The 57671-nt window shown below is 59.4% G+C and carries 44 protein-coding genes and 1 pseudogene (1 of these 45 only partly in view); 21 read left to right on the top strand and 24 right to left on the bottom strand.

All coding sequences use genetic code 11. The features are described from left to right. Positions 1-21: 21 nt before the first annotated feature. Positions 22-930: an alpha/beta hydrolase gene (locus PH558_RS28335; protein ID WP_285207859.1), complete on the bottom strand. Its 909-nt coding sequence runs from the start codon at positions 928-930 to the stop codon at positions 22-24. A gap of 298 nt (positions 931-1228) precedes the next feature. On the opposite strand from PH558_RS28335, the gene PH558_RS28340 reads away from it, so the two are divergent. Next, on the top strand, positions 1229-3418 hold the full coding sequence (locus PH558_RS28340; protein ID WP_285207860.1) for a TonB-dependent siderophore receptor: 2190 nt from the start codon (positions 1229-1231) through the stop codon (positions 3416-3418). A 174-nt stretch (positions 3419-3592) separates the two neighbouring features. Continuing rightward, positions 3593-4192, top strand: a pseudogene (locus tag PH558_RS28345) (dienelactone hydrolase family protein); the annotation flags it as partial. Positions 4193-4325: 133 nt separating this feature from the next. Here the strand turns inward: PH558_RS28345 and fhuB are convergent. The 8 genes from fhuB to PH558_RS28385 all read right to left on the bottom strand — a co-directional run bounded on the left by fhuB (position 4326) and on the right by PH558_RS28385 (position 15425). Then, positions 4326-6317: a Fe(3+)-hydroxamate ABC transporter permease FhuB gene (gene fhuB, locus PH558_RS28350; protein ID WP_285207861.1), complete on the bottom strand. Its 1992-nt coding sequence runs from the start codon at positions 6315-6317 to the stop codon at positions 4326-4328. Then, positions 6314-7189 (bottom strand): iron-siderophore ABC transporter substrate-binding protein, encoded by an 876-nt coding sequence (locus tag PH558_RS28355; RefSeq protein WP_483314205.1) that lies wholly within the window; start codon positions 7187-7189, stop codon positions 6314-6316. The genes fhuB and PH558_RS28355 overlap by 4 nt, the downstream gene beginning before the upstream one ends. A gap of 19 nt (positions 7190-7208) precedes the next feature. After that, positions 7209-8021: an ATP-binding cassette domain-containing protein gene (locus PH558_RS28360; RefSeq protein ID WP_285207863.1), complete on the bottom strand. Its 813-nt coding sequence runs from the start codon at positions 8019-8021 to the stop codon at positions 7209-7211. A gap of 66 nt (positions 8022-8087) precedes the next feature. Continuing rightward, positions 8088-8561: a GNAT family N-acetyltransferase gene (locus PH558_RS28365; RefSeq protein WP_095436388.1), complete on the bottom strand. Its 474-nt coding sequence runs from the start codon at positions 8559-8561 to the stop codon at positions 8088-8090. Positions 8562-8620: 59 nt separating this feature from the next. Continuing rightward, positions 8621-9211 carry a sigma-70 family RNA polymerase sigma factor gene (locus tag PH558_RS28370; protein WP_095436389.1) on the bottom strand — a complete coding sequence of 197 codons (591 nt, stop codon included), beginning with the start codon at positions 9209-9211 and terminating at the stop codon, positions 8621-8623. 164 nt (positions 9212-9375) lie between these two features. Further along, the gene (locus tag PH558_RS28375; protein ID WP_285207864.1) at positions 9376-10095 is read right to left on the bottom strand and encodes a 4'-phosphopantetheinyl transferase family protein; all 720 of its coding nucleotides are present in this window, start codon (positions 10093-10095) and stop codon (positions 9376-9378) included. Next, on the bottom strand, positions 10096-11415 hold the full coding sequence (locus PH558_RS28380; protein ID WP_285207865.1) for a lysine N(6)-hydroxylase/L-ornithine N(5)-oxygenase family protein: 1320 nt from the start codon (positions 11413-11415) through the stop codon (positions 10096-10098). 32 nt (positions 11416-11447) lie between these two features. Continuing rightward, the gene (locus PH558_RS28385) at positions 11448-15425 is read right to left on the bottom strand and encodes an amino acid adenylation domain-containing protein (RefSeq protein WP_285207866.1); all 3978 of its coding nucleotides are present in this window, start codon (positions 15423-15425) and stop codon (positions 11448-11450) included. Positions 15426-15750: 325 nt separating this feature from the next. Between PH558_RS28385 and PH558_RS28390 the strand changes: the two genes are divergently transcribed. The 6 genes from PH558_RS28390 (at position 15751) to PH558_RS28415 (ending at position 23389) form a co-directional block, all read left to right on the top strand. Beyond that, entirely contained in the window at positions 15751-16902 is a 1152-nt protein-coding gene (locus PH558_RS28390) for a GNAT family N-acetyltransferase (RefSeq protein ID WP_285207867.1), read from the top strand. Next, complete coding sequence (locus tag PH558_RS28395) at positions 16902-18272, top strand: MATE family efflux transporter (protein WP_285207868.1); 1371 nt, start codon at positions 16902-16904, stop codon at positions 18270-18272. Before PH558_RS28390 ends, PH558_RS28395 begins: the two co-directional genes overlap by 1 nt. A gap of 15 nt (positions 18273-18287) precedes the next feature. Continuing rightward, positions 18288-19469, top strand: coding sequence for a PLP-dependent transferase (locus PH558_RS28400; RefSeq protein ID WP_113407330.1), 1182 nt, complete (start codon positions 18288-18290; stop codon positions 19467-19469). Between the two features lie 106 nt (positions 19470-19575). Further along, complete coding sequence (gene lysA / locus PH558_RS28405; RefSeq protein WP_285207869.1) at positions 19576-20820, top strand: diaminopimelate decarboxylase; 1245 nt, start codon at positions 19576-19578, stop codon at positions 20818-20820. Positions 20821-20918: 98 nt separating this feature from the next. Beyond that, entirely contained in the window at positions 20919-22400 is a 1482-nt protein-coding gene (locus PH558_RS28410; RefSeq protein ID WP_285207870.1) for a cytochrome P450, read from the top strand. Then, entirely contained in the window at positions 22397-23389 is a 993-nt protein-coding gene (locus tag PH558_RS28415) for a lysophospholipid acyltransferase family protein (RefSeq protein ID WP_285207871.1), read from the top strand. Before PH558_RS28410 ends, PH558_RS28415 begins: the two co-directional genes overlap by 4 nt. A 135-nt stretch (positions 23390-23524) precedes the next feature. Here PH558_RS28415 and PH558_RS28420 read toward each other — a convergent pair whose 3' ends face one another. Beyond that, entirely contained in the window at positions 23525-24658 is a 1134-nt protein-coding gene (locus tag PH558_RS28420; RefSeq protein ID WP_285207872.1) for a mannitol dehydrogenase family protein, read from the bottom strand. A 466-nt stretch (positions 24659-25124) separates the two neighbouring features. Here PH558_RS28420 and fba point away from each other — a divergent pair, with 466 nt between their 5' ends. Then, the gene (fba, locus tag PH558_RS28425) at positions 25125-26189 is read left to right on the top strand and encodes a class II fructose-bisphosphate aldolase (RefSeq protein ID WP_285207873.1); all 1065 of its coding nucleotides are present in this window, start codon (positions 25125-25127) and stop codon (positions 26187-26189) included. A 9-nt stretch (positions 26190-26198) separates the two neighbouring features. On the opposite strand, the gene PH558_RS28430 is transcribed toward fba, so the two are convergent. The 7 genes from PH558_RS28430 to PH558_RS28460 form a co-directional block, all read right to left on the bottom strand. After that, positions 26199-27941 carry a glycerol-3-phosphate dehydrogenase/oxidase gene (locus PH558_RS28430; RefSeq protein WP_113407335.1) on the bottom strand — a complete coding sequence of 581 codons (1743 nt, stop codon included), beginning with the start codon at positions 27939-27941 and terminating at the stop codon, positions 26199-26201. A 59-nt stretch (positions 27942-28000) separates the two neighbouring features. Beyond that, complete coding sequence (locus tag PH558_RS28435; RefSeq protein WP_285207874.1) at positions 28001-29530, bottom strand: FGGY-family carbohydrate kinase; 1530 nt, start codon at positions 29528-29530, stop codon at positions 28001-28003. 53 nt (positions 29531-29583) lie between these two features. After that, entirely contained in the window at positions 29584-30339 is a 756-nt protein-coding gene (locus PH558_RS28440) for a DeoR/GlpR family DNA-binding transcription regulator (protein WP_350223831.1), read from the bottom strand. Between the two features lie 269 nt (positions 30340-30608). Continuing rightward, entirely contained in the window at positions 30609-31556 is a 948-nt protein-coding gene (locus PH558_RS28445; protein WP_069615621.1) for a D-ribose ABC transporter substrate-binding protein, read from the bottom strand. 99 nt (positions 31557-31655) lie between these two features. After that, positions 31656-32708: an ABC transporter permease gene (locus PH558_RS28450; RefSeq protein ID WP_285207875.1), complete on the bottom strand. Its 1053-nt coding sequence runs from the start codon at positions 32706-32708 to the stop codon at positions 31656-31658. Between the two features lie 22 nt (positions 32709-32730). Beyond that, on the bottom strand, positions 32731-34275 hold the full coding sequence (locus PH558_RS28455; protein ID WP_285207876.1) for a sugar ABC transporter ATP-binding protein: 1545 nt from the start codon (positions 34273-34275) through the stop codon (positions 32731-32733). Beyond that, a complete protein-coding gene (locus PH558_RS28460; protein ID WP_095436404.1) occupies positions 34272-34928 on the bottom strand; it encodes a DUF2291 domain-containing protein in 657 nt (218 codons plus the stop codon). Before PH558_RS28460 ends, PH558_RS28455 begins: the two co-directional genes overlap by 4 nt. Positions 34929-35822: 894 nt before the next feature. On the opposite strand from PH558_RS28460, the gene PH558_RS28465 reads away from it, so the two are divergent. The 7 genes from PH558_RS28465 (at position 35823) to derI (ending at position 43118) form a co-directional block, all read left to right on the top strand. Then, positions 35823-37373: an FGGY-family carbohydrate kinase gene (locus PH558_RS28465; RefSeq protein WP_285207877.1), complete on the top strand. Its 1551-nt coding sequence runs from the start codon at positions 35823-35825 to the stop codon at positions 37371-37373. A 76-nt stretch (positions 37374-37449) separates the two neighbouring features. Then, positions 37450-38961 (top strand): glycerol-3-phosphate dehydrogenase, encoded by a 1512-nt coding sequence (locus tag PH558_RS28470; protein ID WP_113407339.1) that lies wholly within the window; start codon positions 37450-37452, stop codon positions 38959-38961. Between the two features lie 27 nt (positions 38962-38988). Continuing rightward, positions 38989-39921 carry a sugar phosphate isomerase/epimerase family protein gene (locus PH558_RS28475; protein ID WP_285207878.1) on the top strand — a complete coding sequence of 311 codons (933 nt, stop codon included), beginning with the start codon at positions 38989-38991 and terminating at the stop codon, positions 39919-39921. Between the two features lie 128 nt (positions 39922-40049). Further along, on the top strand, positions 40050-40994 hold the full coding sequence (locus PH558_RS28480) for a sugar-binding transcriptional regulator (RefSeq protein ID WP_285207879.1): 945 nt from the start codon (positions 40050-40052) through the stop codon (positions 40992-40994). A 114-nt stretch (positions 40995-41108) separates the two neighbouring features. After that, positions 41109-41885, top strand: coding sequence for a DeoR/GlpR family DNA-binding transcription regulator (locus tag PH558_RS28485; RefSeq protein ID WP_095436409.1), 777 nt, complete (start codon positions 41109-41111; stop codon positions 41883-41885). Then, on the top strand, positions 41882-42652 hold the full coding sequence (locus tag PH558_RS28490; protein WP_285207880.1) for a triose-phosphate isomerase: 771 nt from the start codon (positions 41882-41884) through the stop codon (positions 42650-42652). The genes PH558_RS28485 and PH558_RS28490 overlap by 4 nt, the downstream gene beginning before the upstream one ends. 10 nt (positions 42653-42662) lie before the next feature. After that, positions 42663-43118 carry a D-erythrulose-4-phosphate isomerase gene (derI, locus tag PH558_RS28495; RefSeq protein ID WP_069615612.1) on the top strand — a complete coding sequence of 152 codons (456 nt, stop codon included), beginning with the start codon at positions 42663-42665 and terminating at the stop codon, positions 43116-43118. A gap of 244 nt (positions 43119-43362) precedes the next feature. Here the strand turns inward: derI and PH558_RS28500 are convergent, their stop codons facing one another. The 3 genes from PH558_RS28500 to PH558_RS28510 form a co-directional block, all read right to left on the bottom strand. Next, complete coding sequence (locus PH558_RS28500) at positions 43363-44373, bottom strand: polysaccharide pyruvyl transferase family protein (protein WP_069615611.1); 1011 nt, start codon at positions 44371-44373, stop codon at positions 43363-43365. 58 nt (positions 44374-44431) lie between these two features. Further along, on the bottom strand, positions 44432-45916 hold the full coding sequence (locus PH558_RS28505) for a lipopolysaccharide biosynthesis protein (RefSeq protein ID WP_095436411.1): 1485 nt from the start codon (positions 45914-45916) through the stop codon (positions 44432-44434). A 409-nt stretch (positions 45917-46325) separates the two neighbouring features. Then, positions 46326-47198, bottom strand: a complete 873-nt coding sequence (locus PH558_RS28510; protein WP_483314203.1) for a glycerophosphodiester phosphodiesterase family protein — start codon at positions 47196-47198, stop codon at positions 46326-46328. Between the two features lie 238 nt (positions 47199-47436). On the opposite strand from PH558_RS28510, the gene PH558_RS28515 reads away from it, so the two are divergent. Then, positions 47437-48564 carry an ROK family protein gene (locus PH558_RS28515; RefSeq protein WP_285207881.1) on the top strand — a complete coding sequence of 376 codons (1128 nt, stop codon included), beginning with the start codon at positions 47437-47439 and terminating at the stop codon, positions 48562-48564. A gap of 16 nt (positions 48565-48580) precedes the next feature. Here the strand turns inward: PH558_RS28515 and PH558_RS28520 are convergent, their stop codons facing one another. Beyond that, positions 48581-48985 carry a hypothetical protein gene (locus tag PH558_RS28520; RefSeq protein ID WP_285207882.1) on the bottom strand — a complete coding sequence of 135 codons (405 nt, stop codon included), beginning with the start codon at positions 48983-48985 and terminating at the stop codon, positions 48581-48583. 257 nt (positions 48986-49242) lie between these two features. Here PH558_RS28520 and PH558_RS28525 point away from each other — a divergent pair, with 257 nt between their 5' ends. Further along, a complete protein-coding gene (locus tag PH558_RS28525) occupies positions 49243-49860 on the top strand; it encodes a glycosyltransferase family 29 protein (protein ID WP_285207883.1) in 618 nt (205 codons plus the stop codon). 36 nt (positions 49861-49896) lie between these two features. Here the strand turns inward: PH558_RS28525 and PH558_RS28530 are convergent, their stop codons facing one another. Then, a complete protein-coding gene (locus PH558_RS28530) occupies positions 49897-50874 on the bottom strand; it encodes a DUF1402 family protein (protein WP_095436416.1) in 978 nt (325 codons plus the stop codon). A gap of 199 nt (positions 50875-51073) precedes the next feature. On the opposite strand from PH558_RS28530, the gene PH558_RS28535 reads away from it, so the two are divergent. After that, positions 51074-51409 carry a hypothetical protein gene (locus PH558_RS28535; protein ID WP_069615711.1) on the top strand — a complete coding sequence of 112 codons (336 nt, stop codon included), beginning with the start codon at positions 51074-51076 and terminating at the stop codon, positions 51407-51409. Here PH558_RS28535 and PH558_RS28540 read toward each other — a convergent pair. Then, complete coding sequence (locus PH558_RS28540) at positions 51397-52071, bottom strand: transglutaminase-like cysteine peptidase (RefSeq protein ID WP_095436417.1); 675 nt, start codon at positions 52069-52071, stop codon at positions 51397-51399. The genes PH558_RS28535 and PH558_RS28540 overlap by 13 nt on opposite strands. A 325-nt stretch (positions 52072-52396) precedes the next feature. On the opposite strand from PH558_RS28540, the gene PH558_RS28545 reads away from it, so the two are divergent. Further along, positions 52397-54868 carry a beta-glucosidase gene (locus PH558_RS28545; RefSeq protein WP_285207884.1) on the top strand — a complete coding sequence of 824 codons (2472 nt, stop codon included), beginning with the start codon at positions 52397-52399 and terminating at the stop codon, positions 54866-54868. Positions 54869-54972: 104 nt separating this feature from the next. Here the strand turns inward: PH558_RS28545 and PH558_RS28550 are convergent, their stop codons facing one another. Continuing rightward, complete coding sequence (locus PH558_RS28550) at positions 54973-57051, bottom strand: putative bifunctional diguanylate cyclase/phosphodiesterase (protein ID WP_285207885.1); 2079 nt, start codon at positions 57049-57051, stop codon at positions 54973-54975. Positions 57052-57532: 481 nt separating this feature from the next. On the opposite strand from PH558_RS28550, the gene PH558_RS28555 reads away from it, so the two are divergent. Beyond that, positions 57533-57671: the 5' end (the start) of a TadE/TadG family type IV pilus assembly protein gene (locus PH558_RS28555; protein WP_483314206.1), read on the top strand. The gene runs 1151 nt beyond the window's last position; the window shows 139 of its 1290 coding nt (coding positions 1-139); it begins with the start codon at positions 57533-57535; its stop codon lies off the right edge, out of view.

Consider the following 57671-nt stretch of genomic DNA (forward strand, 5'->3'; position numbering starts at 1 on the left):
AAGGCCGCAAGCCCATGAATATCAGACCGATTTCTTTCTTCGAAATGCGATCTGCACAGCCCGGTTCAGCGCGACCGGGAGGACCGACATGTGGTTCTCTCCGGCATATTCCTCAAAGGTTATCGTTCCTGTGGATGACGCCAGTTTGGCCCATCTCTTAGCCATGTCGCGGGCGAGTTCTATCGTGCGTGTTTCTTTTGCCCGTTCCTGTCGTTTTTGCTCTTCGGCTGTGCCTTTATGGAAGGGCGCCAAGGTCTCGCCTTCATACTGACCGGCGGAAAGATGCAGTTCCATATCGAGCCGCTCTTTGTGCCTGTCGAGGAATTCTCTCTCCATCGAAAGAATAGCGGCATCTTCCCAGTAGATCGCCGGGCTTGCGGAAATCCAGCGGCTGAAGGCATCGGGTTTGTAAAACAGGGCGTAGAGCGTGAACAGGCCGCCGAACGAATGGCCGAAAAGCGTCTGACGCGAGCGGTCGACCGGTACCTGCCGTTCTATCCAGGGCTTGAGCTCTTCTTCGATGAGCGTCAAAAAGCGTTCGCCGCCGCCGGTTTTCACATCCGGCGTATCGGGGAAAAATGGCGGATAGATCCGTCCGGGCGGTGGGCTCAAATCCCAGGAACGGCGGAGCGGGTCATATGGCTCGTCCGTGGGATAGCCGATGGCAACGATGACGCCTTCCGCGACATTGGTTCCGTTCGGATAGCTCGCCTGTACTTTGACTGCGTCGACAGCGGTCGCAAAACAGGCGTTCCCGTCGGTCAGGTATAGGATCGGCCAACCCTCCGGCGGTGCCGGCTTGTCTGGGCGATAAAGAAAGATCCTGTGCGGATGATCGGCATTGTCGAACTTCAGGTCAATGAATGTGCAGCAGGGAAGGGTGACCGGCGCCAGAATGGCAGCGGCATTGTGTGACGAGGTATGGGACATGGCCTCTCCGGCTGACCGATCATGTAAGGCGCAGGAGCAACAGGCGCCGATGTTTGAAAGATGATGAAATTTCTCATATTATGGGTGGCGCGATCTGGCAAGCCGGCCAAATGCTTTGCTAAGCGCAATTTTCAGGTGTCTTCCGCAATCTCGTGTTCGGCCACCGGGGCCATTCTGCAACATGAAGGTGGAAACCAATAAAAAATATGACTCTTGTACTCATGTATTCTTGACGCCGGATGTGCCTGCGAACTAATTTGCGCCATCTTTTTCAGAAACGGGCAGGCGTAAAGGGCTTATGAGGCAGAAATCCCATAATCATATCAGTAATTTGACACGTAAGAGATTCCAGCTTGCAAGCGGCGCCACCGCACTTGCAACAGTGTTTGCTTTAAGTGGAAATGCCTTTGCACAGGACGCTGCGGCCACTGCGAATGATGGAGGTGCCACCCAGCTTGCGCCGATCGTCGTCAGCGGCCAATCGAGTGACGCAAGCGACAATACGACCGTAGCGGCAAAGAAGAGCCAGGGCGCCACCAAGATTAATATGCCCCTGGTCGAAACCCCTCGCTCGGTTTCGGTGGTGACCAGGAAGGAATTGGAAGAGCGCGGTGCGCAGGACATCACCGAGGCGGTGCGTTATTCGGCTGGCGTTCAGACCGGCTCATATGGCTTCGATCCGCGCTTCGATCAGATCTATATTCGCGGCAATGATGTCACGACCGTCGGTGATTATCGCGACGGGCTGCAGCAGCCCTATATGAACTACGCAATGTTCAGGACCGATCCTTATTCGCTCGACCGTGTCGAGATCATCAAGGGGCCGGTATCGGTTCTCTATGGTGCCGGTTCGCCGGGCGGCATCGTCAACAAGATATCGAAGCTGCCGACGGACGAGACGATCAGGGAGGTAGGTGTTCTCTACGGGACATCGGACCGCGCGCAGACGATGTTCGACTTCGGCGGCCGGGTCAATCAAGACGATGACAGCATGCTGTATCGCATCGTCGGCCTGGCGCGAAAGGGCGATACCAATTTCGATATCGCCGATGATCGCTATCTGATCCAGCCGTCCTTCACCTGGAAGCCGGACGACACGACGAAAATCACCATCTATGGTTCGGCGCAATCCACCGAGACGGACGCAAATCCCGGCGCAATGATCGGCCCCGATGGCAATGTTCTCGATTATCGCGACAGCGACCCGGATTACGATTATCAGAGGACCAAACAGCAGCAGGTCGGCTATCAGTTCGAACACGAGTTCGACGGCGGCTTCACTTTCCGTCAGAACCTTCGCTTTTCGCATCTTGATCTGAAAGCACGCTATCTCAGCACCTACAGCTGGGTCGGCGACGTCGCGCAACGCTATGCGACCGCGATCGGGGACAGGATGAATGTCTTCCAGGTCGACAACCAGCTAGAATCCAAATTCGATACCGGCCCGGCAGCCCATACCATGCTGTTCGGTCTCGACTATACCCGTATGAGCGATTCATTCGCCTATGGGATGGATGCAACGACCAGCCCCGCCTATGACTTCGATATCGACAACCCGACCTACGGAGTATCGGGTCCGACGCCGGCCTATAATTTCAGCCGGGTCGATGGCAGCCTGCAGCAATTCGGCGCCTATGCCATGGATCAGATCGAACTTGACAAGTGGCGCTTCACGCTTGGCGGGCGCCAGACCTGGGTGAAGCAGTCGACCGACACCACCATTGTCTCCACTGATACGACAACCAAAGACAGCTTCAACAAGAATGCGTTTTCCTACCAACTCGGCGCGCTCTATCTCTTCGACAATGGCATTGCGCCTTTCACGAGCTATTCAACCTCCTTCAATCCGGTCACCCAGCGCTCCGCATCCGGCAGCATCCTCGACCCGACGAAGGGGGAACAGTACGAGCTTGGCGTGAAATATCAGCCGCCGGGCACCGACATCCTGCTCTCGGCCGTTGCCTATCACCTCGTCGAGAAGAACAAGCCGGTCCTGGTCGACCCGCTGACGCTCGTCTATGAGTCGCTGGGTGAGGTCACCAACAAGGGGATCGAGCTGGAAGCCAGGGCTAATATTACCGATGGCTGGGACGTGATTGCCGCCTACTCGTACAACCATTCCGAAATTACGCGGGGCGACGATCAAGGCAACTCACCTGCGGTGACGCCGAAGAACATCGTCAGCCTGTGGTCGAACTATACATTCCAGGAGGATTCGGCTGCCAAGGGTCTGACCGTCGGCGCCGGCATTCGCTATACGGGCGAGACCTATACCAGCACGGCCAATACCGCCAAGAACGACGCCAGCTTCTATCTCGACGCCGCGCTCTCTTACGACTTCGGCGCGATCGACCAGAAATACAAGGGCCTCACCGCCTCCGTCGACGTCCGCAACATCGCCAACCGCCGCCTGACGGTCTGCAACGAGGGCTATTGCTACCTCGGACAGGGCCGCAACGTGACGGCTTCATTGAAGTATCGCTGGTAAACTTATCAGGGCGCCGTACTCTGTGCGGCGTCCCCTCCGCTCTGATAGCCTCCTTTCATCGACCGAACTCGACGGTATCGTAAGCAAGGCCACCTTGCAGCCTGAGCCATCGCGTATATCCGCATTCTCGGCAATGCGGCGATGAGGCTATAGCCTGGCAGGGAATGTGCCCGACCCAGGGGGAGGTTCCGTATGGCCGAGGTCCTTTTGTTCCACCACGCACAGGGATTGACCCCGGGTGTGTGCGCGTTCGCTGATGTGTTGCGGGGCGCCGGTCACATCGTGCACACGCCTGACCTATTCGACGGGCGCACTTTCCAGAGCATCGAAGACGGGCTCGCTTATATCGAGGGGATTGGATTCGACCATATGCGGGAGCGTGGCGTCGGCGTTGCCGACGAACTGCCTCCTGCGCTCGTATACGCCGGGTTCTCGTTCGGTGTGCTACCTGCCCAGAAGCTGGCCCAGACACGGCCCGGAGCCCGAGGAGCTCTCTTCTTCCATTCCTGCGTGCCAATCAGTGGCGAATGGGCCTTCGGACCTTGGCCGAATGGCGTCCCAGTCCAGATTCATGCGATGGAAAACGACCCGATCTTCGTAGGGGAGGGTGATATCGATGCCGCCCGTGAGATCGTGGCAAAGGCCGAGGACGCGAAGCTTTTTCTTTATCCCGGCAATCAGCACTATTTCGCCGACAGTTCACTCCCGTCATATGATTCGGGTGCAACTGCACTGCTGACGAGCCGAGTGCTTGAGTTCCTGGATCGCGTCTGATCGAAGCCAGTGTTTTGATTTGAGCTTGGTTCCTAAAAGGGGTCGTGCAGCACCACAAGCACACTGCCCGCTTTCGGCTAGCAAGCATCCCGTCTGCATTATGCCGCGCTCGGGGAGCGTCTGCTACGTCAGACTATGCTGTTCTGCGCCGCTTCATCAGTAATATCAGTAGCAGCGGGGCGCCGACGAGGGCGGAAACCAGGCCGGCGGGCATCTGGTAGGGAAAGGCGATCATTCGACCGAACCAATCAGCGAGTACCATGAGGCCGCCGCCGGCGAGCGCCGCGCCGGTAAGCTGGAGCGCGGCGCGCCGCAGGCCGAGTTCGCGTGCCAGATGCGGCCCCATCAGGCCGATGAAGCTCAAAGGCCCCACGACGAGGGTGGCGGCTGCGGTCATGGCTGCGGCAAGGGCAAAGAGGCAGGCCCGGGCAAAGTTGACGCGAACGCCGATTGCTTGGGCCGCCTGAGCCCCAAGCGGCAGCAGATCGAGCCAGCGATGGGCCAGAAAGGCAAGCGCAAGGCCTGTCGCTGCTGCTATCATCGCAGAGATTGCCTTTGATGTATCAACGAGATAGGTTGATCCGCTCATCCATTGCATAACGATTATCGCGCGCGGATCGCCGCTCGCGGCCAGCACGCTGATGAAGGCATCCAGCATGGCTCCGAGCGCGATGCCGGTCAGAAGTACCCGTTCCGGCGCGAAGCCGGACCGAATGCCGAAAAGAAAGATGGCGATAAGAACGGCGAAGGCACCGATACCACCGAAGCCCAGCTGGGCAGCCATGCCGGGAGCGGTCAGAAGGAAAAGCGCGGCGGTGACGCCAAGGGTAGCGCCTGCCGAAATGCCCAGAACCTCCGGACTTGCCATCTCGTTGCCGCTGAGCCGTTGCAGGATGGCGCCGACGACGCCAAGCATCGCGCCCGCAGCAAAGGCACCAGCGATGCGCGGCAGGCGGTAGGGCAGCACGTCGGGCCAATGGGGATAGGCAAGCAGCGTCCATGTTCCATCCGGTGCGCGCCCGAAGAAGACCGCGCCTGCGAGGAGAAGGAGGAGCGCCGGAACTGGTGCAAGCAAGAGGACGCGCGGCGTATGTAAGGCGCGGTTGGCATTCTGAGAGGGAGATGGCGCGCTGCGTTGCACGGCCTTCAGGCGCGGCAGCATCAGAAGCAGCAATGGCGCGCCGAGCAACGCGGTGATGGCACCTGTCGGCAGGAAGGTCGAAGAGGCCCCGGAAAGCAGCACCAGGGCCTCATCGGTCAGCAGCAGCAAGCCTGCGCCGATGAGGGGTGACCAGATGAGCTGGCTTTTTATCTGTCGGGCGCCGGCAAGCTGCGCGATGCGCGGCGCGATGAGGCCGATGAAGCCGATAACGCCCACGGCACTGGTGACGATCGCGGCAAGTGCAATTGCAATGCAAACGGCAGCAATGCGCGTGCGCTTGACCGACAGGCCAAGTCCGCTCGCGCCGCTATCGCCAAATTCCATGAGTGCGAGCGGCCGCGCCATCAGCAAGGCCGCGGCAGACAGGATGGCGATTTTCGGGAGAAGGGAAAGCGGAATGGTCCAGCTCTGCTGTGCCAGCGATCCGGCTCCCCAGATGAACAGGCCGGAGAGGTAGCGATCGTTCATTAGAACGAGAATGGCGGCAAGCGCTCCGCTCCAGACGCCGACGATCAGGCCGGCAAGCACGAGCGCCAAGGGCGAGAAGCCCCGTCTTGCGCCGATCAGGAAAACGACTGCCGCAGCGGCGGCGCTGCCGAACAGCGCAACTGCGTCGCGGCTGAGGCCTTGAAGGGCCGGAAAGGCGAGCATGACGGCAACGAGCGCAAGATTGGCGCCTGCGGAAATGCCAAGTGTGGAGGGCGAGGCGAGCGGATTGCGCAGCACCTGCTGCAACAGGCTTCCCGCGAGCGAGAGTGCGGCACCGGCCAGCAAGGCGGTGACGATTCTCGGCAGTGTCGAATAGACAAGCAGCAGGCGCTGCGGGTCGTAACCTGCTCCCTGCTCGAACAGGCGTGAGAGGTCAGGCGCCAGTTGATGCCAGGCAAGCAGGCTGGCGAGCACGAACAGCGTCAGCGCCACGGTTGGAGCACCGCGGACGTTATTTGCTTCGGCACGGATCATGCGAATGTTTCCAGATGGTCAAGCAATATGCGCGCGAAGCGCTCCGCTTCCTGCACCATGCCGAACATCAGTGTGCCCGGCAGCACGGAGACGCGCCCGTCTCTAACGAAAGGGAGGCTGGTCCACAGCGGACTATCCTGCAGATTGTCGAGAACGTTCGGCGGTAGCAGCGGTTCGAATGCGATGAGGCGCAGGCTTTGATCGAGCGTCGCCAATTCCTCCAGCCCGATCGTCTCGAAGCCCCAGTAATCGCCCGGCCTGGTCCAGGCATTTTTGAGCCCGATCCTGGTCATGACGTTCTGGTAGAGGCCTGCGCCGCAATAGATACGGGCATGGCGCGGGTCGACAAAATTGATGAGCGCCAATGGCGGAGGGTTGAGCTTTTTGACGCGCTTTGCGCAGTCGTCGAAGAATTGTTCCGACCGCGCAAGGAATTCTTCCGCCTGTTGCCGCCGGCCGATGGCGTCGGCCAACCGACGCGTCGCCTCGATGGCACGAGGCAAAGCTTCACCGCCTTCGGCATAAATCGTCAGCTCCAGGACCGGCGAAATTGCCTCCAGTTGCGGTTTCAAAGGCGCAAGATAGGGCGTCGTCAGGATCAGCGCCGGCTTGACGCTTGCGAGAACCTCGAGATTGATCTCGCTGGTGGTGCCGAGATCGACGACACCACCAGGCATTTTCGGTTCGACGACCCATGTGTCCCAATCGGCAAGTGAGGCGATGGCGGCGGGCGTGACGCCGAGCGCCAGCAGTGTCGACGCCAGGCCGTAATCGAGGGAAACGATCGGCCCGGATATGGTTTCTGCAGCCACTCCCGCTTGCGGAACGGCGAAAAGCGCCGCGGCGGCAAGCAGCGTGCGCCGGGAAAGCATCAGGTTCTCGAAGCCGCTTTCAGATGACATAGGCAAGCGGCGTTCCATGCACGGGATGGGCGGTGACGCCCATATTGGTGCCGTAGATCGTATTGAGCGTTTCGGCCTTCATGAGACTCGACGACGGGCCTGCTGCAATAAGGCGCCCTTGCTTAAGCGCATGCAGATGATCGCAGAAATGTGCCGCGACATTGATATCGTGCAGGACGAGAATGACGCTCAGATCCTTCGTCCGGCAAAGCTCGCGCACGAGCCCGAGGATTTCCATCTGGTGGGCGATGTCGAGTGCAGATGTCGGCTCGTCGAGCAGCAGGCAGCGGCTGTCCTGAGCGACGAGCATGGCGATCCAGACACGCTGACGCTCGCCGCCGGAGAGCGTATCCACCATCCGGCCTGCCAGCGTATCGACATGCGTGAGCTTCATCGCGGTCTCGACTTTTTCCCGATCGATATCGGTGAACCGCCCGAGCGCGCCATGCCAGGGATAACGCCCGCAGGCGACAAGCTCCTCGACGGTCATGCCGGCAGCGGAACTGGTGTCCTGCGGCAGATAGGCGACGGCGCGGGCAAAGGCGCGCATGTCGTAGGAGCCAGCGGCCACGCCATCGAACAGGATGCGCCCGCCGGTCGGCTGAATCTGTCTGGCCAGCAGTTTGATCAGCGTGGATTTGCCGGAGCCGTTATGGCCGATCAGACCGGAAATCTCGCCGGCCTTGAAGCTGATGTCGAGTGGATGAAGAATGGTTTTGCCATCGACCTCGAAACGCAGGCCTTCCGTCGTGAAGACCGTTGCGTGACTCTGATCGTTTCCGGTGATCGTTTCGTCTTTCATGATCATTATCATTCCTGCTGAAGCGCGCTGGCTTCGTGAAATTCCGATGGCCGGCGGGTGGCCGGGTTAGTTTATCGAGGTCAATGGCTTGACGAAGAAGAGGCACGGGTCGCTTTCACGCCAGAGGGTCGGGAATATCTCGGCGCGGATGAAGCCGTTTCTATCGTAGAAGGCGCGGGTCTTTTCATATTGCGGTTCGTCCCTGCCGCGCGGCGCGAGCGTCTTGACCGTCAGGAGCTTGCAATCGGAAGAGCGGGCAAAGGTCTCGGCTGCGGCCAGCAATCGCCTGCCCACGCCGCTGCGATGGTGCCGGCGCCTGGTTGCTATCACAAGAATCTCCATGGCGGCCGGCGGATGGGCGCGCAGCGCAACGAAGCCGGCAACGGTATCCGCCTCGACGCAGCCGAACATCGGCAGAGTCTCCACGGCACCCGCGCAGGCTTCGATGACATCGGGGTCGGTAAACCAGTCGGTCAATTCCGACATGATGTCACGACAGATGACGCCTTTGGATTTGGTTATCTCGACGGCTTCCTGCATCTATTCTTCCCTTTCCTGGCGATGGAGCGCGGTTCGCAGGCGATGGTGGCGAACCACCATCAGGCCCGCATCTCCCGCACCCGTGTTGTTCGGTTTCGTCTGTGGCCGCTGCCGGCGGCGCAGGCATGGTCGGCCTCGAGCGAAATTGCGGCGAGGCATCGCGAATGCGCCTCCCGCAGAAGGCCGCAAACAAGAGCGCAGGATACGCCAGCTTCCTTTGCAATGATGTTCTGGGGGATATCGTCGAAATAGTGCTCCTCGTAGAACTTCCGGGTTCTGGCGGGCATGGATTCGACCGTGCAGCGGAAGGCTTTATAGGCTTCGGCCTCGTGGAGGTGCTCCTCGGGGCTTCCATAGGACGAGGTATTGCCGCCGACTTCCTCTTCGACGAACAGGCCGCGCTCATATTGCCGGCGCCGCATATGATCGGTTGCCAGATTGCGCACCATGCGCATCACATAGGGCGTGGGAGCCGCTATATCCTCCTTCAGCGGCTTGGAGACCAGCTGCAGGAGAACTTCCTGCACGACATCCTCGGCCAGGCTCATGCAGCCTGTGATCCTGCGTGCGACGGAGAGGAGCTTCGGATAGGCGTGAAGTGCTGTTTGGAGTTGCTCATTGGAAGTCGACTGCAAATGGTTGGCAATCATGTCGGGCTCTCGCTGAAATCCAAAGTTGCATTTCTGTGTGCCCCTCTTTTTGAGAGGGAACCTATAAAACATGACAATGATAGTCAAGATAGCGGAGTCGAAAAGTGAAGCATCTTCTAAGTCAAGGTTTATCCACCTGATTTTATTTTAATTTTTTTAGCGATCTAGAAGAAAATCCCGCTTTTGTAATGCTGCCATTGCGGCCATGCCGAAGCCATTGATGTCGCGATAGCCCATTGAAAATCCCCGCTTTCTTCATCGCTGATCCGGCCGGAATGGATGAAAATCGCTTCGCCCGATATTTGGCTTTTGCCTTCTAGGGTTGTATTTTCCGGAATCAGTATCACGCTTTGCGGGTCGGCCAGAAAACCTTGGCCGAAGCTTTTCAGCGCAGCCTCCTTCTGAACCCAGCAGGCGAGAAAAACATCGTGGCGATCTCGCCCATGCAATTGACACACCTGATTGAGTTCTTGTTCGGAAAGGATCATCGGCATGATCTCGGAGGCTTCCTTCTCCGAAAACGCATCGAGGCGCTCGATATCGATGCCGATGCGGCCGCCGCGGCAGATCGCGAGCGCTACGCGGTCTTTCGTGTGCGAGAGATTGAAGTCGATGTCGGGGTAATCACGCAGGTAGGGCCTGCCGGAAGGGGTAATCGCGAGACAAAGTGCTTGCGGGGCGCAGCCAAGCAGATTGGCGATGACGCTTCGGCACAGCACCCGTCCGGCAACGAAAAGGCGCCGCGCCGCGCATGATCTGAATGCTGCGGCACGGCTTTTTTCTGCCTCGCTTAAAATCGAGTCCGGTACGGGAAGCTCGTCAGACAGGTGCAGGCTATGAAGCTCTACCTGCGCTGTCTCTTCCCCCGGTTGGGCCGTCTTCACCTATTCCGCTGCCTGTCCCATGTGAGAGGGAAGGTTCGACGGCTGCCCGTGCGTTTCCCATTGTACGATGGGATCGAGCTGATCGAGATCGAAATGCGGGCGACCGAGCAATGCATTGGCGATCACGGCGCTACGCCATGCGGCGAGGCTGAGCTGCGGTTCAGCGATGCCGTGGCTATGGCGTCCGGCATTGAGAACGAAGATGCGGTTGTCACGCGGCCCGTCCCATGCCAGCGAGAAGTCGCTTTCCAGTACCGGTTCACCGATGGAGTTGAGTTCGATGCGATTTTCGAGCGAATGCAGGAATTGGGGAAGTACAAAGCGATAGCCGGTTGCAAAGACGATCATGTCGACAACAAGCGTTTCGATGCTGTCATCGAAACCGTTGCGCATAGTCAGCGTGATTTCGGGACCATCCTGCTCGGCTGCGATGACGTTGCGGAACGGGCGCAGCGATATGCCGTGGTCGGGGTGGCCGCCTGCATCGAGCTTTCGCTCGTAGAGGCGGCGATAGAGCTTTTTCAAGGTGGAGGCGGAAACGCCGTCGCTCGCCAGCACCTGCCGGCGCGTGTGCGTGAGCCGCAGCTCCTCGGGAAGTCCGTGGAAACGCTCCATATAGCCTGGCGTGAAGAGCTCGTTGGTGAACGGTGTCGCATCAAGCGGCTCGAAATTCGGACGGCGGCTGATCCAGTGAATGGTCGAAACGGCGTTCAGGTCCAGCAGGGCATCGACGATCTCGGCGCCGCTTTGGCCGCCGCCGATGATGGCAACACGAGGTGCTTTGACATCACCGATACGTTGCGTCGCTTCGCTGCTGTGGAAGGTCATGGATTTGGACAGCTGTTCGGCCCAGGCCGGACGAGACGCAATCTTGCCGACGCCGACGGAGAGATTGCGGGCGCTGATGGCGCCATCGTCGGTAGCGATGGAGAAAAAGCCGTCATTGGCATGGACCTCTCGGACGCTCGCGCCGAAGCGGAGCGACGTCAGCCCGCGCGCGACCCATCCGAGATAGTCTGCGAATTCCTTGCGCGGAACAGCTTCATATTCAGCATTGAGAAACTGATAAAAACGTTTGTGTGCAACAAGATAGGAGAGGAAGCTCCAGCGACTTGTCGGATTTGTGGCTGTCACCAGATCCTTGAGAATGGATGTCTGCATTTCCGCGCCCGGCAGCATCATTCCCGGATGCCATGCGAAGGATGGGCGCCGCTCGAAGAAGCGGACGGAAAGTTGCGGTATGGAATCGAGCTGAGCGGCAAGGCTGAGGTTGAAGGGACCGATACCGGCCCCGGCGAGGTCGAGCACGTGCGATGTCATGATGCAGCTCCAGAATGATGTCGAAGAGGGGGTTACTTGACGGAGTCTTTGGACAGCGGCGCCGGCGCAAAGGCATGGTCGAGCCGCCGGGCGAAACGCTGGTGGAAGGGCGTCTTGCCGATGATCGTCAAATGGTTGGTGCCGGTGACGATCTCGGATGCCGTGGCATTCGGTGAATAGCGTCGCCAGTCGATGACGTTGAGGGCGCGCGTGAGAGAATCCTCGGCCGCAAAGGCATGGATGCGGAAATCGGATTGCTCCAGGCGGTAGTTTCGGAAGATCATCGCATTGTCGATGAGAATCCAAAACGTATGCTCTTCCGAGCCGATATCGGGACCATCCGTCGGCAGTTTGACGTTATGCTTGACGACATGGTGGAGGAACTGTTCGTAAACCTCCTCGTTCATGGCGGCAAATAGCCTCTTCCAGTCCTCGCGCATCGGCGTAGTGGCAAGCCAGCTCTGCACGGCGGCATGAGTGCGATCGCGGATGCCTTCCTCGAAGCGCGGCATGATGCCGACGGTAAATTCCTCGTCCATGTCGCAGACATCGACCATGCCGATCATGCGCAGATCGATATCGTTGCCGAGCTGTCGGGCGGCCTCATAGGCGAGCAGCCCGCCCCACGACCAGCCGAGGAAGGCGCAAGGCCGGCCATTGGCCTTTTTGCGTACCGCTTCGGCGTAGCGCGCCGTGATATCTTCGACGCGGGTACTCAGCGTCTTGGTTTCTGTCAGCGAATAGCAGATGAAGCCGGTCGCCGGCTGTTCCGGGCCGAGATAGTCGACAAGCCGCATATATTCGCGTGTGCTGACGAGAAGGCCCGGGAAGCAATAGAGCACCGGCCGGTCGCCGTTGCGGCGAAGATAGACGACGTCAACACCGGTCTCGTCGCGGTTGCCGTCGATGGCGAGCGCAAGATCGCGCACTGTTGGATGGTTGAACATATCGGCGATCGACAGCGGCCATTCGGGATGGCGCATCTTGAGGCGCGAGACGATGCGCACGGCCATCAGAGACTGTCCGCCAATATCGAAGAAATTCTCCGTGACACCGATATCGCCAATGTCGAGGATGTCTTTCCAGACCTCCAGGATTGCTTTTTCCTTGTCATTAGCCGGTAGCGCCATTTCGCGTTCGATACGCGGGGCGGGCAGTGCGGCGCGATCCAGCTTGCTGTTCGGCCCCATCGGCAGCCTGTCGATCAGCATGATGGTCTGTGGCACCATGTAATCGGGCAGGGCCGTCATGGCGGTCCGGCGCAGCTCCGTTACACTGAGGCTTTCACCCTCGCGCGGCACCACATAGGCGACGAGCGAGCTGCGACCGCCGTCATTGTGCAGGAGGATGACCGCCTCGGCGACACGCTGATCGGAGCGCAGCACGGCTTCGATTTCGCCAGGCTCGATGCGGAAGCCGCGCAATTTGATCTGGTGATCGACGCGGCCGGCGAATTCGACGATGCCGTCTTCGCGCCAGCGGCCGAGATCGCCGGACTTGTACAGTCGTCCGCCAGGTGTGAAAGGATCCGGAATGAAGCGATCCGCCGTCAGCTCCGGCTGGCCGAGATAGCCGCGTGCCAGGCCGCTGCCGCCGATATAGATTTCGCCGATCACGCCGACCGGAACGGGCGCGAGGTCGGCATCGAGCACATAGATGCGCCGATCGCCAACGCCGCGCCCGATCGGCGCGACCGTCCCCTCAAAGCGGGTCCCCGCAGGGATCTTCCAGATCATCGGGGTCATGATCGTTTCGGTCGGGCCATAGCCGTTGATCAGCAGTTGCGCCTTCAGGTTCTCGGTGATCATGTCGAACACCGCCTGCGATAGCGCCTCGCCGCCGAAGGAATAGAGCCGTAGCCGCGGGATTTCGGTGTTCTCGCCGGCATATTCCGCAAGGCCGCGGACATAGCTCGTCGGAAGGCTGGCATTGTTGACACCGTGCCGCTTCATGGCCGCAAAGGCATCTTCGGGCGTGGCAAGCTTGTCCTGCGTCAGCACCACACCGCCGCCTGCCATCAGCGGCACCATCCAGCGCTCATGGCCGCCGTCCGAGGTGAAGGGCAGTACCGGATATTCGCAGGACTCCTCGCTCATTTCATAAATGCGCAGAGTCGCCTTGCAATGATGCGCAAGCGGACCGTGCTCAACTGCCACTCCCTTCGGCACGCCCGTCGAGCCCGACGTGTAGATCACATAGGCAAGCTGTTGTGGGGCAATGATCGTTGCCGGCGCGTCGGCGCTCTCCGTGGACAGGTCGATAACATCGAGATTGAGGTAGGGTGTCGCGATATCGCTCGGCAGGTTGGCGATGTGCTTTGCTCGGGAAATGACGAGCGAGAGGCCTGGAGCGGTCAGGATGTGGCGATTGCGGGCCTCAGGATGATCCGGCTCCACCGGTGTGAATGCGCCGCCGGCCTTCAGCACGGCAAGAATGGCGATGATCGCGTCGATCGATTTTTCAAGGGCGATAGCCACGCGCTTTTCCGGGCCGATCCCCATCGCGATCAGCCGATGAGCCAGCCGGTTGGCGGCAGCTTCGAGTTCCCCATGCGTCACGGATTTCTCGCCCTGTGCGACGGCAAAGGCGTTCGGCCGCCTTTTCGCCTGCGCGGAGATGACCTCGTGGATCGGCGTGCCGTCGTCGGGCTCCGGCGCGTCGGGGTAGGGTGCGGAAAGCCTGTCCAGCTCTTCCGGTGATACGAAGGGAATCTGTTTGACCTGCGTACCAGGATTGGCATTCAACTGCGCGAGCGCGATGGCAAGATCGTCGGCGAAGCGTATGATCTGCTTTCCATCATGCTTCTGCGGGTCGAAGCCGATGCCGATACGCAATTTGCCGACGGATGTCGGGGAAACGGTAACGACCAGATCGGCATCACGGCGCGCCGGCGGTTCGATGGGGCTGCGCAGCGCGACTTCGTTCGAGGTTGCTTGCAGGAGACGTAGGGGCGGACGCACATCGAGGAGCGTCTTGACGAGGCCGGTAGTGTCGAAGGATTCGTCTCGTCTTATCAACGCATCGGCAAGGGCCTCGAAGGACAGGAATTGCCGAGTTATGGTCTCGATTTCCTTGACGAATGTATCGCGAACGTCCTTGAGCGTCATGGCACCGTGGAGTTCCGGCGTCAGGATCAAAACGTCCTCACTGCGGGCGGCAATTCTTTGCCTTTCCGGACGCGTGACCAGGCCGATCCTTTGAGTGCCGTATCCGGTATGGCGCCGCAGGGCGATCCCGAGGGCGGCAAGCATGTCGCCGGAGGCGTCAACGAATGACTGTACCGGCACTTCAAGCATATGCTCGAACCAAACCTCGTCGACCGTGTTCTTTCCCGCCGATGTCTGCGGCGCGAGTGACGCAATGTTCTCCTGAGCCGTCAGCCGCTGGAACCAGAAGTCGACCAGTTCCGGTGCCGCATGGCGTGGTGCACCATTGGTGATCATCCACGAAGCGGCGTCGGGCAGCACCGTCTCTGCGATATCCACCGCGTCATGACCGCCGATGTTGCGAAGGAAATCCGTCGCAAGCAGGTCGAGCGTAGCAGCGTCGGCAAGGATGGCGTGGAGGGAGAATAGGGCGCCCAGCGCCCGCCCCTCTTGCGTCAGGAGGATGAAGCGGGCCGGATTACCATCGGTAAGGTCGATCTGACGGGCCTGTTCCGCTGTGGCAGCCGCGGTCAGCGCCTCGTCCAGGTTTTCGCCTGCAGTCAACGTCGTCTCGATGATCTCAACGAAACGGTCGTTCCTGAGGATCTGCTGGACGGCGCCGCCTGCCCGTGCCTCGAATTCCGAGGTGATGAGGGGATGTTGCCGAGAAAGTTTTGATAGGCCCTCGCGCGCGAGGTTCAGGGAGATCGAAGGGAAGACGATCCCGAGTATTTGTCGCCCGTAGACGACTTCGTTACCCGTCTCCGACAGGAGCCAGATACGTGACTGTGCTGGCGATAGCGAGCATTTGGCGAGGTAATCCGTATCGTTTGCTGCCTTGGCGTTCCGATCATGGACAGTCATTTCTTCGCCATTCTCCCTGAATGTACTGAAATACTTATCTAATCAATCGAAATACAATAAAGTATTCATCTCAATATCTATTGTAGATATTAAGTTTAATCGATTGATATCTCTGACTTCTGGCGTCGATAAACTCGGATACTCCGAAAATTACATCGATGTAGCTGCATGACGAACGGTGTTTTGGAAAATTCAGGAGATTTTCAAAAAATATTTCCGGAAAATATTTTGAATTTTTGCCGATGCCGTTCGTCACCGCAGAATTAGCGCTGTGCTTGGCCTGCCGATCTCAGCCGGCGCGTTTCTGAAGATATGGAGATGAAATATGGATGCATCCCTGGCGATCAGGAGCGATAGGGCGGCGGAGAGATCCTTTGATCTGCGCCTGCCGGCTTCGGGTTTTGAGAGTAGTGCGCTTGCCTGCGGCCAGCCTCTCATCATATTGGCAGGGCCTGTGCCGGGAAGTTTCCGCGTCGAGCATCACGGAGTGAAGGTGGCCTCAGGTCATCTATCGGGGCCGGCCACCAATCTTCTGGTCTTCGATACAATCTCGACGGCGGTTCCGCCGCTTTCTGGCGAGGATATCGTCAACGCCGTGTCGGAAGCCATTCTGGTATGCAATCCGCATTTGATTTGCTTCGAGATCACGCTTGCGGATGATGATCTTGCAAAGCGACTGCTGGAGACCGGCGCGATTGAACGTAGCGGCGAGCGCCTCATCGTGCGGCCGGAATCCTTCTTCCAGCAGGCAAGGTCCTGGTTCGGAAGTGCCCCCACGACCTATCCGGAATTGCCGATCCTGACGAATGGTGCCCTTCATCCGCAGCGGCCTCCGAAGCCTACCGGCCGCGTCTACAGCCGTTTCATTCCCTGGCTGAATACGCAGCTTGGCTTCCATGTCGCCGATATCGAGGCCGATCTTCCGCATTTCCATCGCTGGATGAACGATCCGAGGGTTGCCGCCATATGGGAAGACAGCGGCGATCTTTCCTATCATCGTGATTTCATCGGAGGCCGCCTTGCCGATCCGCGCACTCTGCCGCTAATCGGAACCTTTGGCGGTGTGCCCTTCGGTTACTTCGAACTCTATTGGGCGAAGGAAGACAGGATCGGACCGCATTACGACGCCGACGGCTACGATCGCGGCTGGCATGTGGCGATCGGTGAGGATGATTTCCGCGGAAAAGCCTTCGTCAGCGCCTGGCTGCCATCGCTGATGCACTACATGTTCCTGGCCGATCCGCGCACGCGACGTATCGTCGGCGAGCCGATCCATCATCACACCCAGCAGATCCGCAATCTCGATCGTTCCGGCTTCGCCAAGGTCAAGCATATTCAGTTCCCGCACAAAAAGGCGCTGCTGGTCATGCTTCTGCGCGAGCGCTTCTTCATGGATCGGCTGCTGCTGCCGGATCTCACCGGCTTATCCACAGAGGATGGGCAGCCTGTCCTTGGCTCCCTGGCGCGAGGCGCCTGATGAAAACAGCCGTCGATATGAACGATCCGCGCGTCAAGCGGCTCGTTCTGGCGGTCGCGCTTCCGGCCGTGGCAGGACTGGCCGCCAGTGCCGGCCATCATGCGATCAACGCGATCTTCCTGGGAACGCTCGGCCCGGACGTGCTGGCAGGCATCAGTCTGATCATGCCGCTGTTTCTGCTTGTCTCGGCTGCCGGTCAGGGGCTCGGTATCGGGCTTGCGACGCTGCTCGCTCGCTACCTCGGCGAAGGGGATGTCAAAGCCGCGGCATCGGTCGCAACGACAGCGCTCGCGGCTACGATCCCGCTCGGTATCCTCTTGTCGATCCTGATCTATCTCGGCCTGCCGGATTTTGTCGGCGCACTTGGCGCCAGCGACAATCTCCTCGCCCCTGGGCTCGATTATGGGCGGCTGCTTGCTTTCGGGGTGACGCTCGGGCTTTTGCAGGCTATCTGCGATTTCATCGCGATTGCCGAGGGCAATTCACGCTTCTCGATGACCGTGTTGATCGCGAGCTTCGCCTTGAACGCGGTTCTCGACCCCGTCTTCATCTTTCTCTTCAAGCTCGGTGCGTCCGGCGCGGCACTGGCGACCATTGTGTCGTCCCTTGCAGCCCTTGCATGCTATGCCGTCTACTTCCTGCGCCGACGGGGAGCGGTGAGCGTGACCGGCGGGGTGATGTGCTGGCAACTGCTTTGGCCGATCGCGCGGATCGGCCTTCCCGCTGCCGCAACAAGCATTGTCACCGGCCTCGGCTTTCTGGTCTTGATGCGGGAGGCCGCGGTCCATGGCGGCGATACCGGCGTCGCCGCAACGGCGATTGCCATCCGGCTGATGACTTTGGGACAGCTTCCGTTGTTCGGTTTTTGCCTCGGCGCCCAGAGCGTCGTCAGTCATGCCTTTGGTGCCGGCGATGCCGAGCGCCTGAAAGCCGTGATCCGCTTCATGCTTGCTGTGACGATACCGGTCGCATTTCTCTATTCCCTCTTGCTGTTCCTGGCTGCCGAGCCGATCGCACGCCTGTTCACGGATAACCAGGAGGTCGTGGATGAGGCAATCGCCTGGCTGCGGTCCCTCTTTCCGATCTTTCCGCTTGCAGCGTTTCAATCCGTCCTGCTCGTCATGCTGCAATCGCGGGGCCGGGCCGGCCTGTCCGCGCTCGTGGGGCTTGCACCGCAGGGCTATCTGCTGATCCCGCTTCTGCTCCTGCTACCGCTTTGGATGGGCTTTGCCGGCATCTCTGCTGCTGCCGCTGCCGCAGCCATTCTCGCTGCTGTCCTCGGCGGCTTTGTCGGATGGAGGGAATGGCTCGCCATTCTGCCGGCCGACACACCGGGCCGCCTTGTTGGCCAATCGACACTTCACTCCTGACCCAAGAGGAACGCCATGAACGAGACGCCAAGATTCGACGCCTACCGCGACGCCATTCCAGATGCGCTGATGCCGCCGCGCGACGATCCGTTCGACGCGGCCGTGCCGCCGATCTACCAGACATCGCTCTTCCTGTTTGATAGCTACAAGGAGCTGGAGGACGTCTTCGCCGGCCGCTCGAAGAAGCCGATCTATTCGCGCGGCGATAATCCGACCGTGCGGCTTCTGGAGCGCAAGATCGCCGAAATGGAGGGCGCGGAAGAGGCGCGTGCCTTTTCGAGCGGCATGGGCGCAATTGCTGCTGCAGTTCTCGCCTTCGTCGGACCCGGCGATCGTATCGTCACCGTCCGGCACGTCTATAGCGATGCCTTTCGCTTCTTCGAAAAAGTCCTGAAGCGCTTTGGTATCATCATCGACTATATCGACGGCACAGATACAGGGGCCATGCTTGCTGCACTTCCCGGCGCCAAGCTCGCCTATCTCGAAAACCCGACCTCCATGGTCTTCGAGTTGCAGGATCTGACTGCGATCGCCGAGGCCGCTCGCCGCCATGGCGTGGTAACGATGGTCGACAATTCCTGGGCAACGCCGCTCTTTCAGAAGCCTCTCTCCGTCGGTATCGATATCGTCATCCACGCCGCCTCGAAATATCTCGGCGGCCAGAGCGACACGGTGGCAGGTCTGGTCACCGGCTCGAAGGCGCACATCGACCGGATCAACAGCGAAATCTATCCCTATACGGGTGCGAAGCTCGCGCCGTTTGAGGCATGGCTCGTGCTGCGTAATCTGGAGACACTGCCATTCCGCATGCGGCATCATCATGAAGCCGGGTTTGAAGTGGCGTCCTGGCTCGATGCCCATGCGGATGTGACCAACGTCATGCATCCGGCACTCGGCGATCATGCCGGAAAGCGCACCTTCAGTGGCTTTGGCGGGCTGTTTTCCTTCGAGGTTTCGGACCGCATCGATGTGGCCGATTTCGTCGATGCGTTGCGCCTCATTCGCATCGGGGTGAGCTGGGGCGGACCGGAAAGCTTGGTGGTGCCGGCAAAGGCTGCTCTCAGCATCTCGCCGGAGACGAATGTCTTTGCGCGCTTCGGCGTCAGCGACCGCACGATCCGCCTGAACGTCGGGCTGCATTCAGCCAAGGAAGTCATTGCCGATCTCGATCAAGCACTTGCAGCCGCCAAACGCTAGCCGGCCGCAGTACCGTTACATCAAGAAAGGGGTGGAGTGACACGGTTGCTCCGCCCATACTATTATCATCGTTGATGCATTCCCGCCCTGACCCGATCGAGACAAGATGACCATCCCTTCCAATGAAACGCTGAGCGCGCTTGCCGCCGAATATGGAACGCCGCTCTGGATCTATGATGCCACTGCGATCCGCCGCCGCATCGCGCAACTCTCCACCTTCGACGTCATTCGCTATGCGCAGAAGGCCTGTTCGAACATTCATATTCTGAAAGAGATGCGCAAAGCGGGCGTGCGGGTCGATGCCGTCTCGCTCGGCGAGATCGAGCGGGCGATGCGGGCGGGCTATTCTGCCGGCACTGTATCGGAAGATGCTGAGATCGTCTTCACCGCCGACGTTTTCGATCGGCCGACGTTGGAGCGTGTCATTGCCGACAAGATCGAGGTGAATATCGGTTCCATCGACATGCTGCATCAATTGGGTGAGCGCTCACCGGGCCATAGAGTTTGGCTGCGCATCAATCCCGGTTTCGGGCATGGCCATAGCAAGAAGACCAACACCGGCGGAGAAACCAGCAAGCACGGAATCTGGTTCGAGCAATTGCAGGAGGCGGTGGCGCTGACGCGGCAATATTCGCTGAAGCTCGTCGGGTTGCACATGCATATCGGTTCCGGCGTCGATTATGGGCACCTACAGCGCGTCTGCGGTGCGATGATCGGATTCTGCCGCGCGCTGGATGTCGATATCGAGGCCATCTCGGCCGGCGGCGGTCTGTCTGTGCCGTACAGGAAAGGTGAAGAAGAGATCGACCCTGCTCATTACTTTTCGCTCTGGGATAAGGCCCGGCGCGAGATCGAGGCGCATTTTGGCCATCCAATCCGGCTGGAGATCGAACCGGGGCGCTTCCTGACCGCCGATTCCGGCGTATTGCTTGCCGAAGTCAGGGCCGTCAAGATGATGGGCCGCAACCGCTTCGTGCTCGTCGATGCCGGCTTCAGCGATCTTGCCAGACCGGTCATGTATGGCAGTTATCACCATATCTCGGTCATTCCAGGCAAGGCGCCTCGCAGTGCTGCTGGAACAATCTTCCCCACCGTTGTCGCAGGCCCGCTCTGCGAATCGGGCGATGTCTTCACGCAGACTGATAACGGCACGGTGGAAACGCGCGATTTGCCCGAAGCCCATGTCGGCGACTATCTCGTGTTTCATGGTGCCGGCGCTTACGGCGCGACGATGTCATCGAACTACAACAGCCGTCTCTATGCGCCGGAAGTCCTGATCGACGGCGAGACCCACCGCTTGATCCGCCGCCGCCAGACACTCGATGAGCTGTTCATACTGGAAGCCATCTAGCCGGAACCGATTTCAAAGCAAAGAAGGAGCCTCTTCTTCGGCCGAGTGGGGGCTTTTCTGCGGTTGTGAAATGAATATAGTGACCACGACCGTGCGTCGTGGCGCTCGGCCGCTCTCACATCGTTACCGGCCGCAAGGCGCGAAAGTTCTGCACCGCTATGCTGGCCTGGCTCGATCAGAAAACCGAAATCGTCGAACACGCCGATCAATCGTCGCAATATTTCGAGCCGGCCCACGCCGCCTACTATAGCGGGAAGCCCGGCCAGCCGCTGAAGCTCATGCTGCAGGCGCGCAGCGACTTTTTGTCGATCTGGCGTCGCGCGGATTATCGCGAGCATGTGGCAGAATTCAAGCTTCTGGGCAGGCAACTCGTCATTGTCAATTCGCCGGAAGCGATCCGCTATGTAGTGGCCAAGCGCCACGAGAATTTTGAGCGCAAGACGCCGCAGATGCGTCGCGCGCTGGAATATCTTTTGGGCGACGGCCTGTTCATTTCCGATAAGGAAACCTGGAAGCAGCGCCGGCCGCTGGTCTCCGATATCGTGCATAAGAACCGCGTGCCGGCCTTTGGCGCAATCATGCAAAGTACCGCAAGCGAGCTTGCCGACCGCTGGCAAAGCTTGGGCGAGGGCGCGGAGGTCAACGCCTTGTTCGAGATGGCCGGGCTGACGGCGGAGATCATTTCCCGCAGCGTCTTCGGCAATGATCTCGGCCAGGAAAGCGCCAATGTGGTGACCGAAGGCTTTGCGAGCTACCAGTCGTTGGTCGATTCCGTCAATTTCGGTTATTTTCTCGGTTTCGATGAGGGGCTGCCGATCATCAGGACGCCGAGCTTGAGCCGGTCGGTGAAACGCATTCATCGGATCATCGATCAGGTGATTGAAGATCATCTGGCCGGCAAGGGGGACAACAGTTCAATGGTCGAGTTGCTGATCCGGCGGCAGCAGCGCAATCCTGAGCTGAAGCTCGATGTCGTAGCGCTCCGCAACGAGGCCGCCACCATCTTCATGGCCGGCCACGAAACCACCGCGGCGACCCTGACCTGGGCCTGGTATCTGCTCGCGGGTGCGCCCTGGGTGGAGGAGGCGGTCCATGCGGAAATCGAGGCTGTCTGCGGCGATCGGATCCCCTCGATCGATGATGTTGCAAAGCTCGACTGGTGCCGTGCGGTCGTCGAAGAGACGTTGCGCCTCTATCCCCCGGTGCCGATCCTGGCACGCCAGGCCGCCGAGCCGGATCAGATCGGCGACGTGAAGGTACGCAAGGCAACGCTAGTTCTGATCGTGCCATGGATACTGCACCGCACGGATTCGCTCTTCCCCGAGCCGCACCGCTTTTATCCAGAGCGTTTCCTCAGCGAGGCACGGCCGGCGCCCTACAGCTATATTCCCTTCGCCGCCGGCCCACGCGTATGCCCCGGTCTGCAATTCGGCCTCACCGAGGCGATCCTCTGTCTGGCGATCCTCGCCCAGCGTTTTCGCGTTCGGATCAGGGATGGGCATAGGGTCCAGCCCCAATGCCGCCTGACATTGCGTCCGCGTGACGGCATGCCCGTGACACTGCATAGGCGCCGGGGATGACCACCGAGACCGATAAAGAAGTCACCACCGGCAAGCGCAAGGCGTGGACCTATGAGCCGCCGAAAGCTCCGCCCCTTGTCGATTTCGCCGCTGGCGGCGACCGGCGCAAGGCATTTCTGCGCTATTGGCTTTACGAGAATATCGACAACGCCATAGATCTCTTCCTCTATTTTGCCTTCATGCTATTGCCCGCGAGCGTCTGCTCCGACCTTGGCGGTTGGCTCGGGCGCATGCTGGCACCGCGCTTCCACAAGGGTGCTTACGCGCGCGCTGCAGCCAATCTCAAGATGATAAGGCCCGAGCTCAGTGAAGCAGAGCTTGAGAAGCTTTTGAAGGCCTATGCCGATTCTCAAGGGCGGCAGATGGCGGAATATTCAGTCGTGCCGAGACTGGCACGGCGGCATGTCCGCATGATTGGCACCGAAGGGCTGGTCGAGCGTTGCAGCAAAGGGCCGGTGATCTTCATAGCGCCCCATATCAGTAACTGGGAGGTACTCTGGCATTGCCTTCTCGACATGGGACTCGACGTCACCATGAATTACGACCCGCCCAAACGCCGCTCACGCCACTATATCGTCAACCGGCTACGGAAAGGCGCTGGCCTCGGCATTCTGAAACCCGGCCGCAGCTTCGTGCGCCCGGCCCTGAGAATCCTGGAGAACGGCGGCAATCTGCTGATGTTCTGTGACGAGGGCTTCAACGGGCATATCCGGGCGCCGTTCTTCGGAAGGCCAGCCCATCTCGCAGGGAATTATGCGCTCGTCGCCCGCATGGCGCGGAGGACGAAGGCCTTGATATGTCCACTCTACATCGTTCGTGAGAAGGGAGCGGATTTCACGCTCCGAGTAATGGAGCCGTTCGTATGGCTCGAAGCAGCGGAAACGCAGGGTCAGCTCATCGAGGATGTAAACCGTTTGAACCAGATGATCGAACCGATTGTGCGCAAATACCCGGAGCAGTGGTACTTTGTAGACAACCGATTGCAATGAATGTCACTGACAGAGAGCAATCGACCCACTGAGTCGATTACCCGTCGAACGGTCTCTCAAGTAAGATGGCGCGTCTGCGTGGACGGGCAATTTGTTGTCCAGATTAATTGGGATGCTTTGCCTCAACGGACGTCGTCATGTAGCCCCAGCCAAAGGATAGCGCTTCGCTATCTGCCGCAGTACAGGCATGCCTGAGTCGCTACCCGCCTTATCTGCCCAATTCAGAAAAGCATGGATGCGGCGTGCGACCTTTTCGGGGTGGTGCTGGCTGATGTCGGCGATGCGATGGTCCAGGAAGGGATTGAGGAAGCGGTCGAGTGTCGTGGCGACATAGGCCTTCGCCTCGTCGCCCATGCCGTTTTCGGCAAAGCCGGGCAGCACTTCGCTTTCGTAGAGAGTATCGAGCCTGGCCCTTATGTCTTTGTCGGTCAGTATGGCGCGCACTGTTTCGTCCGCCGGACGACTTTCGCGTTGCCAGATTTCGGCAAGGAATGTGTGGCCGAGATTGAGGATATGCAGTTTCAGGCGCTCATAAGGGGCGAGATCGTCAGTCAGCACGATGCTTGGGTGATGACATGGTGCGCGAACACCCGGCGCGCGCTTGATCGCCCATAGGGCATAGGGTTCCGCAACGGCGCCGATCGGTTCGATCGGCTCGGAAACGATGCGATCGACCAGGGTCTCGGCGAAGGCGGCATGGTCGTCGAGCCAGGTATAGAATTCAGCCGGCACATCGTTGAGCCGGGCGCAGTCGATGACCGTCTGTTTCAGAACGCAGCCGTTGCCTGTCATCAGTTCGCAAGGAAGGATGACCAAGGGGCGACCGGAGGCCTGCCAGCGTCTGACCAGGAGCGCGGCAAGCTTGGCGGGGAAAGATCGCGGAACCTGGCCGTTTGTGACGAAGCGGTCTTCCTTCGGCCATGTCTTGTAACCGGTTTCGCCGGTGTTGGAGATGACGAATTCGGCATCCTCGGTAAAGAGCCTTGACAGCTCCTTCCAGTGTTCGACTGCAGAGAGACCGCGATCGACGCTCATGACCTGGACGGTACGATCGACGGGAAGCCCATCAGACATGCCGCGTATGATGACGGGATAACCAGTCGGATTGCCGAAGGCAGCGACGCGCCCGCTGCGGCTGCTGGCGCCTGAGACCTGAACGACGGCAATGGGGCCGGCATCCTGGCCGGATTGTCGTGCCTCGTGCACGAAGAATGCCGCATGCGCCTGCAAGAACCGGCTGGTGCCGAACTGGATGATCCGCGAGCTCACGCCACTTTCCTCCCATACTCGATGTTGATGAATAGGATCGTCTGGCTGAGGCAACATGCAACCTTCATACATCCGTCCAGTTCTGTTTTTTATCCATAGAAAACAGCGAAACCTTGGGCAGTCAATGTTTTTATGGAAGTGAATGCAGGTTGGGATGCAGCAGCAGTTCGAGGGGCGCGGACTCGATCGCATTCTTCGGTTGCTTATCCAAGGCGCCGTTATGCCTCGCTGCTGGCGTTAAATTGACGATGGGTTGGGAGCCGCGGCGCCGTCGGATCTGTCCCGCAAATACAGCGATCTCTGCCCCACGTTCTCAACTGAGTTCCTTTTTGTAAAACTAAGAAAATCTCATAAAAACTGTGATTTTGTCATATTCTGCTGTTATATATACGTGTGAAGATGCCTTGCTGCAGATGGCATCATCCACGCGATCTTAGCCGCCCATCATGACCCCGGGAAGAGTTGAATGGCACGTATCACCTTAAGGCAATTGCTCGATCACGCCGCTGAAAACGGCTACGGCGTTCCGGCTTTCAATATCAACAATATGGAACAGGCGCTCGCCATCATGGAAGCGGCCGATGCGGTCAACGCGCCCGTGATCATGCAGGCGTCGAGGGGTGCCAGGGCTTATGCCAACGACATCATGCTGAAGCATATGATGGACGCAGTCATCGAAATCTATCCGCATATTCCCGTCTGCGTGCATCTGGATCATGGCAATGATACCTCGAGCTGCATGACGGCGATCCAGGCCGGCTTCACCTCGGTCATGATGGATGGATCTCTGAAGGCGGATGCCAAGACGCCGGCAGATTGGGACTACAATGTCGGCGTGACCAAGACGGTGGCCGACATGGCGCATCTTGGCGGTATTTCCGTCGAGGGCGAGCTTGGCGTGCTCGGGTCGCTGGAAACCGGCATGGGCGAGGCTGAGGACGGTCATGGGGCGGAAGGCAAGCTGTCTCATGATCAGTTGCTTACCGACCCGGACGAGGCGGTGAAATTCGTGCGCGAGACCAAGGTGGACGCACTGGCGATCGCCATGGGCACTTCGCATGGTGCCTATAAGTTCACCCGCAAACCGGATGGCTCGGTGCTTGCGATGAGCGTGATCGAGGAGATCCATCGCAAGCTGCCTAATACCCACCTTGTCATGCATGGCTCCTCCTCGGTGCCTGAGGAATTGCAGGAGATCATCAACAAATATGGCGGCCAGATGAAGCCCACCTGGGGCGTGCCGGTCGAAGAGATCCAGCGCGGCATCAAGAATGGCGTGCGCAAGATCAACATCGATACCGATGGCCGCATGGCGATGACGGGTCAGATCCGCCGCGTGCTGCAGGAGGATCCGAGCGAGTTCGATCCCCGTAAATATATGAAGCCCGCCATGGCGGCGCTCACAAAGCTCTGCAAGGAGCGCTTCGAGCAGTTCGGCACGGCCGGTCACGCTTTGCGCATCCAGCCGCTTTCCGTTGCCGAAATGGCCAGGCGTTACAAGTCCGGTTCGCTCGACCCGGTTTTCTCCTGAGTTAGATGATCAGCGTGCGGCCGGGCTTGCCGCGCGGCGCACGCTTTCTTCGCTCAGCGTCTGGCCGTGGAATTTCGATAGCGATACAACGACATCGTCGATCTCCTTGGCCAGTCGCTGAGCATCCCACTGCAGGGCTGCTGCGGCGATTGCGCCGATTTCCCGTAAACCCTGGATCGTCAGCAGGCCCTCGATCGCCATAGTCGTACGCCGGAAGACGATGTCGGAGAGATGCACGACCATCTCCTGCCGTGCGATCCAATCGATCTCAAGCGCGCTATAACGCTGCGCGCCACTGATGCGCTGGCTGTCGCTATAGGTTGAAGGATAGGCGAGGATTGCCGCTGCCGTCGTACCGTATCGGCCGAGCAGCTCATCCGCTCTGCTGGCCTCGACGCCAGCCTTTGCCGCGACGGACTTGATCCACCTCGCACGCTCGTTGGCGTCTACCGGGAAATCTCGGCCGCCGCCGATCGCAAGCCGCTCCGTGGACGTCTTGCGGCGGATTTGAAGGCGAGCCAGCACGGTATCGGAAACCTCTTCGGCAAAGCCGCGGAATGTGGTCCATTTGCCGCCGACCAGCGAGATAATCGGGAAGGGGCGTCCTGCCTGCGGTTCGAAGACGGGGGCGGAGTGATCGCGGCTGATCAGGCCCGGCGAGGAGGCGTCCGAGGCGGGCAGGGGACGGATGCCGCTATAGCTGTAGGTCACCTGATCGCGGTCGAAGCGCAGGCTCGGAAGGAGCGACCTGACGCTGTCGAGAAAATAGTCGATCTCCGGCTCTTCGCAGCGAACATTGTCTGGATCGTCGCAAGGGATATCGGTCGATCCCACAAGCGCCTGGCCGAGATAGCCGTAGACCAGGCAAATGCGGCCGTCATCGGCTTCGAAATAGATCATATGGCCGTTCAGGCTGCGCACCAGTTCCGGATGATCGAGCAGGATATGGGATCCCTTGGTGCCGCCGATCAGATGGGTCGGTGCACCGAGAGCAGCGTTGACGTGATCGATCCATGGGCCGGCAGCATTGACTACGAGCTTCGGCTTGACCGAAAAGGCATAGCCATCCGCACGCTGGAAGGTCAGCAGGCCATCGGCAGCGGAAACCAGCCGGGTCGAATTTGCCGCCAAGGAAGCCTTGTTCGCCTCCAATCCGTCATTGACCAGTTCATAGACCAGCCGTTCCGGCCGGCTGATCTTGGCATCGTAATAGATACCGCCGGCGACGATCTCAGGCGTGACATGCGGCATTTCCTTCAGCGCCCGACGCTTCAAAAGGAACCGGTGGCGCGGCATGACGCGGTTGCGCGAGCCGAAGAAGTCATAGAGCGCAAGCCCGATCTTGATAAGCAAGGCGCCGCGGCTGCGCGGGGCGGTGGTCGAACCCGTCAGCGTACGCAGGGCCGCCCAGATGCCGCGTGTCCATGAGAAGATCGGCACGAAAGTCGGCAGTGCTTCGACGCAATGCGGCGCGTTCTTGAGCAGAAGGTTTCGTTCAAGCGCCGATTGCGCGACCAGACCGAATTCGCCTGTTTCCAGATATTTCAGGCCACCATGGATCAGCCTGGATGGCGCAGCACTCGTTCCCGAGCCGAAATCTGATTTATCGACGATCAGGCAATTGATGCCCTGCAGCGACAGATCGCGAAACAGCCCCGCGCCATTGACGCCTGCGCCGAGGATGACAACATCGACATCTCCGTCTTGAAGCTGCGGGAAGCGTTGTTTCAGATCGGCGGTCCTATCGGTCATAACATCATTGTCCTGGTGAACTGCCGCGACAGAGCCTTCTCGCGCGGCGCAATTTTGGTTTAGCCTTGGGAGTGCTGGGTTGCGAGATTGCCGATCCGCGGCCAGAGCGGCGTCATTGCTTCGGCGATGTCGCGGAAGAGGTCGTAGCGGATGCGGTAATCTGCGGTGCGGGCTGAATCCGGATGATAGGTTCTGGCGATCTTGTCGACATCGCGCGGATCGCTTTGCGGGCCGGCATAGGCGCCAATCCCGGCACCGGCGCAAAGTGCGGCTCCCCAGGCGGCGGCTTCGTCGGTTTCGGTGACGGTGACGGGCATACCGAGCACGTCGGCAAACATCTGCACGACGATTGGATTGCGCGAGACACCGCCTGCCAGCCTTGCCTGATCGAAGGAAAAACCATCGCTTAGGGCATCGACGTGAATCTTATGGTTGAAGGCGATGCCTTCGAGGACGGCGCGCAGCATATCGCCGCGATCATGCCACCCGCCAAGCCCGAAAAAGCTGGCGCTTGCCTCAGCGCCATAGGGTGAGCCGAAGAGATAGGGGTGGAACAGCGCGCTCGATGGCCGGTTGAACGCCGCTTGGATCTCGGGGCCGAGCACGGCATGGATCGACTTGCCCGCTGCTTCCGCGCTTGCAATTTCTCTGGCGCAGAGCTTGTCGAGGAACCATTCGTAGTTCGCCGACGACGCCGGCGAGATCGACATGTTGTTCCATTGGCCTGGTGCAATTGCATTGCGGCAGAACCAGCGGCCGTCGACGCTCGGTTCCGACGAGAGCGTCTCGTTGATCGAATAGGTGCCGGCGATGACGGCGACGACACCGGACGCATAGCCGCCGGCCCCAAGGGCTGAGGCGGTCACGTCGTGCAGACCGGCAACGACGGGCGTGTCTTCGGCAAGGCCGGTTCGCTTTGCGACGGCTTCTGTCACGTATCCTACGATTTCGTCGGATCGCGAGACAGGCGGTAAGGCACCCGTCACCTCCGCAATGCCGAAAAGCTCCAGGGCATCCGCAGAATAATCCTGCGTCGAAACATCGGTGAAGGAGGTGCTTGCTTCGGTACGGTCGGTACCGGCAATGCCAGTCAGGCAGAAGCGCAGCCAGTCCTTGCAGCTCAAAATGTGACCGATTTCAGAAAAGCGTTCGGGCTCATTGGCCTTGATCCAGGCAAGGAGCGCCGATGGGGCCGAGACATGCGGCAATTGGCCGGTCAGCTTCAAAGACGCTTGGGCAACAGGGGGCTTCAGCCATTGTTCGACGATCGATCCGGCGCGGCTGTCGAGCGAGAGAATGGCACGTCCGAGCGGCTCTTTTGCCTTGTCGAGCAGATAGATGCCGTCGCCGTGTGCAGTTGCGGCAATCGCCTGGATGTCGCTTGCCGGGCGGTTGCTGAGCTTGATCGCCTCGGCAATGGCGTCGGCCGTCTGGTTCCAGAGTTCGTCCATGTCCCGCTCGACATGGCGTGCCTTCGGCATGAACTGGGTCACCCGACGGCGCGCAACGGCAAGCGGCGTTCCGTCAATGTCGAAGATGACGGCTTTGGTGACCGTCAAACCGCTGTCAATTCCGAGCAGACTCGGCATTCCCGTGACTCCTGATCATGAACGAAAAGGGGTGGCCGTTGCCGGCTTCAGCCTCAGGATCGTTCCTTGTCGCCCTTGGCGACGACCACGTTGATATTCTTGTTGCGCATACGCTCCAGATGGGCGGCGGGTGTCTTCTCGTCGACGATGACGACATCGAATTCGCTCAGATGCGCGAAACTATGCAGCGCCCGCCGTTCGAACTTCGTATGGTCCATCAGCAAGATGCGCTTGGCGGCGCTGTCGAACATCGCGCGCTTGATATCGACGATCTCGGGTGACTGATGGAAAACGACATCGTCGATGATGGCCGACATTGAGATGAAGGTGACATCGGCCCGTAAGCGATTGATTTCGTTGATCGTCATCCGCCCCATGAAGGCGTTGCACCAGTTATAATATTGCCCGCCCAGCGCCAGAAGCGTCACGTCGTGCATGTCCTTCAGCGCATTCATCAGCGTTAGCGAATTGGTGATCGCCGTCAGAGGAACCTTGGCCGGCAGCTGCGAAGCCATCTGCAGGACGGTGGTGGAATCGTCGAGGAAAATTGCCTGGCCTGGCTCGATGAACTGCATGGCAGCCGCGGCGATCATCTTCTTTTCGCTCGCCTGTCGGTTGGCGCGATAGACGTCGCTCGATTCGATCAGGCTGGTGGCTGCGGCCGATACGATGCCACGCGTCTTGCGGAACAGGCCGCGGCTGACCAGCTCATCGACATCGCGATGTGCCGTCATCAGGCTGATGCCGAAGCGTTCGGTCAGATCCTCGATGCGCATAGAACCTTCCGCCATCACGGCTTCGGCGATCATCTGGCGCCTGGCGATCTGGCGCGAATGCCGGCTGTCGCTCGGCAGCTCGTCTTGCAGGAATGATACGGGGCTTGTCTTGTCTGTCACTTTGGCCTCTGACATTGAGCCTTGCGGAGATTAGCTTGCTGCGGCGAACGTTACACTATGGAAAAAAGTATAAATAACACTTCGCTATCAGGATTTCCGAAAGTTCTGTCTTATGTGCAGCCAGGGTGCCGCCCACTGCGGTCAAGAAATGGGGACGCCGGTTTGCGGCGCCCCCGATATCATTACTCGGACAGAACGAAGGGTGCCGTGTACTTATCGACATTATCCTTGGTGATCAGGATGCAATCGAAAAGCTGCTTTTCGCTCTTGGCACCGGTCTTGCCGGTCTTGATGAAGCTGTCGGCTTGCTTGACGGCTTCTTCGGAGAAGACGGCAACGGGCTGCAGGACGGTGTACTGAAGCTCACCGGCTTTGATGGCGGCAACAGCATCCGGCGAGCCGTCGAAGCCGCCGACCTTGACGTTGGCGAGCTTGCCGGCTTCCTTGAGAGCGGCGATCGCGCCAAGCGCCATTTCGTCATTGCCGGAGATCACGCCGGTGATGTCCGGGTGCGCCTGCAGGATCGACTGCATCTTGTTGTGGCCCTGGGTGCGGTCCCAGTTGGCAACTTCCTTCGCAACCTTCTTCAGGTCGGGATACTGGGTCAGAACGGTTTCGTAGCCGTTCGAGCGCGTAGCGGCATTGTTGTCGGAAGGCGAGCCGAAGAGTTCGGCATAATTGCCCTTGTCGCCAACGGCTTCGACCCACTGCTGAGCGCCGATCGCCGCACCTTGGGCGTTGTTGGAAACGAGCTGAGCCTTGGCAAGGCCTTCCTGGTTGATTTCAGCGTTGACGAGGAAAACCGGGATGCCGGCTGCAACGGCCTTCTTGACTGCACCGACCGAGCCATCAGCATTGGCCGGATCGAGGATGATGGCGACCGACTTGTTGGTGATCGCCGTATCGATCAGATTGCTCTCGGTGTTGGTATCGCCCTTATGCGCACCGACCGTGGCCGTATAACCGAGTTTCTCGGCGGTTGCCTTGGCGATATTCCCTTCCGTCAGCCAATAGGGGTTGGACGGATCGTTGACGATGACGGTGATCTGACCGGCGGCCCATGCGGCCCCAGTCAGAAGCGGTGCCACAGCAACTGCTGCCATGACGATGCGCAAGCCTTTTTTGAACATTAGTCTCTCTCCCTTTGATGAGCTCTGGTAATGCCGGCGAACCGGCGGTCCTTTCTCCGATCGGCATCTCACCGACCGGGGACAAGTCTTGATGCCGTGTCAGCCGGATTTGGTCCGACGACCGTACTGGATGCTGTTCATGAGCACGGCGAGCACGATGACCGCGCCGGTAAAAACCGTCTGCCAATAGGCCGAGACACCGATGATGACGAGGCCATCCGCCAGGAAGCCGATGACGAAGGCGCCCAGCATGGTGCCGCGCACCGTGCCGCGGCCGCCCGTCAATGCGGCACCGCCGATGACGACGGCGGCGATCGCCGTCAGCTCATAGCTGGTGCCGGCATTCGGACCGGCCGAGGTCAGCTGCGAGGACAGGACAAGGCCGGCAATGGCAGCGCAAATGCCCGAAAGCACATAGACCGCAATCTTGACCTGCTTGACCGGAACACCGGAAAGATCGGCGGCGCGCTCGTTGCCGCCGGACGCATAGAGCCAGCGGCCAAAGGCGGTGCGGCTGAGAACGATACCGCAGATGATCGCAAGCACGGCAAGAACGATGACGCCGATCGGGACGCCGGCGAGACGGTTGAAGCCCAGCCAGTTGAAGCCGGTATTGCCGAGTTCGGGGCGGCCACCGAGATTGTTATAGGTAAGCCCGTTCGTCATCAGCAAGGCGATACCGCGGGCGACATAGAGGACGCCCAGCGAAGCGACGAAGGCTGGAACGCGCAGGTAGGCGATGAGCACACCGTTCACCGCACCGACCACCCCGCCGAGAATGCAGGTCAGCACGACCACGGCCCAGACCGGCGGATAGAGGATGACACCGAAGCTCGACAGCGTGACGCCCTGCATCAGGAAGCCGGCAATGCAGCCGGCAAGGCCAAGCGTCGAGCCGACCGACAGGTCAATGCCGCCATTCAAGATGACGAGCAACATGCCGATGGCGAGGATGCCGAAGATCGCGACATGCGAGGCCATGGTCAGGAAGTTGCTGAGCGAGAAATAGTAGGGCGACAGGAAGGAGAAGACCGCGATGATGACGATCAGCGCAAAGAAGGCTCGTCCTTCCAGGATCAGCCGCACGAGACTGAAACTTCGCCGCTGTCCGTTGGAAACTGGCTTTTTATCTGTGATGTTCGTGACTGACATAATCAGTGCTCCATGAATGCAGCTAGTGCGCGACCACTGCTTCGCCCGAGGCGGCCATGATCTTTTCTTTGGTGACGTCAGGACCGAATTCGGCGGAAATCCTGCCGCGGTGCATGACGATGATGCGATGGGCAATGCTGAGGCATTCGGCGACTTCCGAGGTCGAATAGATCACCGCCAGACCTTCCTTGGCGCGCTCGGCGAGCAGCTTGAAAACCTCAGCCTTCGCGCCGATGTCGATGCCGCGGCTCGGTTCGTCGAGCAGGATCACGCGAGGATGGGTTGCCAGCATCTTGCCGATGACGACCTTCTGCTGGTTACCGCCCGATAGTGAGCCGATTGCCGCTTCGCCGCCGTCGGTCTTGATGTGAACCTTGCGGATGGAGTCGCTGACCAGCGACCGCTCGCGACCGCTCGAGGTGAAGAGACCCTTGGTAAAGGCGCCGATGCTGGCGAGCGACAGGTTCGAGCCGACGGTCATCGTCTGAACGAGACCGTCGCGCTGACGATCTTCCGGCACCAGCACCAGCCCCTGCGCGATGCGTCCGGCAATGGACAGACCGCCGACATCCGTGTTGCCGAGGAGGACCCGGCCGCCGCTCGACCGAAGCCGGCCCGCCACACATTCGAGCAGTTCGGTACGGCCGGCGCCCATCAGACCGTAGATGCAGACGATCTCGCCGGCGCGAACCGCAAGCGACAGACGGTCGACGGCGTTATATGCGGCGCCCGACGGACCGGGAACGGTGAGATTGTCGATCGTCAGCGCCACATCGCCCATTTTATGGCCTGCCGGCGGGCTGCCGAGGTCGAAATTATCGCCGACCATGTTGCGCACGATCCATTCAAGATCGATGTCCTTGCGTTCGGCATAGGCGGTCATGTTGCCGTCGCGCAGAACGACGGCGTGATGGGTAATCTGCAGCGCCTCTTCCAGATGATGCGAGATATAGACGATCGACACGCCGCGGTTCGTCAGATCGCGAATGACCTTGAAGAGAACTTCGACTTCGCTGGCGCTCAGCGCCGAAGTCGGCTCGTCCATGATCAGGATGCGAGAATTGACGGAAAGCGCGCGAGCGATCTCGACGATCTGCTGCTGGCCGAGGCGTAGATCCTCGACGAGTGTGAGCGGATCGATGTTTTCTTCCAGCTCTTCCATGAGTGCGCGGGTTTGGCGCTCCTCCTCGGCAAAATCGACCACGCCGCCCTTCATGATCTCGCGACCCATGAAGATGTTGTCGCGGACGCTGAGGTTCGGCGCCAGGCTCAATTCCTGGTGGATGATGGAAATGCCGCAGGCGCGCGCATGCGTGGAGGAGGCAAAGGAGATCGGGGCGCCATCGAGAATGATCTCACCCGATGTCGGCTGGATGACGCCGGAGAGAATCTTCATCAGCGTCGATTTGCCGGCACCGTTCTCGCCGAAGAGGGTGGTGACTTCGCCGCGGCGAATATCGAAATTGACGCCCTTCAGCGCATGGACGCTGCCATAGGATTTGGCGACATTGCGGGCGGCAAGAACGACTTCGCCCGTGGTGGCGCCATTGTGCTGGACCTGGCTCATTTCACATCGACCTTTACCGGGGTGACGAGCCAGTTCTTCGGATTGATGAGCTTGAAAACGCCGACGACCGTCGCCGTCTTGCCCGTCAGCTTTTCCGGATCCAGACTGCCGAGCGTCGCCTTCTTCATCTCGTTGTTGATGGCGGAGCCCGCGTCCTGATATTCGATCTGGTTGGTGAACTGGCCGAATTCGATCTTGCCCGTGGCATCGCGAAGATCTGTACCGTTGATTGCCGGACCTGTTTGGACGCGGACGGTGATGCCTTCAGGCATGCCATCGACCTTGAATTCGTTGAGGTTGGCCTTGCGCTCGCCGAACGTGCCCGTCAAAGAGACGGGAAGGACGGGACCGGTTGTGGTGGCGACGCCATATTTCTCGCCGGCCGCCTTCTTGTCGGCCAGAACCGCATTGGCGAGTGTTAGCGCATCGATAGCGCGCTTTTCGACATCGGCCTGTACCTTCGGGAATTCGGCGGCGCCATAGGTCTCCGGCTGGAAGCCCTGCTCGCGCACATCGTGTTCCGAGCCGATCTTGACCACCTTGGTATCGGCAGCGATGGCGCCGATTACGATCACCACCGCGGCGATGCCGGCGACGATCTTGAGCTTGGAGCCCGTCGGCTTGGCAGTTGCATATTGAGCTTGCGTATTCATGTTCGAACGACCTTGGGCATGTCAGCCGGATTGCCTGATGGAGAAAGGGAGAAAAGTCCGATGTGCCGGCTTAACGGATGCGCGGCTCGCGCGTTCGCACCGTTGAGCGCTCCCCTTGGCTTCGGGCGGTGCCGTCACCGGAAAGGAAATTCAACATCAGGAAGCCTCCTCAGCGTGCGGACGGCTGTCTCCTCCAGTCGCCCATCTTGGGTTCGCAATCGCCGCATCTATGCGACAATTATGATATAAGTGTGTTAACTTCTGCATTTTATATGTTATAAATCTTTGGGGGTGTCAACCGCGATTTAACAGATCCTGTATCCGACCGCGATCTTTGGATCTCAGCGCTTCCCGCCTTTTCACATTCGAGGCTTTCGTTTTGTCGGCCTTCTTCAGAGGTTCGGCGATCGGCATCATTTTGGCTGGCCCGACATCAAATTTTCTTGATAGTCATTTGATATAATTGAAAATTATAAGCAGCCCTTCTGGGCGAGCTCCCTGATTCGATCCGAGAGATCCAGGTCGTTGATCCGTGCTCCTCCCAAGCGTTGTTGCAGTCTTTCCTTGCTGCGGCTTGCCTATCAATCGCATCCATTTTATATGAAAAAAATTACAAGGCCAGAAAAATATTACTGTAACAACGATATGATTATGTTATAAAGCCGCGAGCTGATTGATGGGTCGCGGTTGTGCGTGGGATCCATTGCGTGGCTGGTATCGGGTGCGCGCTGGCGCTTCGTTCGCGATCCTCCCTTTGGGGCGGAGAGTACGATGGCGACGATGGATGTGACCTGGCGTAGATTATGCCCTTGCCCGCGTGGGGAGGAATGAAAATGTTTGTGATGGTTGCCGATACCTCTGCCAGAGGGTGTCGCGTGGTGGAGCTAGCTTGCAATGTCTAAAGGCGACGGGATCATCATCGGGATCGATGCGGGTACCTCGGTTTTGAAGGCGGTTGCCTTCGAGCTATCCGGACGGCAGATCGCTTCGGCTTCGGCGCGCAATCGCTATAAGACGGGAGACGATGGATCGGTCACCCAATCGCTCAGCCAGACGTGGTCGGATTGTCTCAGTGCATTGCGCGGCCTTGGTGAGAAGGTGGGCAACCTTCCCGCCCGAACGGCGGCGATCGCGGTTACCGGACAGGGCGATGGCACCTGGCTCGTCGGCTCCGGCAATGCTCCGGTCGGTGATGCCTGGCTGTGGCTTGACGCTCGCGCGGCATCCACCGTCACGCGCCTGAGCGCCACGGCTGACAACCGCGCTCGGTTCGAGGCGACGGGCACAGGGCTCAATACCTGCCAGCAGGGTGCTCAGCTCGCCCATATGGACCGCTTCATGCCCGAGCTTCTCGATCGGGCAGAGACGGCGCTGCATTGCAAGGACTGGCTCTACCTGAACCTCACCGGCATACGGGCGACCGATCCATCGGAGGCGAGCTTCACCTTCGGCAATTTCCGCAATCGCCAATATGATCCGGTTGTCATCGATGCGCTCGGCCTTGCCCGCCGGCGCTCGCTTCTGCCCGAGATTGTCGACGGAACCGAGATCAGCCATCCTCTGACGGAGGCCGCCGCCAAGGCAGCCGGCTTACGTGCCGGAACGCCGGTCTGCCTGGGTTACGTCGATATGGTCATGACCGCACTTGGCGCCGGCGTTCGCACTGGCGGCCAGAACGCCGCCTGCTCGACGATCGGATCGACCGGCGTACATATGCGCGCCAAGGCCGTGCCCGATGTCCAACTCAACGAAGAGGGGACGGGATATGTCATCGCCTTGCCGATCCCCGGTATCGTCACCCAGGTCCAGACGAACATGGGCGCAACCATCAATATCGATTGGTTTCTCAAGGTTGCGGCGGATTTGATGTCGGCTGGCGGGAGCGAGGTTTCCTATTCCGACCTTATTCCTCGCATCGATGCGTGGTTTGCCGAAGCGCGTCCGACGAACCTTCTCTTTCACCCCTATATTTCCGAGGCCGGCGAGCGTGGTCCCTTCGTCAATGCACATGCGCGTGCCGGCTTTACCGGACTTTCGACGCGGCACGGCTTTGCCGACATGTTGAGGGCCGTGGTCGAAGGGCTCGGCATGGCAACGCGGGATTGCTACGCGGCCATGGGCGACATGCCTTCGGAACTGCGTATCACCGGAGGGGCTGCCCGTTCGCGCGCTCTGCGAGGTTCGCTATCTGCCGCCGTCAAGGCGCCTGTGCGGATTTCGGATCGCGAAGAGGCGGGGGCTGCCGGTGTCGCGATGATGGCGGCCGTCGCGATCGGCGCTTATCGGGACATGGATAGCTGCATTGCCGACTGGGTGGCACCCTTGCTTGGCGAAGCCGAGCCGCCCGATCCGGCAAATGTCGAGCGTTATGATCGCCTGTTCGATGCCTACAAGGACGTGCGTCAGGCGATTGCGCCGGCTTGGGACAAGCTGGCCCAGCACTAGCCAATGATGAAGCCGGCGAGGGGCTTGGCCTTAGAAGATTGAATTGATGATGCCACGGCATCCTTAGGAGCATGACATGATGGAACCGGAAATCTTTGATCTTTTCGTGATCGGCGGAGGCATCAATGGTGCCGGCATTGCGCGCGATGCAGCCGGCCGCGGCCTTTCGGTTATCATGTGCGAGAAGGGCGATCTCGCGGAGGGCACGTCCTCGCGTTCCGGCAAGCTGGTGCATGGCGGCCTGCGTTACCTTGAATATTATGAGTTCCGCCTGGTGCGTGAGGCGCTGATCGAACGCGAGGTGCTGTTGAACTCGGCCAGCCACATCATCTGGCCGATGCGCTTCGTTCTGCCCCATAGCCCGACCGATCGTCCGGCCTGGCTGGTGCGGCTCGGTCTGTTTCTTTACGATCATCTCGGTGGCCGCAAGAAGCTGCCGGGCACGCGCTCGCTTGATCTTCATCGCGATCCGGAAGGGGCGCCGATCCTCGACCAATATTCGAAGGGTTTCGAATATTCCGACTGTTGGGTTGATGACGCCCGGCTCGTTGTCCTCAACGCTCTCGATGCTTCCGCCAAGGGCGCGCAGATCCTGACGCGCACGGCCTGTGTCAGCGCGCGCCGCGATCAGGGGAACTGGCTCATTCAAATGCGTAACGAACGTTCCGGCGAGGTACGGACCGTGCGCGCCCGTGTGCTGGTCAATGCCGCCGGCCCCTGGGTCAACGACATTATCGGCCGTGTCGTCGGCTCGAATAGCCAGCGCAGTGTCCGGCTCGTCAAGGGCAGCCACATCATCGTTCCGAAATTCTGGGCCGGCCAGCAGGCCTATCTCGTCCAGAACCATGACAAGCGCGTGATCTTCATCAACCCCTACGAGGGCGACAAGGCGCTGATCGGTACGACTGATATTCCCTATGAGGGCAAGCCGGAAGAGGTGAAGGCCGACGAGAAGGAAATCGATTATCTGATCACCGCGGTCAATCGCTATTTCAAGGAGAAGCTCCGCCGCTCTGACGTGCTCGAGAGTTTCTCCGGCGTCCGCCCGCTGTTCGACGATGGCAAGGGCAACCCCTCGGCCGTCACGCGCGACTATGTCTTCGATCTCGACGAGACCGGTGGTGCGCCGCTCTTGAGCGTCTTCGGTGGCAAGATCACGACCTTCCGCAAGCTTTCTGAACACGCCATGCAGCGGCTTGCAAAATTCTTCCCGAAGATGGGCGGCGACTGGACGCGAGGCGCCACGCTTCCGGGCGGCGAGATCCCGAATGCCGATTATGTTGCCTTTGCCGATACCCTGCGAGCGGCCTATCCCTGGATGCCGCGTGCGCTCGTCAATCACTATGGCCATCTCTATGGCGCCCGCACCAGGCAGATCGTCGGCAATGCGACGTCGCTGGTGGAGCTCGGCCGGCATTTCGGCGGCAATCTCTATGAGGCTGAGGTTCGCTATCTCGTGGCTTCCGAATGGGCGCAGGCGGCCGAAGACGTGCTGATGCGTCGCACCAAGGAGGGGCTGCGCATGACAGCTGAAGAGAAGGCGGATTTCGCGGCCTGGTTCGACGCCGAGCTGGCACTCGCCGCCTGAACCAACAGACTTGCCGGGAGACCTGAAATGCCCTTGACGCTTTCACTCAACACCAATCCGCTTGTCAATCGCTTTGCCGAGCCGGTCGACCTGATCGAAACGGTGGCGCGCGATCTGCGCATCCGCGATCTGCAGCTGACGCACGAATTCATCAATCCGAGCTGGCAGGTGCCGGTCATTCGCCGCCTGACGCGCGACATGCAGGCGGCATTGAAGCGCACCGGCGTTCGCGTAACCTCAGGCATGACCGGTCCCTATGGCCGTCTCAACCATTTCGGCCATCCCGACAAGGATGTTCGCCGCTATTATGTCGACTGGTTCAAGACCTTTGCCGATATCACCGCCGATCTCGGTGGTCATTCCGTCGGAACGCAGTTCGCAATCTTCACTTACAAGGATTATGACGACCCGGTCCGGCGCGAGGAGTTGATCGAGATTGCGATCGATTGCTGGGACGAGGTGGCCGAACATGCCCGAGCTGCCGGCCTCTCCTACATCTTCTGGGAGCCGATGAGCATCGGCCGCGAATTCGGCGAGACGATCGATGCCTGCCTTTCCCTGCAGGACAGATTGACGAAGGCGCCCTTCGCCATTCCGATGTGGATGATGGCCGATATCGATCATGGCGATGTCACCTCGTCCAATCCCGACGATTATAATCCATATGCCTGGGCGCGTGCCGTGCCGAAGGTATCTCCGATCATTCACATCAAGCAGAGCCTGATGGATAAGGGTGGGCATCGCCCCTTCACGGCGGAGTTCAATGCCAAGGGCCGTATCCAGCCTGAACCTTTGCTCAAGGCTTTTGCCGAAGGAGGCGCCAAGGACAACGAAATCTGCCTGGAACTCTCGTTCAAGGAGCGCGAACCGAACGATCGTCAGGTCATCGCGCAGATTGCCGAAAGCATCGCCTTCTGGGCGCCCCATATCGACACGGGCGCTGGCGACTTGCATATCTAGCCGGTGGGGCGGCCGAGTCCCGATTCCCTGAACGCCAAAATCCTTTCGAGGAGGTAGCCGGATCGGGGCGCTATGGCCGGAGAGAACAGGCGAGGGACTATGCGGAGCGAATTGAAAGGGAACGGACGATGACGGATGCAGATGCTTCGCTCGCCGTGCGGGCGGCCTGGTTGCACTATGCCGGCGGGTTGACGCAGTCCGAAGTGGCGAAACGTCTCGGCGTTCCCTCGGTGAAGGCGCATCGCCTGATTGCACGCGCGGTTGCCGAAGGCGTCGTCAAGGTGACGATCGACGGCGATATCGTCGAATGCGTCGAGCTTGAGATGCAGCTTTCGGCACGCTTCGGCCTGCAATATTGTGAGGTCGCGCCCGATCTCGGCGAAGAAGGCTTCGAGTTTCGCGCGCTCGGTCAGGCGGGCGCCGGCTTCCTGCGGCGTGAGATCGAAAGCGGCAACAACAAGGTGATCGGCCTTGGCCACGGGCGAACGCTCTCGTCAGCCGTGCATCACATGGCGCGCGTCAGCGCCAGGGACTTGCGCTTCGTCTCGCTGCTCGGTGGGCTTACCAGAAACTACGCCGCCAACCCCTATGACGTCATGCATCGCATTGCCGAAAAGACAGGCATGCAGTCGCATGTGATGCCGGTGCCGTTCTTCGCCAATACGCGCGAAGACCGCGACGTGCTGCTTGCCCAGCGCGGCGTGAAAGAAGTCTTCGATCTTGCAAATGGCGCCGATCTCAAGCTGGTCGGTCTCGGCACGGTCGATACCGACGCGCAGCTCGTCTTGTCGGGGATGGTGGAGCCTAAGGAGATCAAGGAAATCACCGCAGCCGGTGGCGTCGGCGAAATTCTTGGCCATTTCTTCGATGCCGACGGCAATATCCTTGAGACCATGCTGACCTCTCGCACATTGTCTGCCTCCTTGCCACGCATGAAAGGTGAGCGGCTGGTGGCGCTGTCAGGTGGATTGCCGAAGGTTGACGCCATCCGCGCGGTCCTCAAGAGCCGCTGTCTCTATGGGCTGATCACGGACGAGAAAACAGCTCGGGCATTGCTGGGGAGCCAGGAGTGATGATGCCTGCGAAAACATGAATTCATCACAATGTAACGAAAGAAATGTTGAATTGTGAGATTTTAGTGTTATATTTCTTGGAGTTCCATTTCGGGCCAATGGCCGGAGTGCAAGGTGAAACGGGAAGAGCGCCAGCAATCGATCATCAATCTGCTCATCGAGCATAAGACCGTCGATCTCGACGATCTGGCGGATCGTTTCGTCGTCTCGAAGATGACGATCCACCGCGACCTCGATGATCTCGAGCAGGCCGGCGTGCTGCGCAAGGTTCGCGGCGGCGCGACCATCGATGCCGGCACCCAGTTTGAAAGCGATTTCCGTTTCCGCGAGCGTCAGGGCCATGACGAAAAGCTGGCGATGGCGCGAGCAGCACTCGATCTGGTCGAGCCCGGCATGACCGTCATGATCAATGACGGGTCCATGGCCGCCGTTTTAGGCGAGATGCTGCTGCAGAAGCGGCCGCTGACGCTGATCACCAACAATGCCGCAATCATAGACCGTATGAGGAACGAAAGCGGCATTATGCTGATCGCGCTCGGTGGTGTCTATTCCGCGAAGTTCAACGCCTTTCTGGGCGTCGTTACCGAGGAAGCCCTGTCGCGCCTGAGAGCCGATATCGCCTTCCTGTCGACGCCGGCCGTTTCCGGCAGGCTCGCCTATCATATGGACGATAACGTCGTGCGCACGAAGCGGGCGATGATTGCGTCGGCAGGCAGGAGCTGCCTGCTCGTCAGCCATCAGCGCATCGGCCATACGGCCCTGCATGTGATGGCCGATCTTACCGACTTCGATGCCGTGATTACCGATCACGCGCCTGATGCCGCCGTTGTCGAGCAATTTCGCCGCGACGGCATCGCCCTTACCATCGCCTCGAACCAGGATATGACATGACAGAGAAGCCTCGCTATTGGGTCGGCACGAGCTGGAAGATGAACAAGACGCTTGCGGAGGCGCGCGCTTTCGCCGAGGTGCTGCACGCCGCCGATATCCTGCGTGACGACCGTATTCAGCGTTTCATCATTCCGCCGTTCACGGCCGTGCGCGAGGTGAAGTCGATCCTGTCGGAAAGCTCCGTCAAGGTCGGTGCCCAGAACATGCATTGGGCCGACCAGGGTGCCTGGACGGGGGAAATCTCCCCGTTGATGCTGAAAGATTGCAGTCTCGACATCGTCGAGCTTGGCCATTCGGAGCGTCGCGAACACTTTGGCGAGACCAACGAAACCGTTGGATTGAAGACCGAGGCAGCCGTCCGTCATGGCTTGATCCCGCTCATCTGTATCGGCGAAACGCTGCAAGATCGCGAAAGCGGCCGTGCAACCGAGATCCTGAGCGAGCAGGTCATCGGTGCGCTAGCGAAGCTCTCCGACGCCCAGAAGCAGGCTGAAATCCTGCTGGCCTACGAGCCGGTCTGGGCGATCGGCGAAAAGGGAATTCCCGCCGAGCCCTCCTATGCCGATGCACGCCAGGCCGAGATCATTGCGGTCGCGCAAAAAGTACTCGATCGAAAGATTCCGTGCCTCTACGGCGGATCGGTCAATCCGCAAAACTGTGAAGAACTTATATCTTGCCCGAACGTAGACGGGCTTTTCATTGGCCGCTCGGCCTGGAACGTCGAAGGCTATCTCGACATCCTCGCCAAGTGCGCCGCCAAACTCTGAGGAGCATACAATGAAGCTTGCTATTGCTGGAGACAGCGCCGGCGAAGGCCTCGCCAAGGTTCTCGCCGATCATCTGAAGGACCGTTTCGAGGTGAGCGAAGTATCGCGCACCGATGAAGGCCCCGATGCGTTTTACGCCAACCTCGCCGACCGCGTCGCCTCCGGCGTCATCGACGGCACTTATGACAAGGCGATCCTCGTTTGCGGCACCGGCATCGGCGTCTGCATCTCGGCCAACAAGGTGCCGGGCATTCGCGCTGCTCTGACCCATGACACCTATTCGGCGGAGCGCGCCGCGCTTTCGAACAACGCCCAGATCATCACCATGGGCGCCCGCGTCATCGGCACCGAGCTTGCCAAGGCAATTGCAGACGCCTTCCTGGCGCAGACCTTCGACGAAAACGGTCGCTCGGCCGGCAATGTCAAGGCCATCAACGAGGTCGATGCCAAGTACAACGCTCGCTGAGGGTGATTTCTGAAGAAAGCGCGGGCGGCTTCCCGTGCGCTGATCGGATGGTTGCCTGCTAGGCTAGATCGAGTCCGACATCAGGCGAAGGCATTTAGCGTGCCTTCGCCTGATTATTTTTGGAATTCTGTTTGGGGATCACGAAACACGCTGCGGGCGGATTGCCTGGCGCCTCAAGCGGCATTGCCCACGTCAGCACACCTTCCCGCCCGAGAGCTTCCGTCAAATAACGTGACACAGCCCGTCAGGCGGCCGGTGCCAATGGTTGTGTGGCCTGATTGCGCGCCCAGGCGATACCGTCTTCGAGCGAGGTCGCGCGGTAGGCAAGATCGGTACCACCGGAAAATGCCGCCATGAACCGACGTATCTTGCCGTAACTGTTATCAAGCACTGCATGCGGCCGTCCAAGCAGGATCGAGCAGATGTGGACATGCAGCCGGTCTGTGACGATCGCGCGGCCGCGGGAGATCTGGCGGATGCCGCGCCGCAAGCGGTTATGCGCGGCAGCGTCGAGCTTGCGCAGCCGTATCTCGGCCGGCTTGAGGGCGAGCAAAGCTGTTGCCGCACCAAACGCCTTGGAGATGCGTACACGCTTGGCGGATTCGGTCGTCCAATCTTCTTTCGGAATATCGGGATAGGCCGAAAGGTTGGCATCTCCGACCTTCTCGAGATCCGATCTCAACATGGCAAGGACGTCAAATTCCGGTTCATCCGGCCGGATCGTTCCGATGCTGAAGGCCATATCCGGGCAAAGACGCACTTCGCAATCGAAGTGCTTATGGGCGAACTCTTTCGATTCTTCGTCGCGCACCAGCAATACGAAATGCTTGTGGCGTCCGATGACGCGGGCGCTTTCCTCTATGCGTGCCTGCGACTTGTAATGGATGGATTGCGGGAACTGGATCACCTGCCGATTGGGAAATCGTTCCAGAACCCGTTCACGAAAGTCCTGATGCGCATCCCAGATGTCGCCGAAATTGCCGCCGCCATGAATGAAGATTGGGCCGGTCGGCATGGTGCGCTCGAGTTGCTCGGGCGAGAAGTCGTCGATCCGCGAGACATAGGTCGGCCGCTTGCCATATCGCCGATTGAGATAGGCCATTTCGCCCAGCCAAATGGCGGAGTCGCCGCAATTGCGGATGTCAGGAAAATCGAGGATCGCCAGCGGCTCATCTTTGCTGATGTAATCCTTCAGGCAATCGTGGATCATGTTGTCCAGTTTCGCGATCAGCTGTTGATTTGATTGTAACGTCATTTCCCCATTCCCCCGTTTAGATGACAGGTCAGTCTCCGGCCGACATCGGCCGCGCGTTTCAGGCAGGGCGAAGTCTTGGCAGCACTTTGCCGAGTATGTTTCGTACCTCCGTTTCCGGGCCGGCCGGCCGCCTCATCAACGTCCACAGCAGGAGCGTCGAACCGCAATAGAGCAGGCCACCAAGCAGGATCAGGATGGCGAGATGCGTCACGAGCACGAGCTTGTCGTCCGTATAGGCAAGATGGCTCGAAGCGAGCGAGACGCCTGCCGCCATGATGGCGACGCTCACGAGTGCCCGAAGGTTCACCGACAATTGCCTGGCAACGCTGATGCCGGTGAAGCGCCGCACGAGCATCATATTGACGGCGGTACTGAAGAGGCCTGTGAAGACGCGGCCGGCAATGACCCCCGGCAGACCATAAAGCAGCAGGCCGCCGATCATGATCGGCACGCGCAGGCAGAACATCTGCGTGTCCCGGACGAAGAGCACGCGCGTCTCGCCTTTGGCCATGCCAAGCGGCTGCACCAGCGAGCCTAGCGTCTGCAGCGCAAAGACAGAGGCCAGCGACTGGATGATGAAAATGACAGGGGCCCATTTGTCGCCGAGCGCGAGCCTCACCAACGGATCGGCGGTCACGGCAACGCCGATGCCGGCTGGAAGGGCGACGGCGGCAACCAGCGCCTGCACGCGCTGATAAGCGGCAGCGAGCCTGCCTGGATCGTTGTGAATGCCAGCAAAAGCCGGATAGATCGTCTGGGTAAGGGGCGCGGTCGCCTCCCGCGTCGGCATCATGGCGAGGTTGCTGCCGACCGAATAATAGCCGAGCTGGATGCCGCCAAGCATCTTGCCGACAAGCAGATAGTCGAAGCGCCAGTTGAGCGTGCTGACGATCTGGCCCGCGGTCAGCCAGGCGGAGAAGGAGAAGAATTCCCGCATATGCTGGAAGGTGATTCTGGGCCGGAACGGCAGCACGAGATAGGAGACGATGACATTCGTCGCCTGGCTGATCAGCGTCCCGACGATCAGCGCCCAATAGCTTTGATAGATAACGGCGATCGCAACCGACGCGACGAAGCCCGCGAACTTCTGCGAGACGGCGAGCACGAACTCCTGCCAGAAGATCAGATCGCGCTGCAGCATGATGCGCCGCGGATTTGTAAGGCCGCCCATCAGCATGCTGATACCAAGAGCGAACATGACACCCGTCAGCCTCGGCTCATTGAACAGGGCGGCCGCCGGATAGGCAAAGATCGCAAACAGGATGCAGATCGCCAGCCCGCGTGCGGCATTCAGCGTCCAGGCAGCACTGAAATGGGATTCATCCGGTGCATCATGGCGGATCAGCGCCTCGGAAAGGGAAAGCTCGGTAACGGTCGTGACGATCATGAGGATCGTCATGCCCAAAGCAACCACGCCGAAGTCGGCGGGCGCCAGATAGCGGGCCAGTACGAAGGTGCTGAGTGTTGCAAGCCCGTTCACGATGGTTCGAGACAGGCTTAACCACATGCTTCCCTTGACGAGCCGTCCCGTGATGCTGCTCATGCGATACTGAAGTCCCACTGCGCTATGAGGCGACCTCTTAACCGCACGAATATTCCTTCCCATAACAGCGTCTTAACCGCTGGAATGGCTGCACAGGATTATACAGGATCATATGGTCGCTATGGATGGGGCGGACCCCGGCGTATGAGCGGGAACTAGTTCAGCGAATCCTTAAGTCAACATTTCCAGTTCATTTTCACGTCAGTTTTAGTTCATTTTCGCATCATTTTCTTTGCGGTGCAGCATTTGCCCCTCAGAGGACCAAAATTGGTAAGGTTGATGCTGAGAAACGCCCCCTCTGCAGGCACGAAGGCTTCGCTTTAGATTGCTGACAGCGCCGGAGGACGCAAAAGCCCGGGCGATGAGAAACCGCCCGGGCTTCTTGTCTGCGCGTTAAGCCGAAGGGGCTTTATTTGCCGCTTCTGGTCGCGAGCCACCGCTTGAATTCGACATTCGTGTCGGTCTGGATGGCGCCGACGCCGGCGTCAACGAGTGCTCCCCAGACGCCTTCGGGGTCGCCGAGTGCGCGGCTGTCGTTGAAGTCGAGATTGTAGGAGACATCGAGCGTATTGATCCAGAGCCGGATATTTTGACGCTCCAGTTCCTCGCGCCCGGCGGCAAGATCGGCAATGTCGGTAAATTTCACTTCGACCATCGGCGCCTTGAGCGGTTCGATCATTCTGAGGTCTTCGATGAATTTTCCGGGCCGGACGGGAAACATCGGCATATGCGGGATCGAGCCGAACCAATCGGCGTCCAGCACCGGGAAGCAGCCGCTTTGCGGCTCTACATCCGACTTGATGATGACGTGATCTTCGGCACCCAGCCGTCGCACTGCAGCAATGACCTGCGGCAGTTCGCGGGGGAATTTCGTGTCGATATTGACGAAGACGCGTCCGCGCGCCTCCTCCAGCGCCTCTTCAAGCGTGGGAACGCGTTCATCCGTCAATGCTGCCATCTCTCCACCGGCGCCGGCGCGCAGTTGGGCCGCGCGGATTGTGGCAAAGCTGCTCGCTCCGACGACACCCCCGGCGGAGGTGGTGCGGTCCAGCGTCTTGTCGTGAATGACGACGAGATGGCCGTCGGCAGTCGCCTGCGTGTCGATTTCGACGAATTCCACGCCAAGCTCGGCTGCCGCACGGATTGCCGCCAATGAATTTTCGGGAGCTGCCGACCAAAGCCCACGATGGGCAATCGTCAGAATGTTTGGATTGGACAGGGAGAGGAGTTCGTAAATATCGGCATTGCGGGATGAAGGCGACATGGCGGTCTGGCTATGCATGAGAAAAGCTTTCGTGAGCTGTCGGTTTTCAGGCTGAATGAGCGGATGCGAGGTTTGATGTCGAATGTGAGCACCAATGGCTATGGCCGACGCGATGTGTTGGCGTCGATCGCTGCTATGGTTATTAATACACATAAGGTGTAATATTTATGACGAGCGGCCGCGAATAGGTGGGGATTCGGATTGTGCCCGGACAGGCGAGCGGCTAGGTCGGAATCATAGTATCGGGATTGCAGTCATGGCAGCGCTTGAAAAATCCCCACTGGCAAGCGAGAACGAGCGCCTCATTCTCGATATTGTCCGCAGCTGCGAGCCGATCCCGCGCGCGACCATTACTGCCCACACCAATTTGACGCAGCAATCCGTGCATCGTCTCGTCCAGGCGCTGACGGCTCGCGGCTTGCTTCGCGCCGGTGCGCCGTTCAAGGGCGCACGCGGGCAGCCGAGCCCGACGATCGAATTGGAACGGCAGGCGCTCTATTCGGTCGGTATTTCCGTCAATACCGATGCCGTGACGCTGTCGCTCGCCGATTTCGGCTGCGACGTCGTCGATCAGGAGGTGTTGAGGGGCGTGCCCGCCGATCGCAAGGCAACGCTGGCAATCCTTGCCGAGAAACTGGGGTCGATCCTGGCGCGCCGTCAAATATCGCGTGCAAATCTCATCGGACTTGGCTTTGCCATGTCGGGCTTCTTTGTCGGCGATGATCGTCGCTTCAATGCTCCGGAGCCGCTGCGCGACTGGTCTCTGGTCGATCTGCAGCCGGAGCTCGAGCAAGTGTTCGCATTGCCGGCCTGGTTGGAAAACAACGCAACGACGGGCGCAATCGGTGAGAGCCTGCGCGGTGTGGGGCGCTGGTGCAAGACCTTCGCATACCTGTCCTTCAATTATGGATTTGGCGGCGGTCTTGTTCTGGAGGGAAGGCCTTATTTGGGCTTCCACGGCAATGCTGGGGAATTCAGCGTCATCTACGATCCGGACGAAATGCTGCGCCGGCCAGCTTTGCAATATCTCATCGCCACATTGCGGGAGAGGGGCGTCGAGATAGGCTCCATCGAGGAACTGAAACAGAATTTCGACCCTTCCTGGCCCGGCGTCGAGAGCTGGCTTTCCGAGACCATGCCGATGGTCGACCGTCTGATCGCCACGCTTGCCGGGGTGATCGATCCGCAAGCCATTGTCTTCGGTGGCCAGCTGCCATCCGAGCTTGGACGAATGATGATCGCGCGCGCCCGCCTGCCGTCGCAGCGTCCGCACCGCTATAGTGCCGCACCGCCGGGACCTCGGCTGGTTCTCAGCGAAACCAAAGGTGATGCCAGCGCAATCGGCGCGGCCCTGCTTCCGTTGAAGTTCCGGTATTTCTTGTGAGCGTGCCGACCGCCCGTTATGCAGGATTATCGGATGACGCCGCTTGACTAGCCGGTATCCGCCAGCTTTCCGGCAAGTCGGCAAAATAACCCCACGAGGCCCAGGGGAGATCGCCTCTGTTGCTTGGTCGCGTCGCGAGCCGCCATTCCGGTGGATCGGGGAAGCCATGCCAAATTAACCGCATCAAAAGCATGTCCTCACCGTCACACGTCGCATAAAATTCGGCATCAAAACTGCGAAGGTCGCTTGCTTCCATGCCGAACAGCGACTGGTCGGCACCGAATATGGAAGCCCAGGCAATCGCCTTTGCAGCCCTGTTCTGAAATCCGGCGAATTGTAAGTCCGCCACCTCGTCGGTGGCGTCCCATGGGTCAGCCTCCCAATCGTTTGATGTCGAATTCATGCGGTCCGCTTGCTTCATAAACTGTCCATTCGACTCGCTTCGCCACATCGAGAGGGAAGTCTATGGCGACTTGGCGCAGTCTGCCAGCAAAAGCCTCTTTCACTGAGGTTACTCTGTGCAGATGCCGCCAATATGCTTGCTTGGTAGGCGGATCAAATTCGTCCGGACGTGCTGGAACGGTTGGTCGAGGGGATTTCAGTTGCGCATCATCAACCGTTCAGTGCTCTGTCAGAACCGCTTGCTAATGCACGGCCCATATTCTCTGGACGACCGCATTGGCGCGTAAGACTGCAATCATTGTCGGCAACGGAAAGCTGGGACGCGATATCGCCGATATCGTGGATGAGGCGCAATTTGTCATGCGTTTTAACGAGCCGGTCCTTTCCGAACGCATGAGCGGCGAGCGCACTGACATGATCATGCTGGCCGCCTCGAGCAAAATCTTGTATCGGCGGCTTTTGGATCCAAATTTCATGGATAACGCCGCGCTCAAGGCCGCAAAGGTCTTCATGCTGGCCTATCACCCCGATATCATCCGCAAATATCACCCCCGACCCAACATCTTCCAGCGTCTGCAGGGTCGAAAGGCTGACTGGACGATGCAGGCAATCGAGTTGCTGGGCAGGGCCGGCAAGGAGATCCGCATCATGCCACCGCAGACCTATATGGATGGCTGCGGCGAGCTCGGCATTTCCGGGTCCTGCATGCACAAGGTCTTTCCCAGCACCGGCTTCCTTGGCATCCATTATGTCCTCGCAAGGTTTCCCGCGTCCGAATGGGACATCAAGCTATGCGGCTTCAGCTGGGAAGGGTGGAAGCGGCATGATTGGCAGAGCGAGCGCAGCTGGGTCGAAAACAAGATTGCCAATGATCGCGTCAGCCGGATCGCCTGATTAAACCGATGCTCTTCAGGGCAAAATTCTGCCGGCCTACTGGCTATTGTCGCTGCCGAGCAGCCCACGAAGCTCCGGCAATTTGTCGTTCACCAACCAGCCATAATAATTTTCTTCCGGCAGTTTCTTCCCGCCCGAAGCATCCGCCGCCTGCCGCAGGGCAGCCGCACGGCGGCGCGGCTGGCCGACATTGTAAAGCGTTGCCGTCAGGCCGGGATTGTCGGTGATGTCGAAACCCTGGGCGCGATAGGCGTCGATGGCATCGCGTACGATCGCGGCGATATAGATTACGCTGCGATCGGGGTCCATGATGTCGCGGTAGATCGCCTGCGGATCGTCGACGGAAAGCTTCGGCAGGCCGCTTGTCGCGTGGACGAGGTCGGTGACTTCAAGGGCGGTCAAAGGGCTGATCTGGCCAAGACCGAAGGTCTGGCCCGCAAAGAAGGGCTGAAAGAAAGCGCGCTGGAACGTCATGTTTTCATAAGTGACCCCATCGATGACCTTGCCTCGAAAACTCTTGTCCCAGGTCTCGTCGCGGCATTCCCACAATTCGGCGCTGCCGGTGAAAGCGTTGCAATGGGCGAATTCCGGCTTCTTCAGGAAGGTTTGGACCGTCACGTCCTTATAGGCGAACTTGAAATCGGACTGCGAATAGGCGAGCGCCTTGACGTAGTAGGACTTCACCCTGTTGACGATCGTGATGTTGTAGGTGTGTTCGCCGACAAGGGCGCCAACGATGTGGATGGGGTCGATCTGATAGGCCTGCCCGGCCTTCCTGATCGAGGCCATCAGCTCCTTGTCGTCGCGAAGCACTCCGACGATCTTCTGGTATTTTTCGTCGTAGGTAGTGTTGAAGGCCTTGGCCCGCAGTACCGAGGTATTGGGTATGGGCGGCTGAACGCTGTTGCGATTGCCTGGCGGCACACGCACGAGCTCACGCGCAGAAACCGCGTTCGTCAATGCAAGGATAAAAAGGAGACTGAGTGCCGGGAGTATCGACAGGCGTGTTCGCATTCGCAAAGTGGCTTTCCAAAAATATTCCCCGGCGCGGGGACGATCTTGATACGCGATCGCTATCTGAAGGCAAGAGCACAAGCTTCTTCCGCCTCACGAATCACAATAAACTTCGATCAAAGCAGCTCTCGGCTGCAGAGGCATAGGGATATGGCCGTCCAGGGTTGCGTCCCGTGGTCCGGCTTTCGAAAGGATGTCGATGCAACATCTCGTGATTGCAGGGAGCATCTTGCTTGCAGCCGCCCCCGGCGAAGCCTTGCCGACGATGGCGGATGTTCCGGCGCTGGCCAAGGCAGCGGTCGCGCGGCGCATAGAGGTTCCGCCCTCAGCCATCCACATTCTGGAAGCCAAGCCGAGCGAACGAATGCCAGGCTTCGTCGTTTGCGGTCGTGTCGATACGGGAACTGCGAATGACGGCGCCGGTGCGGAAGGTGCAGAACGCTTCTTCGTCGTCATACCCGGCAATTTTGCTATTCTGGACCAGGATGGGAAAGGCTTGGTCGACAGCTATTGGGCCGCCAATCACTGCGAATGAGACGCCAGCGCCTTGCTGATCATGGCGAGCTCTTCGGGCGTGCGACCGGATTCCAGCCGAACCCAATTGTTCGGATTATCGGCCGTCTGGCGCTTGATGAAAGTGTAGCCCGTTCCGCTCCAGTTTTTGACCGTATCGGTGAGATTGTCGAGGATGAGATCGCCATTATTCGTGCGTGCCATCAGGACAAGATGTCCCTCGTTATGGGTATCGAGAACCACCGTCAGCAGTAGGGCAGACCGTGGCCAGCCTGCTTCCACGAGCAATTTCTTCTTTAAGAGAACATAGTCATTGCAATTACCGGCACCGTCATCGGGATAGGTCCACCAGTTGACGATGCCAAGCTTATAGATGCCGTAATGATCATTGTCGCCGATGCCCTGGATCTCGTGATTGACGAGGCTGTTGATCTGCTGCAGCTGCTGCCAATGGTCATGATCGAGAGTGGCGAACTCCACGCTCTTTTGGCCGGCCACGCATTCGGCTGGCTGCGCTTTGCAGAAGCTGGTCCAGCCGACGGGCACGCTCGCATCCGTCACCTCGCGTGCAAATTGGTGCGCGTGCGCCGCAACGGTATTTGCCACGGGTTTTGCCGTCGTCGCCGTCGAAAACAGCAGGCCGGCGACGAAGAGAAAGCTTGCAGCGACGAGGAGTGAACGCATACTCGGCTCCATGAGTTGGGCTCATGAAATCGGACGCGGTCAAATTTATTCGAAAAAAGATTATTCGCATTTTATCGAACCGACGCTTTTAGTCAGTGCGGCAATCGGGGACGCTCATTCATGCGCCGATTTTATGATTTCTAGTCGGTTATGAAGCGTGTTCGGCAGCGGATACGAGCCGAATGCCGGCAAAAAGACATGGAATTTCATTCACATATTGGATTATCGGAAGAACATCTGGCGCGTTTATGATTTGTTGGTCTTAAATGCGAATCTCCATCGCGGATGGACGATGGAACAGCCAGAGAATTGCTCGGGAGGCCTAATGATCGACGATATTCTCGACCGGATGACGCTTGAAGAGCAGGTTTCGCTGCTGTCCGGCGCTGATTTCTGGACCACGGCGCCGGTCGAGCGCCTTGGTGTTCCGAAGATCAAGGTTACGGATGGGCCGAACGGAGCCCGCGGTGCCGGCTCGCTGGTTGCCGGCGTGAATGCCGCCTGCTTTCCCGTCGCCATCGCCCTCGGCGCGACATGGAACCCGGCCCTAGTCGAACGCATGGGCGTGGCGCTTGCCGGCCAGGCCAAAAGCAAGGGCGCCTCGGTGCTGTTGGCGCCGACGGTCAATATTCATCGCTCCGGCCTCAACGGCCGCAATTTCGAATGTTATTCGGAAGATCCGATACTGACGGCCGCGCTTGCCGTCGCCTATATCCAGAGTGTGCAAAGCCAGGGCATTGCCGCTACGATCAAGCATTTTGCGGGCAATGAATCCGAGATCGAGCGCCAGACGATGTCGTCGGATATAGATGAGCGCGCTCTTCGCGAAATTTATCTGCCGCCGTTCGAGCAGGCTGTGAAGAAGGCCGGCGTCATGGCGGTCATGTCCTCCTATAACCGGCTGAATGGCACCTATACGAGCGAGCATCCCTGGCTGCTGACCAAAGTCTTGCGACAGGAGTGGGGTTTCGACGGCATCGTCATGTCGGACTGGTTCGGGTCGCATTCGACGGCGGCGACCATTAATGCCGGGCTCGATCTGGAAATGCCTGGTCCGACGCGCGACCGTGGCGAAAAGCTGGTGGCGGCGGTCCGCAATGGCGAGGTCGAGCCGAAGACGGTACGCGAAGCCGCCCGCCGCATTCTGACATTGCTGGTGCGTGTCGGCGCCTTCGAGAAAGCGCCCGATTTGAGTGAGCATGCGCTCGATCTGCCGGAGGATCGTGCTTTGATCCGCGAGCTCGGAGCCGAGGGTGCCGTGCTCTTGAAGAACGACGGCATTTTGCCGCTGCAGAAGGCAGGGCTTGGGCATGTGGCAGTTGTTGGGCCGAATGCCGCCGAAGCTCGTGTCATGGGCGGTGGCAGCGCCCAGATTGCCGCCCACTACAGGGTCAGCCCCTTGGAAGGCATTCGGCAGGCGCTGTCGAATGCCAACAGCATCCATCATGCGCCCGGCTGCCGCAACAATCGCCTCATCAATGTTTTCTCCGGCGAGATGCGGGTGGAGTATTTCAAGGGCCGCGACCTTGCAGGACCGGTGATCGCCACCGAAACGGCAAGCAAGGGCGAATTCTTCTGGTTCGATTTGCCGTCCTCCGAACTCGATCCCAATGCGTTCTCCGCCCGTATGACAGCCTCCTATGTGCCGACGGAGAGCGGCGAACATGTATTCGGTATGACGAATGCGGGCCTTGCCAAGCTCTTTATCGATGGCAAGCTCGTCGTGAATGGCTATGACGGCTGGGCTCGCGGCGACAATTATTTTGGCACGGCCAATGTCGAGCAGCGGCAGGGCATCCATCTGGAAGCCGGGCAGCGCTACAAAGTGGTGGTGGAATATTGTTCTTCGGCGCCGACCGAAGAGGGGATCAATCTGACGGCGGTACGCTTCGGCGTGGAAAAACCGCTAGGCGAAGAGGCGATGCTCGATGCCGTTGAAAAGGCAAGGAATGCAGATGTCGTTCTGCTCTTCGTCGGTCGCGACGGCGAGTGGGACACGGAAGGCCTCGATCTGCCCGACATGCGCCTGCCGGGTCGTCAGGAGGAACTCATAGACCGTGTGGCGGCCGCCAACGCCAATACCATTGTCGTGCTGCAGACCGGCGGTCCCATCGAGATGCCGTGGCTCGGCAAGGTTCGGGCCGTGTTGCAGATGTGGTATCCCGGCCAGGAGCTGGGCCATGCCGTTGCCGATGTGCTCTTCGGCGAGGTCGAACCCGGCGGCCGCCTGCCGCAGACCTTCCCCAAACGCCTGTCGGATAATTCCGCCATGATTGGCGACGCATCCGTCTATCCCGGTAGGGACGGGCATGTGCGCTACGCCGAGGGTGTTTTCGTCGGATATCGCCATCACGATAAGCGTGGCGTCGAGCCGTTGTTCCCCTTCGGCTTTGGTCTTGGCTACACGCGATTTTCCTGGGGCGAGGCCCAGGCTTCGGCAACAAGAATGGGCGCGGATGGCATCACCGTGACGGTCGATATCACGAATATCGGCGACAGAACCGGTTCGGAGCTTGTGCAGCTTTACGTGCGCGCGCCTACTTCGACGGTCGAGCGGCCGGACAAGGAGCTGCGTGCCTTTGCCAAGCTTCGGCTGGTGCCGGGCGAAAAAGGCACGGCCTCACTTGTCGTCCGTCCCCGCGATCTGAGCTATTTTGACGAGCAGACCGGAACATTTCGAGCTATCGCCGGTCGCTATGAGCTTCTCGTGGCTGCCAATGCTCTCGATATCCGCTCCGCCGTTGCGATCGAGCTCGCAAACGAATGGATCGGAGAGGTTTCGGACCGTTCGATCTGATATTGCGAACGGCTGCGGCCGACGAAATCGAGCATAGCGTAAAGAGGGCGCAGCTCTGCGCCCTGCAATTGCTGCAGAGATTGCATTGACGCGTGCGGAACTTCCTAGCGACGCCGCATGCGATGGGGCGGAAGCCGGCCGGAAAAAGCCGATGCCTCGTCGTCCTCTGCCGATGCTTCTACTTGAAAGATTTGCCCGACGGGCTTCGGCCGACCGAGGAAGAAGCCCTGCGCCTCGTCACAGCCCTCGACCCGGAGGATTTCGAGCTGATGGTTGGTCTCCACGCCTTCCGCGAGCACAGGGATATCCAGGCTCTTGCCGAGCGTGAGCACGGCGCGGACGATCGCTTTTGCCTGAATGCTGTGATCCACTTCGCTCATGAAGGAGCGATCGAGCTTGATCTTGTCGAAGGGGAAGGAGCGGAGCGTATCGAGCGACGAATATCCAGTTCCGAAATCGTCGATGGCAACGGTCACGCCAAGAGCCCGGATTTGGCGCAGGACATGCAAGGTCCGAGTTTTATCGGCAATGATCGTGGATTCGGTAATTTCAAGTTCCAGCCGGGATGGCGCAAGGCCGGTTTCCAGAAGGATCGTATGAATGAGCTTTGCGAGATCGGCGTGAGCGAACTGTACGGGCGAAAGGTTGACGGCGATCTTGTAGGGCTGCTCCCATGAGGCGGCTTGCTTGCAGGCGGTGCGCAACACCCATTCGCCGATGACAAGGATCGTGCCGCTTTCTTCCGCAATGGGGATGAATTCCGATGGTGGCACAGCACCACGCTCGGGATGATGCCAGCGGACGAGGACTTCATAGCCGCAGATCTGCCCGGTGCGAACGGAGGTCTGTACCTGATAGTGCAGGTCAAGCTGGTCCAGCTCGACAGCGCGGCGCAGGTCCTGCGCGAGCGTATGGCGGGCGCGGGCGGCTTCATCCATCTTCGATTCATAAAAGCAGACGGCACGGCCGATATCGGCCTTGGCGCGGTACATTGCGAGATCGGCATTGCTGACGAGGCGCTCCTGGTCGACGCCATCGTCCGGATAGACGGCTACGCCGATGCTTGCCCCCGTCGCCGTCTCGAAATCGTCGATCCGGATAGGTTCAAACAGGACCTTCTCCAGCCGGGCCACGAAATCCAGCAGCTCGCTCTGTTCGCGAAAGCGCTTGGCGGCGGCAAATTCGTCACCACCGACACGGGCGACGAACTCACCGTCCCTGACGAGGCGCAGCAGCCGGCGTCCGATCGCCTTGAGTGCCTGGTCTCCGGCCTTGTGCCCACGCAGGTCGTTGATTTCCTTGAAGCGGTCGAGGTCGATGCCGATGACCGCGAGCTTTACGCCGTCTTCCTTGGCATGTCCCATCTCGCGCTGCAGATGGTCGGCGAAACTGCTGCGGTTGGGCAGGCCCGTCAGCAGGTCGTTGAGGGCCATATGCTGAAGCTTCTCGATGGATTCGCGCGAGGCGCGCTCGTCGATCATGTAGCTTGCCACGCCTGTACCGATAATAAGCAATCCGCCGCCGGCAACGGCAACCGCCATGGCCTTCAGTGCATAGGTGTCCGCGATCGCAGCGCCAGTTGCAAGCGGCGTGACCGATACGGCCGTCATTGCCGTAAAGTGAAGCGAGACCACGGCGACGACGAAGAGAGCGAGTCCGACGGCCGGGGAGAACTGCCAAGGCCGGCGTACCGCCTGATTGAGCGCAAGCGCTGCAAAAATCACGGAAAGGGCGATGGAGCCGACAACATAACCCTGATTCCATTCAACGATGCCATCGACGTGATAAGCCAGCATACCGGTATAGTGCATGGTGCTGATGGCGAGGCCGACGACGGCTCCGCCGAATTCCGGTGCGATGCGCGGCAGGCGCGACAAGGCGATCGCAAAACCGCCGGCACAGCCGATGGCGGCCAAAAGAAAGGAGGCCATCGTCAGAATCGGATCGAAGGTGACCGGTGCGCCGACCTCATAGGCGAGCATGGCAATGAAATGCGTGCACCAGATCGACGAACCGGCAGCCACGGCGGTCAGGAAGATCCAGCCGCCGCGTTGCAGGTCGCGCGTCTTTTCGGCTCGGCGGAGCAGATTGAGCGTGATCCAGCCGCCACTGACGCAGACGAACGCCGCCAGGAGAACGAGCCACAGATTGTGTTCCGTCAAGATGCAGGAAAGAACGCGCACGTAAAGATCCCAACTATAGCCATCAGGGCGCCATGCTGTCCTAGCATGGGCAGCTGAAGCCGACATCGATAGCTGCTGCTTTCACAGGTAAACGCTGAAAATCAAGTAAAGATACTTTGCGTGAAATTGCAATTTCTGCAACCTCCGGCTTCGTCCCAGCTGTACGTCTTCTTTACGAAGTATCGGATTTTGCGCGTCTTTCTCGTTGTTGGATGCGGAGATTCATCGAGCTCGATTTCCATCCGCAGATCGCGTTGTCCACGGATATATTGCGGATTCTTGGTAAATTTCTTCTGAATATCAGAAGTATAATTGGGAAAATATCTCTTATGAGAATATCAATATTTATTGAATATAATATACATAAGTATATTTGAAAATAATAATACTTTCGTTTGACGTATGTTTTGATGCTGCAACTTATAATGTAGAGAGCACGCTTGTGAAGAGATTTACAATTTCCCCAAAGTCGCTTGATGTCGTGCGCATGCTCGCGGGACGGCTGTTTCTGGATAGGTCGGGCAATTTCGGGATCACCACAGCACTGGTTGCCGTTCCGTTGATCGCGGTGGGTGGTCTGGCGCTCGATGTTACCAATGCGATGCTCGTCAAAACGGAAT

Origin of the sequence: Rhizobium pantanalense, assembly GCF_030182525.1 — a bacterium.
In the GTDB taxonomy this organism is placed as follows: domain Bacteria; phylum Pseudomonadota; class Alphaproteobacteria; order Rhizobiales; family Rhizobiaceae; genus Rhizobium.

What these genes read in the sequence shown, in the direction of transcription:
- PH558_RS28490 (WP_285207880.1), top strand. Translation starts at nt 41,882, where the DNA reads ATGACAGAGAAGCCTCGCTATTGGGTCGGCACGAGCTGGAAGATGAAC.
- PH558_RS28465 (WP_285207877.1), top strand. Translation starts at nt 35,823, where the DNA reads ATGTCTAAAGGCGACGGGATCATCATCGGGATCGATGCGGGTACCTCG.
- PH558_RS28390 (WP_285207867.1), top strand. Translation starts at nt 15,751, where the DNA reads ATGGATGCATCCCTGGCGATCAGGAGCGATAGGGCGGCGGAGAGATCC.
- PH558_RS28385 (WP_285207866.1), bottom strand. Translation starts at nt 15,425, where the DNA reads ATGACTGTCCATGATCGGAACGCCAAGGCAGCAAACGATACGGATTAC.
- PH558_RS28370 (WP_095436389.1), bottom strand. Translation starts at nt 9,211, where the DNA reads ATGATTGCCAACCATTTGCAGTCGACTTCCAATGAGCAACTCCAAACA.
- PH558_RS28335 (WP_285207859.1), bottom strand. Translation starts at nt 930, where the DNA reads ATGTCCCATACCTCGTCACACAATGCCGCTGCCATTCTGGCGCCGGTC.
- PH558_RS28435 (WP_285207874.1), bottom strand. Translation starts at nt 29,530, where the DNA reads ATGCCGAGTCTGCTCGGAATTGACAGCGGTTTGACGGTCACCAAAGCC.
- PH558_RS28380 (WP_285207865.1), bottom strand. Translation starts at nt 11,415, where the DNA reads ATGACATCGCACGTGCTCGACCTCGCCGGGGCCGGTATCGGTCCCTTC.
- PH558_RS28535 (WP_069615711.1), top strand. Translation starts at nt 51,074, where the DNA reads ATGCAACATCTCGTGATTGCAGGGAGCATCTTGCTTGCAGCCGCCCCC.
- PH558_RS28445 (WP_069615621.1), bottom strand. Translation starts at nt 31,556, where the DNA reads ATGTTCAAAAAAGGCTTGCGCATCGTCATGGCAGCAGTTGCTGTGGCA.
- PH558_RS28430 (WP_113407335.1), bottom strand. Translation starts at nt 27,941, where the DNA reads ATGACCGATAGGACCGCCGATCTGAAACAACGCTTCCCGCAGCTTCAA.
- fba (WP_285207873.1), top strand. Translation starts at nt 25,125, where the DNA reads ATGGCACGTATCACCTTAAGGCAATTGCTCGATCACGCCGCTGAAAAC.
- PH558_RS28415 (WP_285207871.1), top strand. Translation starts at nt 22,397, where the DNA reads ATGACCACCGAGACCGATAAAGAAGTCACCACCGGCAAGCGCAAGGCG.
- PH558_RS28455 (WP_285207876.1), bottom strand. Translation starts at nt 34,275, where the DNA reads ATGAGCCAGGTCCAGCACAATGGCGCCACCACGGGCGAAGTCGTTCTT.
- PH558_RS28365 (WP_095436388.1), bottom strand. Translation starts at nt 8,561, where the DNA reads ATGCAGGAAGCCGTCGAGATAACCAAATCCAAAGGCGTCATCTGTCGT.
- PH558_RS28460 (WP_095436404.1), bottom strand. Translation starts at nt 34,928, where the DNA reads ATGAATACGCAAGCTCAATATGCAACTGCCAAGCCGACGGGCTCCAAG.
- PH558_RS28545 (WP_285207884.1), top strand. Translation starts at nt 52,397, where the DNA reads ATGATCGACGATATTCTCGACCGGATGACGCTTGAAGAGCAGGTTTCG.
- PH558_RS28520 (WP_285207882.1), bottom strand. Translation starts at nt 48,985, where the DNA reads ATGAAGCAAGCGGACCGCATGAATTCGACATCAAACGATTGGGAGGCT.
- PH558_RS28505 (WP_095436411.1), bottom strand. Translation starts at nt 45,916, where the DNA reads ATGAGCAGCATCACGGGACGGCTCGTCAAGGGAAGCATGTGGTTAAGC.
- PH558_RS28340 (WP_285207860.1), top strand. Translation starts at nt 1,229, where the DNA reads ATGAGGCAGAAATCCCATAATCATATCAGTAATTTGACACGTAAGAGA.
- PH558_RS28500 (WP_069615611.1), bottom strand. Translation starts at nt 44,373, where the DNA reads ATGACGTTACAATCAAATCAACAGCTGATCGCGAAACTGGACAACATG.
- derI (WP_069615612.1), top strand. Translation starts at nt 42,663, where the DNA reads ATGAAGCTTGCTATTGCTGGAGACAGCGCCGGCGAAGGCCTCGCCAAG.
- lysA (WP_285207869.1), top strand. Translation starts at nt 19,576, where the DNA reads ATGACCATCCCTTCCAATGAAACGCTGAGCGCGCTTGCCGCCGAATAT.
- PH558_RS28530 (WP_095436416.1), bottom strand. Translation starts at nt 50,874, where the DNA reads ATGCGAACACGCCTGTCGATACTCCCGGCACTCAGTCTCCTTTTTATC.
- fhuB (WP_285207861.1), bottom strand. Translation starts at nt 6,317, where the DNA reads ATGATCCGTGCCGAAGCAAATAACGTCCGCGGTGCTCCAACCGTGGCG.
- PH558_RS28480 (WP_285207879.1), top strand. Translation starts at nt 40,050, where the DNA reads ATGACGGATGCAGATGCTTCGCTCGCCGTGCGGGCGGCCTGGTTGCAC.
- PH558_RS28360 (WP_285207863.1), bottom strand. Translation starts at nt 8,021, where the DNA reads ATGAAAGACGAAACGATCACCGGAAACGATCAGAGTCACGCAACGGTC.
- PH558_RS28395 (WP_285207868.1), top strand. Translation starts at nt 16,902, where the DNA reads ATGAAAACAGCCGTCGATATGAACGATCCGCGCGTCAAGCGGCTCGTT.
- PH558_RS28440 (WP_350223831.1), bottom strand. Translation starts at nt 30,339, where the DNA reads ATGATCGCCGAAGCCGTGATGGCGGAAGGTTCTATGCGCATCGAGGAT.
- PH558_RS28400 (WP_113407330.1), top strand. Translation starts at nt 18,288, where the DNA reads ATGAACGAGACGCCAAGATTCGACGCCTACCGCGACGCCATTCCAGAT.
- PH558_RS28470 (WP_113407339.1), top strand. Translation starts at nt 37,450, where the DNA reads ATGATGGAACCGGAAATCTTTGATCTTTTCGTGATCGGCGGAGGCATC.
- PH558_RS28355 (WP_483314205.1), bottom strand. Translation starts at nt 7,189, where the DNA reads ATGCTTTCCCGGCGCACGCTGCTTGCCGCCGCGGCGCTTTTCGCCGTT.
- PH558_RS28510 (WP_483314203.1), bottom strand. Translation starts at nt 47,198, where the DNA reads ATGCATAGCCAGACCGCCATGTCGCCTTCATCCCGCAATGCCGATATT.
- PH558_RS28540 (WP_095436417.1), bottom strand. Translation starts at nt 52,071, where the DNA reads ATGCGTTCACTCCTCGTCGCTGCAAGCTTTCTCTTCGTCGCCGGCCTG.
- PH558_RS28475 (WP_285207878.1), top strand. Translation starts at nt 38,989, where the DNA reads ATGCCCTTGACGCTTTCACTCAACACCAATCCGCTTGTCAATCGCTTT.
- PH558_RS28515 (WP_285207881.1), top strand. Translation starts at nt 47,437, where the DNA reads ATGGCAGCGCTTGAAAAATCCCCACTGGCAAGCGAGAACGAGCGCCTC.
- PH558_RS28450 (WP_285207875.1), bottom strand. Translation starts at nt 32,708, where the DNA reads ATGTCAGTCACGAACATCACAGATAAAAAGCCAGTTTCCAACGGACAG.